Origin of the sequence: Shimia sp. SK013 (assembly GCF_001292625.1) — a bacterium.
Lineage (GTDB): Bacteria > Pseudomonadota > Alphaproteobacteria > Rhodobacterales > Rhodobacteraceae > Shimia.
Window position 1 is genome coordinate 1 of record NZ_LAJH01000010.1, and the last position, 55,894, is coordinate 55,894.

Sequence of the window (55,894 nt, forward strand, 5' to 3'; positions counted from 1 at the left end):
CACCCATCCCGACCGCCAAAAGGTCTGGATTACAAAAGCTTAGAGGATGCGTCTAATGCAGGCGGATTATGTGATTGTCGGTGCAGGCAGCGCCGGATGTGCGATGGCCTATCGGCTGAGTGAAGCTGGGAAATCGGTTCTTGTGATCGAGCACGGCGGCACGGATGCTGGGCCACTTATTCAGATGCCTGCGGCGCTGAGTTATCCGATGAACATGTCGATGTATGACTGGGGCTTTAAGAGCGCGTCGGAGCCGTATCTGGGCGGGCGTCAGCTGGTCTGTCCGCGCGGCAAAGTGATTGGCGGCTCAAGCTCGATCAACGGCATGGTTTATGTGCGCGGGCACGCGGGCGATTACGAACATTGGGCCGAAAGCGGTGCGACCGGATGGGGCTATGCCGATGTGCTGCCGTATTTCAAGCGCATGGAGCATTGGCACGAAAGCGGGCAGGGCGGTGATCCGGAATGGCGCGGCACCGATGGCCCGCTGCACGTGAGCCGCGGCCCGCGCGACAACCCACTGCATTCTGCATTTGTCGATGCGGCGCAGCAAGCTGGTTATCCGGCCACAGACGATTACAACGGGCAGCAGCAAGAGGGCTTTGGCCCGATGGACATGACCGTTCACGGCGGCCAGCGGTGGTCGGCGGCAAATGCGTATCTGAAACCGGCGCTCAAGCGCGACAACTGCGATCTGATCAAGGGATTGGCACGCCGAGTGGTCATCGAGAATGGCCGCGCAGTTGGCGTCGAGATCGAACGTGGCGGGCGGGTGCAGGTGGTGCGCGCCAACGCCGAGGTGATCCTTGCGGCAAGTTCGATAAACTCGCCGAAGCTGTTGATGTTGTCGGGCATCGGGCCCGCCGCGCATCTGGCGCAACACGAGATCAACGTCATCGCAGATCGCGCCGGCGTCGGGCAAAACTTGCAAGATCACCTTGAGGTTTACATGCAGGTGGCGTGTAAGCAGCCGATCACTTTGTATAAGCATTTCAATCTGTTGGGCAAGGCGATGGTGGGGGCGCAATGGCTGTTCACCAAAACGGGTCTGGGCGCGTCAAATCAGTTTGAAAGCGCCGGGTTCATCCGGTCGCGCGCGGGCGTGCAATATCCCGATATCCAGTATCACTTCTTGCCGATTGCTGTGCGTTATGACGGGCAGGCGGCAGCTGAAGGCCACGGGTTTCAGGCGCATGTTGGCCCGATGCGCTCGCCGTCGCGCGGGGCGGTAACGTTGACCTCGGCGAACCCGAAAGCGCCACCGCATATTCTGTTCAACTATATGTCGACAGAGCAGGATTGGGTTGATTTCCGCGCGGCGCTTCGGCTGACGCGGGAAATCTTTGCACAGGATGCGATGAAGCCGTTTGTGAAGCACGAAATCCAACCCGGCGAGGTCCTGCAAAGCGACGATGAGTTGGACGGGTTTATCCGCCAGCATGCGGAAAGCGCTTATCATCCCTGTGGCACGTGCAAGATGGGGGCGGTGGATGACCCGAGCGCCGTTGTCGACCCGGAGTGTCGCGTGATTGGCGTGGATGGGTTGCGGGTTGCGGATAGTTCGATCTTTCCGCGTATTACCAACGGCAACCTTAACGGGCCGTCGATCATGACCGGCGAAAAAGCGTCTGACCATATTCTGGGCCGTAGCCTTGCGGCGTCAAATGCCGAACCTTGGTTCCATCCGGAGTGGCAAACGGCACAGCGTTAACCGTCACGCCGTGACGTGGAGCGGAAAAGATCAGGCAAGCCGTCAATTTTGACGAAGTGATCCACGGTGAAGCTGGGAGTTTGGGCCGATCCGGTCTGGTTCCAGATTGGACGCATGATATAGACGTCAAAGGCAACTTCGGTGTCGGTGCCCTGAATTGCGTTGAGCCCTTTGCCCTGCACCCGCACGTTCACGTCCGCACCTTTGATGATCACGGAAAAGCCGGCGTTGACCTCGGATTCGCCGTCGACCAAAAGCCTGATGCCATCGCCATAAGTCACCTTGCGCACAAGCACATAGAATTGTTCCGGGTCGTTGACGGCAGTGCGGAAGCCCCATTCATCCAGAAGTCCGCCACCGTCGCGGATGTCGTCGCCCAAATAGCGGGTGACCCGGGTGATGGTGTTGTCAAACACAACGGAGTTTGGGTAGGAAATTTCAAACGCGGAGCGTGCGGACATCATCGCATCCGCCTTGGCTTTGATGGCGGCATTCTGGCCACCCACGCCAAATGACGCGCCACTGGTGTAGTCCGCAACTTGAACGGTCTTATCGCGCGGATTTGGCGGCGCCTCAAATCCTGGCACGTCTGACAGATGCACCATGCGGCTCTCGCCTTTGTCCCACAGGAAAAAACTTCCGGCTTTGAAGTCGCCGGAGTTGATGTAGCCATAGTTGGTTTTCGCGTAATCAAGATTGACAGGAACAACGTCACCATCGCGCAGGCATGCGGTGAGAAAGGTGACGGCGAAAAGGGCCGTTGCCGGTTTGAAAATGCGCATATTGCTCCCCGATAGATGTGTGGGTCCAAGGACTTGGTTAAAAATGCTTTGGACGGAAAGGTACACGATGCAGCAGTGACCTGTCACGTAAATGGTTTTGTTTCGGGGATTTGATCGGAGTCAAAGTGTCTGCACCAATTTCCGCCTAGGCTCTGATTGAGTTACACAAAGGAGCGCATTGATATGTCGAACACCCCCCACGAGTTGGCTGCCGAATTCCCAGAGTTCATTGAGAAAATGAGCGCTTTGAAAGTGTCGGACAAGCATTTTGCCAAGCTGGCGAATGACTATCACGACCTCAATCGGAAGGTGCATGCTGCGGAAACGAACGTGCAACCGCGTGAGGAGTTGGCAGAAATGGATCTGCGCAAACGGCGCGGTGCGCTGAAAGACGAGATCTACGCCTATCTGAAGGCGAATTGATCGATGAAGGCATAGAGTTTCGGCAGAGTGTCAGAGCGCCATAGGTCGGTATGACCGGCGCCTTTGACGGCAAGGAACTCTTTGGATTTGGAACGGGCGGCAGCGTGAATCTGTCGCCCCATTTCTATGGGGATCAGTGTGTCGTCAGTGCCGTGCATGATGAACAGGGGCACGGTCACGGATTTGGCAGCGGATAGACTGTCCCATCTATTTAGCAGGTTTTTCGCTAGTTCCCCGGTGCCGGGGTAGTGGTGTTCGGCCATGTTCGGGATGGATGTGAAGGGGGCTTCGAGAATGAGGGCTGTGGGTCGGCGGGGAACCATGAGGTGGGCGTCTGCCAAAACAAGAGCAGGGGCTGTTCCGAGGCTTTCTCCATAGAGAATGAACGAAGTTGGGCCGCTTTCAGGGTCGAGGAGGCCAACATGAGATCGCCAAACGGACCGAGCCGTTTCGATGATCTTGCTCTCTGAGGGGGTGCCCGTGCTACCGCTGCTGCCCGGATAGGCCAGCGCGATGAGGCCGTAGCCACGCTCGGTGAAGCGGCGGAACCGGCCTGCTCGGGCGGCGAGATTGCCCGCGTTTCCATGCAGATAGAAGATCACCGGCTTGCCCTTGCGTGGTGGCGCGGTCCAGACAACGAGGGTTTCGCCATCAAAGTCGAAAGCCTGTTCGGTGACGCCGGAGAGGCCAGCGTCGGCGGGAGTGACTTGGGTCTTGTCAAACGGGTAGATCAGCAGGCGCCCGGCTGGACCTGCCAGCGTCACGGCGGCGAAGGCGAGGCCAATGGTGAGCGCGAGTAGACGGAAAGCGAGACGCATCAGCCGACCTCATAGGGCAACACGCCGCGGGCGTTTTCGTTGATGGTCAGGCGGCGTTCAAGTGGTGGCACGGAGCGCTGGTGGCAATCGGCACGTTCACAGATGCGGCAGGAGATGCCAATGGGTTCAAAGGCTTGCGGGTTCTCCAACTCCATATGATCGGCATAGACCAGCGCGTCGGCGTGGCGAATTTCACAGCCCAAGGCGATGGCGTAGCGCCGCACCGGCGCGCCGAAATGGCCGCCGGATTTTGAGACATCGCGGGCCATTGAAATATAGCGCACACCGTCCGGCGTTTCGGCCAGTTGGCGCAGGAAATGGCCTGGCGTTTCAAAGGCGCGGTGCACGTTCCAGAGCGGGCAGGCGCCGCCAAAACGGGCGAATTGCAGGCGGGTGGCGGAGTGGCGCTTGGTGATGGTGCCGGCCTGATCCACACGCACAAAGAAGAAAGGAATGCCTTTGTTTCCGGGGCGTTGCATGGTCGAGAGGCGATGCGCGACCTGTTCGATGGAAGCGCCAAACCGGTTTGCCAGAAGTTCGAGGTCGTGGCGGGTGTCATGCGCGGTCGCCAGAAATTCGCCGTAGGGCATGAGCGCGGCGCCAGCGAAGTAATTGGCGAGGCCAATCTTGGCAATCGAGCGTGCGGCATCGGTGTGGAAACGGGCGAAATCGAGGGTGGCTTCTAGCAGTTTGTCGCTTTGCAGCAGGGCCACTTGCAGAAGCAGCTGGAAGGTCTGGGTTTCCGGTTGGGCGTAGCGGGAAATCTGCAGGGTCTGCCCCTTGGCGTCAAAGTCGCGCAGCGCGTCGATGTCGGTAAAGGCGACGGTGATACCGCGGGCCTGAAGGGCCGCAATGGCCGCCGCGCGGATGCCGCCAGCCTGGATCGACGATTTGGCAAAGTGTTCAGCCGCGCGATCAACGGCGTCTATGTAGTTGTCACAATAGTGGAAAAAGTCGCGGACTTCGTCCCAAGGATTGGCCTGAGCCTGAACGTCGGAGCGGCCCAAAGCCTCGTCTAATGACGCCAGCCGTTCGTGGGTTTGGCGATAGGCGCGGTGCAATTCCAGAAAGGCGCGCGCCAAAGCTGGCGCATTTGATGCAGTGAGGCGCAAGTCAGCCAATGGGGCGGAGACATCGGCCAAAACTGGATCGGCAAGGGCTTCGCGCATATCGCTGACCAGACGTTCGCTGTCACCGGCGGAAAGCTCGGTCACGTCGAGGCCGAATTCCTGAGCCAGAGAGAGCACAACCGTGGTCGAAACCGGACGGTTGTTGTTTTCCATCTGGTTCAAATAGGGCAGCGAGACACCGAGCTTTTGGGCGAAGTCTTTTTGCGTCAGATCAAGCCGCGTGCGAATTTCTCGCAGCTTTGCACCGGCGTAAAGCTTTTGTGTGGGCATGTGAGTCTCCCGATTGCATATCTGCAAACATAACTTTGCAAAGTGGTGCGCGCCAGTGTTTCAGATGATCTGCGGTGAAACGTCGGTAAGGGTATGAATTCCATAGAGATTCAAAAGCGGCCTGCCACTTTCAAGGCGTCAATTTTGCGGAAATGGCGGTTTGTGTAGCAAAACCCTTTGTAAATAAATGTATTGCGGGAGGTGCTTCGGCGAAGGATTTAGGACTCTCTGAAGCCGAGCTGTTTTTCGCGCCGGATCACCAGCAGGATTGCGGTCAATCCGGCAACGCTGGTGGCACACATCAACCAGAGCAGCGGGAAGGCGCCGGTTTCCGTGCTGAGCAGAGCACCTGCCAATGCAGAGAGTGCGGCGCCGCCGCCGAGCATGATGGCGCCCGCGAGGCCGGACGCCGTGCCCGCCAGATGCGGGCGCACCGACAAGGCGCCGGCGGTTGCGTTCGGGATTGCGAGACCGTTGCCGATACCCACAAAGGTCATGAAGCCGAAGAAAACCAATGCGGATCCATAACCGGCAGCAAAGATCGACAGAGACAGGGCGACGCCGAGGCCGGCAATGGTGCATCCAGCAAGAACCATACGATTTACGCCAAAGCGTGCGGAGTATCGGCCCGAGAAGAAGTTGCCGAAGAAATACCCCAAAGCCGGGGCACCAAAATAGAGGCCCATTTGCCCGGGCGACATGCCAAACAGTTGCGTCGCCACAAAAGGAGCGCCGCCGAGATACGCAAAGAAGGCGCCGGAGGTGAATCCGTTGGCGAGCGAATAGCCCCAAAAGCGCGGGCTGAGCAGGAGTTCGGGGAATTCCTTGAACTGCTGGGCGAGGCTAAGCCCAGAGGATGATTTTGTTTCCCCCAGATCGCGCCACGTCAGCCAGAAGATCGCAAGGCCTGCGAAAAACAGCATCCAGAAACTGGCCTGCCAGCCAAAAAACTGATCCAGCACACCGCCGAGCGCGGGCCCCAGCATCGGCACAACCGTCATGCCCATAGTGACATAGCCAATCATGCCTGCGGCTTGATCGGCGGGCACCATATCGCGCACCACCGCGCGGCTGAGCACCATCGCCACCACCACGGCGGCCTGCATCATACGGAACGCGAGAAAGACCGCCACATTGGGCGCATAGATGCAGCCAATCGTTGCAACAAGAAAGACCAGCAACCCCCAAAGGATGACAGGACGGCGGCCAAATTTGTCCGAAATCGGCCCCACGACAATTTGCAGCACGGCATTGACCGCAAGGTAGACCGCGATCGACAGCTGCATCACGCCATAGTTGGTGTCAAAATAGGCTGTCATCGATGGCAGGCTGGGCAGGAAGATATTCATGCAAAGCGCCGAAACACCTGCCAGCAAGATCAGTGTGGCGATGTTTGGCGGACTTTGGCGGTCTAAAAAGCGGGCGGGTGAATGATCGTTCATAATCTCAGAATTAGGCCTGTCGGGTGGGAATGTCCATGGTGTGGTTAAACTGTGAAATATTTGCTAATTTGCAATTTACTGCACTGACCGTCGGTGTGGTTTGCAAATTTGCCGGAAAATCCTTTTGCAGCGCAGCATCGCAGACTATGGTCGGCCCCAAATTACAGGGGTCCTGCTATGAAAGATATCCTCCAACAATTGGAAGAGCGCCGCGAAACAGCCCGTTTGGGGGGTGGTCAGCGCCGCATCGACAGCCAGCATGCCAAGGGCAAGCTGACCGCGCGTGAGCGGATTGAGCTTTTGCTCGATGAGGGCAGCTTTGAAGAGTTTGACATGTTCAAAACCCATCGCTGTACCGAATTTGGTATGGAAAATCAAAAGCCTGCGGGTGACGGTGTGATCACCGGCTGGGGCACAATCAATGGCCGGATGGTCTATGTGTTCTCACAGGATTTCACTGTATTTGGGGGCTCGCTGAGTGAAACACACGCTCAGAAGATCTGTAAAATTCAGGATATGGCCATGCAGAATGGTGCGCCCATTATCGGTCTGAATGACTCGGGTGGTGCGCGGATTCAGGAAGGCGTGGATTCGCTGGCTGGGTATGCCGAAGTGTTCCAACGCAACATCATGGCCTCGGGCGTGGTGCCGCAGATCAGCGTGATCATGGGGCCATGTGCAGGTGGCGCAGTGTATAGTCCGGCGATGACCGACTTTATCTTTATGGTCAAAGACACGTCATATATGTTTGTAACTGGCCCCGACGTGGTGAAAACCGTGACCAACGAGGTTGTCACGGCAGAAGAACTGGGCGGCGCGTCCACCCACACCAAAAAGTCGTCCGTGGCGGATGGCGCGTTTGAAAACGATGTCGAAGCATTGGCCGAAGTGCGCCGTTTGGTGGACTTCTTGCCGCTCAACAATCGCGAAAAACCACCTGTACGTCCGTTCTTTGATGAACCGGGCCGGATCGAAAAAAGCCTTGATACGCTGGTGCCGGAAAACGCCAACACGCCGTATGACATGAAAGAGCTGATCGCGAAGATTGCGGACGAAGGCGATTTCTACGAAATTCAGGAAGACTACGCCAAGAACATTCTGACAGGATTTATCCGTCTGGAAGGTCAGACCGTGGGCGTGGTGGCGAACCAGCCGATGGTGCTGGCCGGTTGTCTGGACATTGACAGTTCACGCAAGGCGGCGCGGTTTGTGCGCTTCTGTGACTGTTTTGAAATTCCAATCCTGACGCTGGTGGATGTGCCGGGGTTCCTGCCGGGGACGAGCCAGGAATACGGTGGCGTGATCAAACACGGTGCGAAGCTGTTGTTTGCTTATGGCGAGGCGACGGTGCCGAAAGTGACTGTGATCACGCGCAAGGCTTATGGTGGCGCGTATGACGTTATGGCGTCCAAGCACCTGCGCGGTGATTTCAACTATGCCTGGCCAACTGCGGAGATCGCGGTGATGGGTGCGAAGGGTGCGACCGAGATTATTCATCGGGCTGACCTGGGCGATGCGGAGAAGATTGCAGTGCATGCGCAGGACTATGAAGACCGTTTTGCGACGCCGTTTGTGGCGGCAGAACGCGGCTTTATCGACGAGGTGATCCAACCGAAGTCGACACGCATGCGGGTGAGCCGCGCGTTCGCGAGCCTACGAAACAAGAAACTCGAGAACCCGTGGAAGAAGCACGATAATATTCCGTTGTGAGTCAAAGGCCCGCCGCGTCAGCGGCGGGCGATACGTCCTAGCGCGGTTTTGGGTCATCAGAGAGGTCTAAGCATGAGCACCGTTTTCAACACCCAAGCGTTTACGATTGCCCACGCGGACGAGGGCAAGTTCGTGGGCAAAGGCCTGCGTGCGTTCTTTGAGTATCGCGATTTGGGAATCGAAGGCGCTTCGGGTGGCAAGTTCGGAGCGCATGTCATTCGCGCGGTGCCGGGCATGGAAAGCCCTGCGGCGTGGCATAGCCATGAGCTCGAATTCCAGATGGTTTATGTGACCAAAGGCTGGGTGGTGTTTGAATACGAAGGCGAGGGCGAGCATGTTTTGCGCGAGGGGTCTTGTGTGTTGCAGCCGCCGGGCATCAAACACCGTGAAGTGCGCCACTCGGATGATATGGAGCTGATCGAGATCATCAGCCCAGCCGAGTTTGTAACCCAAGACGAGGATACGCCGGAGTGAGCAAAGCCCGCTGGCATATCGCGCGCGATGGGGACACCCTGACGCTGAGCCGAATGGCTTCGGCTCGGTTTGATGTGTCGGCCCGTACCGTGTTGCCGGATGGCGGGCGTTTGGCCGTGGCGCATCAAGTGCGGCAGGATATGTGGCGGGCACTGCAGGGGCTGAGGGGCTTTGCGCCCGCGGTTGAGGTGCGCCGCGAGGGCGGTGCATTGCATGTGAGAGCAGGTGGGCAGGTGGCCGGAGCGGTCGCCAAGACCCAAGTAGAAGACACAATTCAGGGCGTTCTGGACTGCCCCAAGCGCCGCGCGCGCTGGGTGCGTCACGCCAATCGCGGGAGGGTGGACACATGATCCGCCGCGCCGCACTTGCAGCATCTGCCGCGCTAGGAGGGACCTTATGGAGCGCGGCCACGGCCGGGGCCTTGGAGGAGACACCGGCCGTGCCTTCCGGTAATGAAATCCGCTTGCAGGAGATCATTTACGAGACCCGTCAAGACAGCAGTCAGGTCGCGCGGTTCCGCTATGTGATGCCCTTGATCCGGCAGGGTCTGGAGTTTCACCAGATCGAGGAAGATTTCTTTCATCTTTGTATCGGCGTGGCGGTGCCATACCTTGCGATTGAGGCCAAAGAGGTGGATCAGGTGATCATCTCGATGGCGGATCGTGAAACCGAGTTTGGCGCCACGTCCTCCCTTGCTACCCAGTTTTTCGAGGCTTTCAGCATCGAAGACGGGGGCTGTATCTGGGAGGGTTTTTGATGACACCACAATATCTTGCGCCCCGACAGGCGGGTCGGCAAAGTTTTGCGGCTTTGCGGTCACAGCACATTAGCATAGGCTGCTATCTGTATCTTTTTGCTGATGAATCCACTATTGTTCGCTTATGTCGCAGTTCTGCGACTTTGAGGCAGGCAGGGTCAAAAGGCCCTGTTAAAACATTAAACAAAACGTGGAGACAGAGATGTCCAAGAGCATCAAAGCATTGCTGGCCGTTGGCCTTGTTGCCGTTGTTGCAGCATGTGCTGACAACTCGCAAGTCGAAGAATTCGTCGTGGTCGACCCTGAGCCGATCTCGGTTGAGCCGGAATATACCGGCAAATACAAGTAACCCCGGTTACACGCGATTTGGGCAGGCCTGTCGGCCTGTCCAGCCTCTGACACAGGTTCAGAGCCTTTCCCAAGTTACCGCGCACATCAGCGCCCCTTTTCAGAAAGGAGGCGCGTAATGATCAAGCATCGCGGCTTCCCCGGACGCCTTCAAGGCACAGATTTTCAATTTGTCATTCGACGCGCCAACCCCAAAGGCGTGACGGCGCTTACGGTGCGCGAGCGATTTCGTGACCGCAGGCCACCGGATCGCCGTGCAGACGCGGGCTTTATGCAAGCGCTGTGGGAACAGTTCGGCGAGGAGCCGTTTGAGCGCGGCAATCTGGATGCTGGCCGGTTGAGCTGGCTGTTTGGCCGTGAGGTGGTTCCGGCAGAGGATCCGTTTGATCCCGCCAGCTATGATGCCTTGTTGCGCATTGATGTGAACGTCGCGCAGGCGTCGTTTCCGGATGCCTTTAATGGCAAAGGCGAGGAATGGGCATGATTTCGCCTATAGGTATTAGGAATGAGCAGGAAGGTGCTCATCTCGCGTCTGTTAAGACACTGTCAATTGTACGCAGCGTTTCCTGTGCCAAAGTATCAAGCATGGAGCTTCAGCCGGGAGCGGCTGGCTCTTGTAACAGTGTATTCCGTTACCCTTCCCCTTTCGGGTGGTTCTGTGGCGTCCCTGCGGAATCACCCGTTTTTTTACGCGGGTATGGCGGTAAGCGGGGATATGCTATTGGGACAGTACCGGCCAAAAGAACCGGGCGAGCAGGAGAACATTGCAAATGCGAATTCATAAACTCATTCTGGCGGGCGCCGCGGCGCTTGGCCTCGCGGCATGTGGCGACACGTTTGGCGAACAGGCCCTCATCGGTGCGGGCGCAGGCACTGCCGCCGCAGCGGTCGTGGGCGGCAACCTTGCGGCCGGTGCCGTTATCGGCGGCGCGGCCAACGCGATCTACTGTCAGGAATTCTCCAACAAGTGCTGAGCGTTTTGGCGCGTCGCACATTGATCTGATGTTTTCGGCTGCAGCGCAGCCGGACCCGAACCCAAAGCCATCGACGTGCATTCGCGCGGCGGTGGCTTTTTTGTTGCCAGAACGCTCCGTAAATGCGGCGCGCCAAGACCAAGAAGGACACTGATATGTTCGACAAAATCCTGATTGCCAACCGGGGCGAGATTGCCTGTCGTGTGATCAAATCCGCCCGCAAGATGGGCATCAAAACGGTGGCGATTTATTCGGACGCCGACAAGCAGGCGCTGCACGTACAGATGGCGGATGAAGCCATCCACATTGGCCCGCCGCCTGCGAACCAGTCTTATATCGTGATCGACAAGGTCATGGACGCGATCCGCAAAAGCGGCGCACAGGCGGTGCATCCGGGCTATGGCTTTCTGTCGGAGAACGCCAAATTTGCAGAGGCTCTGGCCGCCGAGGGCGTTGCGTTTGTTGGCCCGCCTGTAGGTGCGATCGAAAAGATGGGCGATAAGATCACGTCCAAGAAGATCGCGCAGGAGGCCAATGTGTCGACCGTTCCCGGCTATATGGGGCTGATCGAGGATGCGGATGATGCGGTGAAGATCTCCAATGAGGTTGGATATCCGGTGATGATCAAAGCCTCTGCGGGTGGCGGCGGCAAAGGCATGCGGATTGCATGGAACGACGCAGAAGCCCGCGAGGGATTTCAGTCCTCCAAGAACGAGGCTGCCAACAGTTTTGGTGATGACCGGATTTTCATTGAAAAATTTATCACCCAGCCGCGTCACATTGAAATTCAGGTGCTGTGCGATGCGCACGGCAATGGCGTGTATTTGGGCGAGCGGGAATGCTCGATCCAGCGGCGTCAGCAGAAGGTTGTCGAAGAAGCGCCCAGCCCGTTTTTGGATGAGGCGACCCGCAAGGCGATGGGCGAGCAGTCTGTCGCGCTGGCCAAGGCGGTTGGTTATGCCAGCGCTGGCACCGTGGAATTTATTGTCGACGGCGCCAAGAATTTCTACTTCCTAGAGATGAACACGCGCCTGCAGGTGGAACACCCTGTGACCGAGCTGATCACTGGTGTTGATCTTGTGGAACAGATGATCCGCGTCGCCAATGGCGAGCCGCTGAGCATCACGCAGGACGATGTGAAGCTGCAGGGCTGGGCAATTGAAAACCGTCTGTATGCGGAAGATCCCTATCGCAACTTCTTGCCGTCGATTGGCCGATTGACCCGCTATCGCCCGCCAGCCGAAACAAAAGCGTATGCACCGGGCACGCAGCCTGGTGACGCGGGCAATGTTGTCGTGCGCAATGACACCGGCGTCTATGAGGGCGGCGAGATCAGCATGTATTACGACCCGATGATCGCCAAACTTTGCACGTGGGCGCCGACCCGTGATGCGGCAATTGAGGCGATGCGTGTCGCGTTGGACAGTTTTGAGGTTGAGGGCATTGGCCACAACCTGCCGTTCCTGAGCGCGGTAATGGATCACCCGATCTTTATGGCGGGGGACATGACTACGGCCTTTATCGAGGAACAATATCCCGACGGTTTTGACGGTGTTGCATTGCCTGAAGCGCAGCTTAAGCGCGTGGCGGCGGCTGCGGCGGCGATGTACCGCGTGGCTGAAATCCGGCGGACGCGTGTGTCGGGCCGGATGGACAATCACGAGCGTCGTGTTGGCAAGAAATGGGTTGTGAGCCTGCAAGGTCAGGACTTTGCCGTGAAGGTGAAGGCAGACAAAGATGGCTCGACTATCAAGTTTGACGATGGCAGCAAGCTGCGTGTGGCGTCGGATTGGACGCCGGGCGATCAACTGGCTGAGGTGGACGTTGACGGGCCACTGGTGCTGAAGGTGGGCAAAATTCCGGGCGGGTTCCGGTTGCGCACCCGTGGCGCGGATATGACCGTACATGTGCGCACGCCGCGTCAGGCGGAGTTGGCCAAGTTGATGCCTGAGAAAGTCGCGCCGGATACCTCCAAGATGCTGCTTTGCCCCATGCCGGGTCTGATCGTGAAGGTCGACGTGGAAGTGGGCGACGAAGTGCAGGAAGGTCAGGCGCTGTGCACAGTGGAAGCCATGAAGATGGAAAACATCCTTCGGGCGGAAAAAACCACCGTGGTCACCAAGATCAACGCGGCGGCTGGTGACAGTCTGGCGGTGGATGACGTGATCATGGAGTTTGAATAATGCATAAGACCGCCCAGAAATGGCTTGCGCACCTAGGCGCGTCTCTGGGCGGCCTAGCCGTTGCTATGCTTTTGGGGTTTGTGATCTCGCTGATCCCCAAAGGAGGCAGCGGTGACCTCGGTGGTCAATTCTGGATCTTATCTGCGATTGGCCTTTTGGTGCAGGCGGCAGTGCTTGTGGTCGCGCATGGTTTGCTCTTTGACAAACTGAGTGGGCTTGCGCGTCGTGCTGGCTGGTTTTGGGCGCGGTTTGTGTTTGTTGTTATATTTGCTTTTGTGATTGGCCTTGTAGTCTACAGAGGGGCTGCGACCCCACTGGAAGCGTTGGTGCTTGGCTATTTGACGGTGTTTTTTTGCGGAGGAGTTCTGTTGGTCCACCGCAAAAAGAAGGCAGCGCTATGAGTGTACAGTACCAGCCTGATCGTTCTTTGAGTGTGCTGCGCACCGGCACAATCGGCGGCTTTGAGGCCGGGCGGCTGGCCTATGGCTGTTGGCGGTTTGCGGGCTCCAGCGTGGCGGAGGCGACGGCCAAGGTTGAAGCGGCGCTTCAGATCGGCGCCACCATGCTGGATACGGCCGCGATCTACGGTTTCGGGCAGCAAGGATTTGGCGGTGCAGAGGCCGTGTTGGGCGAGGTGTATGCCGCGCACAAAGGGTTGCGGGAACGCACGATTTTGGTAACCAAGGCGGGAATTCATCCCCCTGTGCCTTACGACAGCCGCGCGTCCAATCTGATCGAGAGCTGCGAGGGATCACTCGCGCGGCTTCGCTCTGACACAATCGACGTATTTCTGATCCATCGACCGGATCTTTTGGCCTCGTTTGATGAAGTGGCAGCAGCGTTGGCGCAGTTGCGGCGCGATGGCAAGATCCGTGAAGCGGGCGTCAGCAATTTCAGCCACACCCAACTGCGCGCTCTGCAGGCCAAGCTGGATTTTCCGTTGGTGGCGACACAGCCGGAATTCTCGCCGCTGGCGATTGATCCGCTGGAAGATGGCACGTTGGATGTGGCGCAAGAGTTTGGTTTGGCCACGATGGCCTGGTCGCCATTGGGCGGCGGGCGGTTGACGGCGGCGCATCAGCCGGAAGCGGGCACGCAAGAAGCGCGGGTTCTGTCGGTGCTGGATGCGATTGCGACACGTGAAGGTGTGGACGTGGATCACGTCGCTTTGGCGTGGGTGCTGGCCCATCCGGCCAATGTGTTTGCCTTGATTGGCACGCAAAACGTGGACCGCATTCGGGCGTCGGCGCGCGCGTTCGACGTGAAGCTGAGCCGTCAGGATTGGTATGACGTTTTGGTGGCCGCGCGCGGGGTGTCGATGCCATGAGCCGTGCGCGCCGCCATATCAGATCTGCGGATCAATTGAGGTTGCGGTCGCGCATTTCCTGTTGGCGCATCGGCATTTTGTCGATGGACGCAGAGATTTCGCGCACGTCCCAAGGGAATGGTTTGCGCAGATACGGATTGCCGTCTTTGCCGATCAGAACCAACATAAAGCCACGCGGGCGCAGCTTTGTGCGCCATGCAGAAGGGTTGGCAGGGTCGGTGTCAATCAACACCACAACGTCGCGTTCTGCCAATTCATGCGCCAATGTGTCGATCAGCGCCATCTGTTGCACAAAGCGCGGGTCACGGTCCGTGTCTGCAAAGACCACCAACGGGCGGTTGACCCAGAGAAAAGCTCCGAGATCGGCCTCTGCCGCGGGTTGGATCAGCGCATCTTGGGGCGTTTCCTCGGCGGCCAACACTGGCGCCGAAAAAGCTGCTAGAAAGCTTGTCAGAACAAAGGCTAAGCGGTGTTTCATGGTCACTCCTGTTGGGACCAATATAGGCGTTTTGAACGCCATTGCGACCACCTTTACCATGCGCGGCGGCAAATTGCCCCCGATTAACCTCAAATGCACTGGTGCGACAGCATGATGGACGGGATGAATATCCGGCCGTTTGCCTTGCCAGAAGGGGGCAACTCGGCCTTTGCAGGGGTGCATAAAGGCATGGACGTGATTTTGCATGTGGGCGCGCATCTGACAGGTGTGTCCTCGTTGACTTATTATCTGGAACGCAACCGGCGCAAGCTGCGCGACCATGGTTTGGCGCTGTGGACGGTGTCAGACACCCGCAAGGGGTTGTTTGACGGGCTGACGTTACGCTCTGGCCTGCATGGGGTGGAGCGCCGGCGTACGCGCGGGGCCGGGCGGGTGCGGCTGCGCTGTGCGGCGCTGGAGAAGGCCCGGGTTAAGGATCTCTTGGTTTGTGATCCCAGCATTTTGGGTGGCATATCCGACAATGTAGCCTCCGAACGGCTTTATCCGGCAGCCGGCGAGCGCGGCGCGCGGATGGCGCACGCGTTTGAGGGGCGGGTCAAGCGGGTGTTTGTCAACATTCGTGCCCTTGAGGATTACTGGGCAGCGGCACTGGCACATGCGGTGACAAACGGATTTCCCTTGCCGTTGCAATCTGAGCTGGATCGTCTGGTGACGCAGCCACGCAGTTGGCGACGGGTGGTCACCGACTTGGCGGCGGCATTGCCAAATGCGGAAATTTTGGTCGCGCCGTTTGAGCGGGTCGGCGACCGGCCGGATGATGTCGTGGAATTCGCGGTGGCGGGGCGGTTTGGCGCGCCTGCCAACCTGCGCGTTGGTATGGGGCCGCAGATCCCGCATCTGAACGCGCTGCGCGAAGTGCTGGTGGATCGGTATGAGGACGAAGAGGATCTGCCGGATGGCAACGGCCGCTGGCAGCCGTTCAATGCGGTGCAGATTGAGACATTGAGAGAGATTTATGCAGCTGACCTGATGTGGCTGCGGTCAGGCGCAGACGGTCTGGCGTATTTGATTGAGGAGAAGGACCCAGTTTTGGCGGGCAAACGCCCGTTGGTAGGGACCTGACCAAAGGACAAGAAAGAGGGACAAAGCGATGAGCGACACCAAGAAGTGGGAAGAGCTGGCGGAAAAAGAGCTGCGCGGGCGAGCGTTGGACGATCTGACGTGGAAAACGCTAGAAGGCATTGACGTCAAACCGCTTTACACCGAGGCGGACACGCAGGGGTTGGATCATATGGGGTCGCTTCCGGGGTTTGGTCCGTTCACGCGGGGGCCGAAAGCCACAATGTATGCAGGACGTCCGTGGACGATCCGGCAGTACGCCGGGTTTTCGACCGCTGAAGAATCCAACGCGTTTTACCGCCGTAACCTTGCAGCTGGTCAGCAGGGGGTGTCGGTGGCTTTCGATCTGGCGACGCACCGTGGCTATGACAGCGACCACGAGCGGGTTGTGGGCGATGTTGGCAAAGCTGGCGTGGCAATTGATTCCGTTGAGGACATGAAGATCCTGTTTGATGGCATTCCGCTTGATAAAGTGTCGGTGTCGATGACCATGAACGGCGCTGTGGTGCCGATTTTGGCCAGTTTCATCGTCGCTGGTGAAGAGCAGGGGCATGACAAGGCGCTGCTTGCGGGCACCATTCAGAATGACATTCTGAAAGAGTTCATGGTGCGCAACACCTATATCTATCCACCCGAGCCATCGATGCGGATTATCTCGGATATCATCGAATACACGTCAAACGAGATGCCGAAGTTCAACTCTATTTCGATTTCCGGCTATCACATGCAGGAAGCGGGCGCGAACCTTGTGCAGGAGCTGGCTTATACGCTTGCGGATGGACGCGAATATGTGCGTGCGGCGATGAACGCCGGCATGGACGTGGATAAATTTGCAGGTCGTCTGTCGTTCTTCTTTGCGATTGGCATGAACTTCTTCATGGAAGCCGCCAAGCTACGCGCGGCGCGGTTCTTGTGGCACAAAGTGATGACCGAGTTTGATGCCAAGAACGAACGTTCCAAAATGCTGCGCACCCACTGTCAAACTTCGGGCGTCAGCTTGCAGGAGCAGGACCCCTATAACAATGTGATCCGCACCGCCTATGAGGCGATGTCGGCTGTGTTGGGCGGTACGCAAAGCTTGCACACCAACGCCTTGGACGAAGCAATTGCCCTGCCGACCGATTTCTCGGCGCGGATTGCACGCAACACGCAATTGGTGTTGCAGGAAGAGACCGGCGTGACCAATGTCATCGACCCGCTTGCGGGGTCTTACTATGTCGAGGCGCTGACCGATGACTTGATCCAGAAGGCCTGGGCGCTGATGGAAGAGGTCGAGGAAATGGGCGGCATGACAAAGGCTGTGGCCAGTGGCATGCCAAAGCTGCGCATTGAAGAGAGTGCCGCCACGCGACAGGCGATGATCGACAAAGGTGATGAGGTCATTGTGGGTGTGAACAAATACCGCAAAGACGGCGAAGACCCGATCGACATTCTTGACGTCGACAACGTGGCAGTGCGCGAAAACCAAGTGGCGCGCTTGGATAAAATCCGCGCGGAACGTGACAGCGCGGCATGTGAGGCGGCGTTGGCCAGTTTGACCCGCGTGTCAAAAGAGGGTGGCAATCTTTTGGCCGCCGCAGTGGAAGCGGCGCGGGCGCGGGCCTCGGTAGGAGAAATCAGCATGGCGATGGAGAAAGAGTTCGGGCGTCACCGCGCGGAAGTGAAAACTTTGGCCGGTGTTTATGGTGCGGCCTATGAGGGTGATGAAGGCTTTGCTGCGATCCAGAAATCCATCGAAGTTTTTGCTGAGGAAGAAGGCCGCCGGCCGCGCTTGCTTGTTGTGAAGATGGGTCAGGACGGTCATGACCGCGGCGCCAAAGTGATTGCGACAGCCTTTGCCGACATCGGCTTTGACGTTGATGTTGGTCCGCTGTTTCAGACGCCGGATGAGGCGGCGCAGGATGCGGTCGACAACGATGTGCATGTGGTCGGGATTTCGTCACAGGCAGCAGGTCACAAGACCTTGGCGCCACAATTGATTGAAGCGTTGAAAGCAAAAGATGCGGGAGAAATTCTGGTGATCTGCGGCGGGGTTATTCCGCAGCAGGACTATGAGTTCCTGAAGAAGGCAGGCGTGAAGGCGATCTTTGGTCCTGGCACCAACATTCCGGAAGCGGCGCAGGATATCTTGAAGTTGATCCGCGAGGCGCGAGGCTGATCCAGCCATCGTGCATCAGATGACACACATTGGGCGCCGCATGATTTTTGCGGCGCCCTTTTTGGTGTTTCACGCTGAGTATTAGTTGCGTGGTGGGTACAGGCCTTCGGTGGCGACGCAGTACCGCATAGACAGGAATGGTCCGCGATGTGCCTTGGGCTGCCCGTTACCGGTGGATGCGATCATGCTTGGGTTCATAGTCTTGTTGGCCACGCCATCAGAATAGATGTTGAGATTGGTGCCATCCTGATAGGTGGATGTGGCCAAAAGATCCGTGCCAGGGCCGTGGCGATCAGCGGCGGCGTTGGTGGCATTTACAAGGTGGCTGTGTGGCGGCAGTTCATTTTGGGTAAGTGTGAAGCTTTCTGCTCCACCAACTTGGGAAAAACTGTAACCGGATAGTCCGGGCCCTGTGCCATAGTGAATTGGAGCGCGGCCACGCAGGTCAGGCAAAGCAAATGTTGTACGGCCATCACCCCCAAAGCTGGTGCCAATCACGGAAAACAACGCCGTGTTCTGGCTGATGGGCAGAAGTTGACCGTTGGCCTCGGTCCAGCCGCGTGGGCAATACGTGCCGGCAGTGAGATGCAAGGTGCCCAAATAGACCTCCTGCGCGCTGGCTTGAGTGGTAGGGGCGGTCCAGAACGTGGCGGCTGTTGTCAATGTCAGAGCCAAAGATGCGATGCGGGATTTAAGTGATCTAGGTTTCAAAAGTCTCTCCATAATAATTCGCCAATTCTATGCTGGCGTGTAATTAACCTATCATTAAGATCTCCTTTTGGGAGAGTCTTTTTCAGCATGTAAGTGTTCAGCGTGTTTCGATTGGCGGCGTCGAAGGGCGGTTGTTGCGCGGCAAAGATTGGCTAAGTTGAGCGGCAGAACAAATTCCAAAATCCGGGAGAGCGGAATGTTAACATTGGACCATTTGGCGGTGGCGGGCGACAGCCTGGACGCAGCGGTTGCGCATGTGGAAGAGGCGCTGGGCGTGGCGATGGGGCCTGGTGGGCAGCATGCGCATTTTGGCACCCATAATCGGCTGTTGGGCTTGGGTGACGGGCTTTACTTGGAGGCGATTGCCGTTGATCCGAGTGTGGGTGATTTGCCCTATGCGCGGTGGTTCGATCTGGATCGGTTCTCAGGGGGGCCGAAGCTCGGGAATTGGATTTGCCGGAGCGACGATTTGGACGCCGATGTCGCGGCAATCGCGTTGGATGTCGGTCAGCCCGTGAAGTTGACACGCGGAGATTTGCGGTGGCGGATGGCGGTGCCCAAGAGCGGCGCCTTGCCGTTTGAGGATTGCTTTCCTGCGTTAATGCAGTGGGATGTTTCGCCCACACCGGCGACTTTGTTGGCGCGGTCAGGGTGCACTTTGGTGCGGTTGGAAGTGGCGCATCCGGAAGCTGCAAAATTGCAGGACGTTGTGCCGGTGCGTGATGCGCGAGTGGTCTATGTCGATGGCGCAGCGGGCATGCGGGCGACCTTTGATACACCGCATGGTCAGAGGGTCCTGCAGTGATTTTGCGCACCGCACAAAGCGGTGACGTGGCAGCAGTCGCGGCCATTTGGAACCGCGAGATTCGGGACGGGGTGTCGACGTTTACGACCGCGGAAAAGAGCGAAGCCGCATTGGTTGCGGAAATTGCTGCACGAGGCGACGCGTTTATGGTGGCGGAAGAGGCAGACGAGGTGCTTGGGTTTGCGACCTTTTTCCAGTTTCGCGGCGGGCCGGGGTATGCGCAAACGATGGAATACACCATACACTTGGATCCATCGGCGCGGGGGCGTGGAGTTGGGCGACAGCTGTTGGCAGCGTTGGAGGATCGGGCACGAGGGGCAGGCGTGCATGTTTTGGTTGCTGGCATCAGCGGCGAAAACACTGCGGGCCTTGGATTTCACGAAAAGATGGGATTTTCGCAGGTGGCACGGATGCCTGAGGTGGGGCGCAAGTTCGGACGCTGGATGGACTTGGTTTTGATGCAGAAAATGCTGTAATGCGGCGTTTTATTTCGCGTGTGCAAAAGTTAAGGTAGCGTCATGTCGATTTGGACCCGCATATCTCAGGCGCTTGCTTCCCTTAGTCAGGGTGAGCCGCTTTCCACGGTATTTGACCATCTGCGTTCGCCGCCAGAGCGGTCAGTGGCGTTTACCATTGCTGTGATCGCTTTGGGTGCCAAGATGGCCAAAGCGGACGGGCTGGTCACGCGCGATGAGGTCACGGCCTTTCGTGAGGTGTTCCAAATTGAGGCCAAAGACGAAGCCAACGCAGCGCGTGTGTTCAACATGGCGCGGCAGGATGTGGCGGGTTTTGAGGAATACGCGCAACGCATTAAGGGACTGTTTGGAGCCATCAAGGGAACGCCGGACGACCTTTTGGAAGGGTTGTTTCATATCGCGGTTGCGGACGGGGAATATCATCCCAATGAAGATGTCTTTTTGACGCGCGTGGCGGAAATTTTGGGCATGGAGGAGCGCGCCTTTGTTGCGATGCGCGCTCGGTTTGTGCCGGATGCGGAGGCCGATCCTTACACCGTGTTGGGCGTCACGCCGGACATGGATATGGCGGCGATCCGCAAGGTCTGGCGGCAGTTGGTGCGAGACACACATCCCGACGCGATGTTTGCGCGTGGCGTGCCCGAGGAAGCGATCAAGCTGGCGGAAAAACGTCTGATTGACGTGAACCGCGCTTGGGAGCAGATCAACGAGGCCGCTTGATGCGGATTGTGTCATATAACGTTGAATGGTTTTCGTCGTTGTTTGACGATCAAGACCAACTGGTAATGGATGGCGGCTGGTCTAGCCGGTGGAACGTGACGCGGGAACAGCAGGCGGAAGCGCTGGGCGTCGTGTTTGCTGCGTTGGACGCGGATGCGATCATGGTGATTGAGGCGCCCGATCATGGACGCACGCGACGCACAGTGGCCGCGCTGGAGCATTTTGCGCAGGTATTTGGGTTGCGGGCGCGGCAAGCGGTCATGGGGTTTTCCAATGACACCCAACAGGAAATTGCGCTGTTGTTTGACCCTGATACGCTGAATGCCCACCACGATCCGATTGGCCATAATACGTCATCGGATGCGCCGAGGTTTGACGGGGTGTTCAGGATTGATCTGGATGTCGACGCGACCGAGGATCAGGTGGTGTTCTCCAAGCCTCCGCTAGAATTGGCAGTGCGCACCAAAGCGGGGCGCAAGCTGCGCATGATCGGGGCGCATTTGAAATCCAAGGCACCTCACGGGGCGAAAACGCACGATGAAGTCATGCGTTTGTCGATTGCCAACCGGCGCAAACAATTGGCGCAGGCGATCTGGTTGAGACGGCGGATTGAGGCACATTTGCAGGCAGGTGAAGACCTGATTGTGCTTGGGGATTTGAATGACGGACCGGGACTGGACGAATATGAGGATTTGTTCGGACGTTCGTCGGTGGAAATTGTTATGGGCATTGGCGCTGCGCCGAAATTGTATGATCCACATGCACGGATGGCGTTGGGGCAGCGCATTGGCGCGCAGCCGAGTTCGGCGCGGTTTTTCATTTCAAGCGAGGACCGGTATTTGCAGGCGCTTTTGGATTACGCCTTTGTGTCGGATGGGCTGCGCGCTGCCAATCCGAAGTGGCGGATCTGGCATCCGTTTGAAGATCACAGCTGTTATGCGCGGCCCGAGTTGCGCGACGCGCTTCTGACGGCAAGCGATCACTTTCCGGTGGTATTAGATATCGACATTTGAAGACAGACGGGCGGGGGCCCATATGAGTGTTATGAGATATGTAGTTGTCCTTTGTGCTGCGCTGGCGGCAGGGCCTGTATGGGCCGACGAAAATGCGCCTGATGTGGCGCCGAGTGCCGGAACCAGCTTGATGGAAGAGGGCGCGCGGCTATTTTTCAGAGGCTTGCAGGATGAAATGGCGCCGGCGCTTGACGGTATGCGCGAGTTGGCCGGACAGATCGGCCCGAAGATGCAGGATTTCCTGATGCAGATGGGACCAGCGATGGCGGGTATTGTCGAACAGGTCGAGGACTGGAGCAGCTATCACGCGCCTCAAATGCTGGAGAATGGCGACATCATTCTGCGCAAAAAGACACCCGAGGAGATGGCGCTGCCAGAGGATGGCGCTGCGGACGGTGTGGAGCTTTGAGCACGGGCTGGAAAGGCAATAGTGTGCAGGCTTCGCTTACTTGCCGATCTTAACAATGGGTTCCGCGTCAAGCGCGCGACAGAGTGAATGGAAGCGGGCCTCCGCCACTTCGCCGTAAAGCGCTCCGGTGGCGGGTGGCAATTTCAGATGCAGTTCACGTTTCTTGGGCCGCCAGTAAAGCTCGCCCATGTCCTCGCGGTTTTGCATCCAGAGCATCGCGCCAAAACGCATGGCTTTGCCCAGAACCTCAGCATCCTTCTTGGCTTTGTCGTCGATCAGGTCGTAGAGGTCTTCAAAGCGGGTGCCTTCGCGGCGGTTGCGGTAGCGGTGCAACAGCGCAAGGCCGATGAACACCCGCTCGGAGTGGCGCAGGCCGCCGAGATTGGCTTGTGTTGTGGTGTCAAAGCAGGTCTCGGCGCGGTAGTCGGGATGCGCGCGCCAACTGACGTCGTGCAGCAGGCAGGCGGCCTTGAGCAGGCGCTGTTTTTCGTATTTTGCAGATTTGAACAGTGGCAAAATGAATTTGTAGAGTGAGCGGCCAAAGCCCGGCATGCGGGCGTCTTTGGCTTCGGAAAAGCGACAAGCTTCGATCAGCGGGTCACGACGGCGCACGTGGTCGGGCATCTGCTCATAGAGCATGCCCTCGCGGATGCCATAAGAGCTGACCGCGATGTCGCGCGGCTGAAAGCGGCGCAAAACACCCTTGAGAACTTCGATGGCTAAAGGCACCAGATCCATGCGTGAGCTGGAAATACCACATTTCTGGCGAAGGTCTTCAAGGTCGTGGTCTCTGATAAAGTTGGCGGTTTTTTGAATGGCGGAGGCCGACATGCGGTATTCGTGCAAGACGTGCAACGGATAACCGCGTCGGTGCATGTCGATACGCGCAATGGCGCGCCAGGAACCGCCGACGAGGAACAGCCGGTTTTTCTGTTGGCCCATCTCGTCCTTCAAATGGTCCAACGTTTGATTGATATAGGCTTTGCGGCCTTTTTTGCCGCCCTTTATGTCACGCAGCTTGAATGGGCCAAGTGAGGAGGTGACACGTCGGCCCACTTCGCCGTCGATGATTTCAGCCAACTCCATCGACGAGCCGCCGATGTCGCAGACCAGACCATAAGCACCGGGCCAGCCAAGCAACACGCCTTGCGCGGACAGGCGGGCCTCTTCGCGACCGTCGATGACGTGGATATGTACGCCGGTTTCACGGCGCACTTCTTCGCAAAACGCGGGCCCGTCGATGGCTTCGCGCACGGCCGCCGTGGCCACGGCCGTCACGCCATAAAGGCGCATGCCCTCAGCCAGACGTTGGAAACGGGCGATGGCGGCCAGCGCACGTTTGCGTCCTTCGGGGTTGAGGCGTCCGGTTTGGGCCAGCCCCGCGCCCAAAGCACACATGATTTTTTCGTTGTAAAAATAGGCTGGGCTGCGAGCCGCACCGTCAAACACCACAAGGCGCACGGAGTTTGACCCCACATCCACGACGCCAACACGCGACAGGGCGCGGGCCTCGGGGTCTTCAAATATCGGGCGGCTAAAGAGGCCGCTGTCCTGAGCCACAGGATCGGTGAGGTCAGTCGTCATTGTCATTCCCAAAAGGCGGTCCCGAAGGGTGGTTCCCAAATGTGCGTCAGTGCGGCGTCCGGGTCAATCTTCGGTGTGCGTCAATTTGGGAACATCTGAAGCCCCCGCGGACCCGCGCCCGGACAGCGACGGGTTTTCCATAAAGAAGCGGTGGCAGTTAAACGCAAATTCGCCCTCGGGAACCGGCTCGCGGTGGAATGTGCCGTCAGACGCCATCACCCAGCTTTGCGCCACATCCGCAAGGTTGGCGGCCATGACTTGCGACACAATCTGCGCTTTGACGGTGTTGTTCTTGATTTCCACCAGCGTTTCCACGCGACGGTTGAGATTGCGGCCCATCCAATCGGCAGAAGAGATGTAGACCCGCGCCTTTTTGGAGGGCAGGCCGCCACCATTGCCAAAACAGACGATGCGGGAGTGTTCCAGAAACCGCCCCACGATGGATTTCACACGGATGTTGTCTGAGAGGCCTTTGACGCCGGGGCGCAGGCCGCAGATGCCGCGGATGACTAGGCTGATTTTTACGCCGGATTGCGAGGCGCGGTAGAGCGCGTCGATGACTTCGGGCTCGATCAGCGAGTTCATTTTGGCCCAGATTTCGGCGGGTTTGCCGGCCTCGGCATGGGCGATTTCGCTTTCGATGCTCTCGATCAGTGAAGATTTGAGATTCAGCGGCGAAATCGCGAGGTTTTCAAGCTTGCCCGGTTTCACATAGCCAGACAGGTAGTTGAATACCTTGGTGGCGTCGCGGCCCAGATCGGCGTCGCAGGTGAACAAGCTGACGTCGGTGTAAATCTTGGCGGTAATCGGGTGGTAGTTGCCGGTGCCGTAATGGGTGTAGGTCACCAACCGGTCGCCTTCGCGCCGCACCACGGTGGAGATCTTGGCGTGGGTTTTCCAATCGGTGAAACCATACACCACATGCGCGCCCGCCCGCTCGAGTCGGCGAGACTGGCGAATGTTGGCGGCCTCATCAAAGCGGGCCTTGAGTTCCACAAGCGCAGTGACGGATTTGCCGTCCTCAGCCGCTTCGCAGAGGGCTTCGACAATGGGGGATTTCTTGGACGTGCGGTATAGCGTCTGTTTGATCGCAACCACATCGGGGTCCCGCGCGGCTTGCTGCAAGAAGCGCACCACCATCGAGAAGGTTTCGTAGGGGTGGTGCAGCAACATGTCTTTTTGCTGAATCGCGGCGAACATGTCGCCGTCAAAGTCCTGTACGCGTTCCGGCACGCGCGGGGTAAAGCCGGGCCATAGCAGGTCGTGACGTTCGTCCACCACCAGTTCGGACAAGTCAGCGAGGCCGATCATGCCGTCGATGTCGACGACTTCGTCGTCGGTGACTTCGAGTTCTCGCATGATCAGGCCACGCAGAGCGGAAGGGGCGTCTTTGGTGATTTTCATGCGCACAACTTCGCCGCGGCGGCGGCGTTTGAGCGCCACTTCGAATTCTCGCACAAGGTCTTCGGCTTCGTCTTCGACTTCGAGGTCGCTGTCGCGCAGGACGCGGAAGGCGCAGTGGCCCTTTTCGCGATAGCCCGGGAACAGGCTGTCCAGATGCAGCAGCAACAGTTCTTCGAGCGGCAGGGCGCGGGTGGTGCCGGGCTCGCTGGGCAGGAAGACAAATCGGTCGATCTGATGCGGGATAGGAAGCAGCGTCAGAAGCGGGCGTTTGGATTTGGTACGCTCCAGTTGCAGGGCAAGGGTGTATCCGGTGTTGGGGATAAACGGGAATGGGTGCGCCGGATCGATGGCGAGCGGCGACAGCACCGGAAACACACGGTTCAGGAAGACGTCAGCAAGAAAGGCGCGGTCTTCTTCGGAGAGTGCGTGGCGATCAAGAATATGGATGTCGACCGCTTCCATTTCTCCGCGCAGGACATTGAACATGCGCTGCTGTTCTTGCAGCAGGGTACGGGCGTCTTCGTTGATCAAAACAAGCTGTTCAGCCGGTGTCAGGCCATCTTGGGCCGGTGTGGTGTTGCCCTCGCGTGCCAGTTCGCGCAGTCCGGCGACGCGGACGGTGTAGAACTCGTCAAGATTTGTCGCCGAGATCGACAAAAAGCGAAGACGTTCGAGCAGCGGAACTCGGGTGTTTTCCGCCTCTTCCAGCACGCGCCAGTTAAAGCCCAGCCAGCTGAGTTCACGGTTGTAAAACCGGCCCGGTCCGGAGAAGTCCAGATCGGGCATTTCAGTTGGTGCAGGAAAATCGGATTTCAGAAAGTCAGCTTGTGTCATATCGGTCTCTTGCCATTGGCAGGTAACGAGAAGATGACTTTATGGTGGATTGCGTCGAGGGTCCAGACAGGCGGGCTGTCGCGGGCGGAATTACGCGTCTTTCTCACCGTTTAGGACGCGTTTGGCCAAGGCGCGGGTGATTGGGCGTTTTTCGCTGAGGCTGAGTGTGTCCAGCGCGTGCACAATGCGGGCGGCGTCGGCGAAAGAGCGGTCCATATGTTTGGCGAGATAGGCGAGCGTTTCCGGGTTTGGCGTGAGTTGGCGGTCGCCGAATTGTTTGGCCAGAATCGCCATCAAGAGCATGTCGTCAGGATCCTGCATCGTGGCAACGATGGTGCCTTGCATACGGCTGAGCAGATCCGGAAGCGTCAGCCCCCATTGAGGCGGGACGCCGATGCCTGTCAGAAGAAGCGAGTGACCTTCGGCCAGCGTGAGGTTGTGCAGGTGGAACAGCGCGATTTGCGCGGCTGGATTGTCGGCGATCAGGTGCACGTCTTCTACGGCGACGGGGCCATTGGCTAGATCGGGCACGTCGGCGTCCGTCAGATCAGCCGCACCAACCACAGAGGCGTTCGCCACTTTGGCCCAAACCCGCGCAAGATGGGTCTTGCCTGATCCTGCTGGTCCGGAAATTACGAGCTTGCTGCCGGGCCAATTGGGCCAATCGTCAACGAGCCCCAGCGCCATGGCGTTGGCAGGGCTGACAAAGAAATCCTCACGTCCCAAAGCTGCCCGTACGGGCAGGTCAAAGTTCAGTTGCTCGGCCATGGGTTACTCGTCTTTGTCGTCGGTTGCGCGTTGCCCGGTGTCTGACCCGGGCTGGTTAGACGTCCCGAGATAGAGCAGAGATGTCATGTATTGTCCCGAGACGAAACGCGCAAGTACACCGATGGCGGCGGCGACCGGGACAGCGACCAACATGCCGATAAAGCCAAACAGAGCGCCAAAGATTGTCAGCGCCAGAAGCAACCAGACCGGATGCAAGCCCACGGACTTGCCCACGAGCTTTGGTGTCAGCACGTTGCCTTCGACCATTTGCCCAATGGCGAAAATTGCAGCAACCAATCCGATAGAGAGCCAATCGCCCCAGAATTGGAACAGCGCTAGTCCAATGGCCAGCGTGCCGCCGATCAGCGCGCCGAGATAAGGGATGAAGGTGACAAGCCCGGCGATAAACCCGACCACGAGGCCAAATTGCAGACCGACCAGCATGAGCGACACGGCATAGTAGGTGCCAAGAATCAGACAGACCGTGCCCATGCCTCGTACAAAAGACGCCAGTGTGTTGTCGATCTGCTTGGCCAGTTTGCGCACGATTGGCGCATGATCACGCGGCAGCAGGTGGTCCACTTCGGCCACCATCCGGTCCCAGTCCAGCAGCAAATAGAAGGCCACGACCGGCACAATCACAAGCAACATCACCACATTGAGCAGCGACATGGCTGAGTTCAGTGCGCCTTGGAACAACTGTGGCCCCTTTGTTTGCAGGAACTCGCCGGCAGCGACAAGCGCGCTGTGCACTACACCATTTTCTTGCATGAGACTTGGGAAGCGGGTGTTCACAAAGCTTTGCAGGTCGCGCAGCAATTGCGGCATTGTATCAATCAGCGATACGGCCTGTGTGATCAGTTGCGGCAACACCGCAAGCGCGATGACCACGAAGATCAGTACGCTTGCCACAGTGATGAGCGCGGTCGCGACGGCGCGCGACAGGCCGGAATCTTCGAGGCGATCTGCGACGGGATCAAGGAAATACGCCACTGCCCCGCCCAAGACAAACGGCAGCAGCACGTCGCCGAGCGCGTAGAGGACGACAGAAGAGAGGACCGTGAAAATGCCCCAGAATTGCAATTGTTTCTTCGGAGAAAGCGCCATGAAAGCTCACTATTTTTCAAATGTCGCGTCAAGTGATCGCTGATAGAGGCGAGGGATGCAAGGCCGCGCATGTTACACGATTGACGAACTACATGCCGGACCGAAGGGCTCCGGCGTTCGATCGGCGCGCGATTTACGGCTTTTCCGAAGTTGCAGGCATGTTCAGAGACTGAGTGATCTCGGGCGTCAGGATGTCCAATGCGGGCAACGTCAGGTGGTTCACGTCACTGAACAAAATGGCGCCGTCGCGGATCAGGTCACAGTGTTGACCGGTGCAGAAACTGTCGTCGGCGTTGAGCAGTATCACGTTGTTGGGCAGCGGGCCGGCAGCCTCAATTGCGGCGACAAACATGGCCCGCATCCGATCGCCGCGCTGCGCTTCGATACTGCGGGGATAATTGGCAGTCCGGGGCAGGGGCGTGCCCCACCACTGGCGGTTGGCATAATAGCGGGGAATGTCGACCTGAAGGTGTCCGGTTGAGGACACGAGAGCCACGTCACGGTGTTGACCAAGCCAACGCAACTGCGCGGCCATTGCGGCAACGAAAGCGTCTTCCCGCTGAGCCGTCGTGGTTGGCGTGGGCCCATCAACCGGCAGGCTGGGAATGGTTATCGCGCCAGCGTCATGTCCAAAGATGTTTGGTCCGGATGTGTCAAACATGTAGTTGAGCCAGTTGGCGTAAACAACGACCTGCGTGATCTCGGGGTGGGCGTCCAGATAGGCGCGTACAGAGTTGTTGAATGCGGGGCATTGGGCGGCGCGGGTTTGGCCGTCGTTGATCAAGCCTGCAACGGGCAAGCAGCTGGAGAGTGTCAGCTCCACCAACCCCTTACCCTGCGCCTTTAGCAAGTTCCCCAGTTGCAGCGCGGCGCGACCAGCGTGACTGTCGCCAAGCAGGGCCACGGAGGGCGGGACGGTTGTGTCGCCAAAGGTACAAGCGTCGGCGAAGTCATAGTCTGGGACTTTTCCACGCACGAGCAAACAGCGCCGGTAGGTCGGGCTGTAGCTGCTTCGCATTGCCAGCGTCTCGGTCACCTCAGTAGGCATACGTTTCGGGTAGCCCTCGGTCACACCGCCGCCAATGGCAATGACCCAGATGGCGGCAATACCCACCCAGAAGGGCGTGCGTTTGCGCCAGTTCCATTTGTGATGTGTGCGAAACGGCTGTTCGACAAAGCGCCAACTGAGTGTCGAGATCACGAGAAGTGCAACGCAAATCAGGACGACACCGAATAAGCTCTGTGGCCAGAGATAGGTCTTTTTGAGAATGCCAAAAACCGGCTGGTGCCAGAGATAGAGCGAGTAAGAAATCAGTCCCATAAAGCGCATCAGCGGGTTCGCCAGAAGGACAGACAAACCGTGCGCCGCTTGCGGTGCCGCCAAAACAAGCGCGGTGCCCGCAACCGCCGGGAGCGTCCAAACACCCGGCCAAGGAGCGTTGGGAGGCACGGCACACAAACCAAACACCACCAGCAGGAGGCCAATCAGATACGCAGGTGTGTGAAACTGCGTTGGAAGAGTGCGATTGCGTTGGCTCCAAGCAATCAACACACCGGCCAAAAGTTCCCACGCGCGTGTGTGCAACAGATAAAAGGCCCAGAGACGATACTCGCCGGACGTTGCCACGGCGACCAAAAAACTCGCGGCAGCGATGACGAGCAAAGTGGGTAGAACCGCCTTTCGGTTGATCCGCCAGATGAGAAACAACAGCAGTGGGATTAGGGCATAAAACTGTTCTTCGATGCCCAGAGACCATGTGTGGATCAGCGGATCAAGCGTGGCTTCTGGATTGAAATAATCAATACGGTTCAGAAACCACACGTTTGAGAGCGACAACAGCGCCGTGACGGCCGCGCCGCCCATATAGCGATAATCATGTGGTATGAGGGTCCACCAGCCAACTATCATTGTGACCAGCACCATGGCGACCAAGGCGGGCAGGATACGGCGGGCGCGGCGCAGGTAGAAATCCTTGAACGAAAAGGCGCCTCGATCGAGGTCGTCCAGAATGCGTCCGCCAATCAGAAAGCCGGAGATGACGAAGAACACATCAACGCCCGCATAACCGCCTGACATCTCTTTCAGACCTGCGTGGTAAAGAACCACGCCGAGAATTGCGATGGCGCGCAGCCCGTCTATGTCTTGTCTATAGTGCACGTTAGATCCCGCTCGGTTTTTCGTGTTGTAACGCAGTTTAGAATTATCGCAACAAACGGTGCGCGCATGAGGAACGCGGATGTGGCATGACACAGCGGCCTTTGGCAGGCGTTGCTTGCCACGCGGCGGGCTTTGGTCTAGCGAAGGGGCAACATGACTGTGTGCCCTGAGGGCACCACCATCTGAGAGAGTTTTGTCGATGCGCCTGACCCGTTATTTCCTGCCTGTTCTGAAAGAAACGCCTTCTGAGGCGCAGATTGTGAGCCACCGTTTGATGCTGCGTGCCGGCATGATCAAGCAGTCCTCTGCCGGGATTTATTCGTGGTTGCCGCTGGGTTTCAAAGTGTTGCGCAAGATCGAAAACATTGTGCACGAAGAGCAAATCCGTGCGGGCCACATCCCAATGCAGATGCCTACTGTGCAATCCGCGGACCTGTGGCGCGAGAGCGGTCGGTATGATGCCTATGGCGACGAGATGCTGCGCATCACCGACCGTCATGACCGCGAAATGCTGTACACGCCAACGGCTGAGGAATTGATCACCGATATCTTCCGCAGCAATGTCAGTTCCTACAAGGACATGCCGCTGACGATGTATCAGATCCAGTGGAAGTTCCGCGACGAGATCCGTCCGCGCTTTGGCGTGATGCGGGGCCGCGAGTTCTATATGAAGGACGGCTATAACTTTGACCTGTCCAAAGAGGACGCGCTACACGCCTATAACCGCCATCTGGTGAGCTATTTGCGGACCTATGAACGCATGGGGTTGCAGGCAATTCCGATGCGGGCGGACAGCGGACCGATTGGCGGCGATGACACGCATGAATTCCTTGTGTTGGCGGATACGGGCGAGAGCGAAGTGTTTTATGACAGCGCTGTGACCGATCTGACGTTTGGCGATCGCGAGATTGATTATGACAGCGTAGAGCAATGTCAGGGCGTGCTGGAGGAATTCACCTCGAAATACGCGCGCACGGATGAGACCCACGACGAGGCTCTGTTTAATGACGTGCCTGAAGAGCGCCGCCGCACGGCGCGCGGCATCGAAGTGGGGCAGATCTTTTATTTCGGCACTAAGTATTCTGATGCGCTGGGCGCGACGGTGCAGGGACCGGATGGCAAGCCGGTCGCGGTGCACATGGGCAGTCACGGCATTGGCGTGAGCCGTCTGTTGGGCGCGATCATCGAAGCGAGCCATGATGAAAATGGTATCATCTGGCCCGAAGGCGTGACGCCGTTTCATGCAGGTATCGTGAACCTCAAGCAGGGAGATGCAGAGGCGGATGCGGCTTGTGAGGCGTTGGAGGCTGCTTTGGTCGCTGCCGGTCTTGAGCCGCTTTATGATGACCGCAAAGAACGCGCGGGTGGCAAATTCGCGACGATGGACTTGATTGGTCTGCCATGGCGCATCACGGTTGGTCCGCGTGGGCTTAAGAACGGCGTTGTTGAGCTGACGTCGCGCCGGACTGGCGAGAGCGAGGAAATGGCACCGGAAGCAGCTGTAGCCAAGTTGATCGAGATTTATGCCGACCACCGCGTTGTAGGGTTCTAGGCCAGTTGAAATCCAATAGAGCGCCCGAGCGGATGCGTTGGTTGATTGAAAACCCCGGCTTGCGCCGGGGTTTTTTGTTGGTGGGTGTCAGGTTGTTTGAGGCTGACGGACGGGCAGGGATTGCACGACGGCGAAGGTGAGCTCGATGGCTAGGAACCCCCAAAGGAGGGGGCTGGCACCATTGAGGAGCGCATTCAGCATCCATGCCGAGAATAGCCACCGGCCCACAGCGTCGTAACGGGCAAGGCGCGCATCATTGAGCCGCAGCCGGACAACGGACCAAATCAGAACAACCGAGCCAAAGAAGTTCGCAAATAGCGTGGCGTAGGCATTGAGATCGGGCAATGGCGACAGTCCGAACGAGGCATGGGTGCCATTCAGGATGTTCCAGAAAAGAGCCAGAGTGATCGGCGTAGCGTAGGGCCATGTGATCAGCAAGTCGTAATAGGCTGACGCGCGAAAGAGGCGGTGAAAGGTAGTTGGGGACATGGTTTGCATCCTGAGTGTTGTTGTGGATGCGCAGATGTGTAAACCTTGGAGTTAAGTTTAAGGTCAAGAGGATTTTGCATGCGGATTGGAGTTTTGGCAGAACGGTCCGGGGTGAGCCGCGACGCGCTGCGGTTTTATGAGCGGCAAGGGCTCATCCGAGCGGACCGGCATCAGAACGGATACCGTGACTATTCTGAGGGGATCGTGTCGTTGGTGGCTTTGATCCGGCAGGCACAGGCGCTGGGCTTTACGCTGGCGGAAATCGGCGCTCTTTTGCAGGGACTTGGCAGTGGCTTATCGCAAGGCGAGATCGAAGCGGTGTTGCGCGAGAAATTGGCGGAAATAGATGCGCGGATGGCCGCCCTGGTCGAGTTGAGAGCGGTTGTGGAGACACGGCTTGAAAAGGCTTGCCCGCTTGGCATGAGTTGAGCCGGAGGGGACCAAAGTGTCGTCACGCTTTGTCATCAGGTCAGGCTGTGCGAATGTAAACACACGTGATTGGGGGATGATTTAACGCGCTTTCTGAAATTGACGATTTTGGCCTCGGTGATCGCAGCGTTGCCATTTTCGACCCCGGTGTACGCGAATGATGCTGCTACAATAGCAAAATTTGATGCGGCTTGGACGAAATGGGCGGACAAAGTCGGGGTGCGCAACGGCGCGTTTGTGGTGACCAAGAACGGCAAAATCGTACATCGCGCCGGACGCAATGCGAATACAACCCAACCCTTTGAGATGCACAGTCTAAGTAAGGCAGTGACCGGCGTTTGTGTGGCCGGATTGGTTGGCGCGGGGCAGGTGAAATATTCGGATACTGTGGGGCAAATTCTGGGTGAAAGCGTAACATTCAAAGACAAACGCGTGTCGCAAGTTACGGTGGCGCAGCTCTTGACCCACACAAGTGGATTAAAGCCGGACAGTACCCAGCGTGACATGGGCAAGTGGCTGGGCTCAACAAAGCCGCGCCATGATGCCGTGATTGCGACCGTGGCGCGGCGCAAAAAGCAGCAAGGAGTGCCGGGTCGGTTTTTCTATAGCAACGAAAATTATGCAGTTCTGGGAAAAATCATCGAGGTCGCAAGTGGCCGTAGCTATTTACAGACCTGCGGAAAATATGTGCCCGGCGGCAAAGCGTCGTCGTTGACCGGCGGGTTTGCGCCTTGGGGCGGATGGAAGATGTCGGTGGAATCCTATGCCGCGTTCCACAGCAAAAACTTTGGCGCAACGAGCAAGATAGGGCGCGCGCCGTCGCGCCATGCCAACGCGGGGTTGGGCGGCGGTGCGCACTATGGTCTGGGAACGTTCTGGCGACCCAGTGGCGGGCGGTTCAATTTCTGGCACTTTGGCAAACACTGTTTCCGTGGACGTTTGATGGCAGGTAGCTACGCGGTGAGTTGGATGGGCAAGTGGGGTGTGGTGGCGGCCTATGACGTCTGCACGTCAGATCGGCAAAACGGCGCGCTGGACGAAGCCATGGTGGCTGTCGTTTACAAATGACGTTAGCGCAGACGGTGGCATTGGCGGACTGTGGGCTGTGTCACGCTGTGATGATTGGCGTTTTGTGTCGCTGCGTGTATAGCTGAGAAAACAAAAAGCCGGAGCAGACATGGCAGGCACAACAGCGCCGTTTTCACGATTTGAATGGATGATCGCATGGCGGTATTTGCGCGCGCGCAGAGCCGAGGGCGGCGTCAGTACGATGACCTGGATCAGTTTGATCGGCATCACATTGGCGGTCTTTGCCTTGATTGCCACATTGGCAGTACGGGCTGGATTTCGGGCGGAATTTGTCGACACAATTCTGGGTGCCAATGCGCACGTGACCGTTTATCAAACCGGGGAAGTCAGCGAGGCCACCGGCCAGATTGACCGCAGCATTCATGACTTTGAAGCCATGGCCGCGCGATTGCGTGACGTGCCGGAGGTGACCCGTGCTGCGCCTTTGGTCAAAGGGCAGGTGATGGCGAACCTGCGCAGCCGCAATGCGGGCGTTGAGGTTTTTGGTATTCGGGCTGAAAATCTTGCCGAGTTGCCCAGGATTGCCGATCCGGAAACCGGAGACGGCGATATTGCGCGGTTTGATGAGGGCATTGCGATTGGATCGGGTGTGGCGCGAGAATTGGGCGCGATGGTCGGCGACAAAATTAAGATCATCTCGCCGAATGGGGTGAAGACCGCCTTTGGCACGTCACCCCGCATCAACGCCTATGAGGTGGTCTATATCTTCTCGGCCGGGAGGTATGACATTGATCGCACCCGTGTGTATTTGCCATTTGCAGAGGCGCAGGCGTTCTTCAATCGTGAAGGCGTGGCGGATGAGATCGAGGTGATGATCACGCGCCCCGAAGACGTGGAGAAAATGCTGGTACCGTTAATGAAGGCCGGTGGGGATCGCGCGTTGGTGTGGACGTGGAAAGATGCCTCGGGCGGCTTTCTGAGAGCCTTGGAAGTGGAGGACAACGTGATGTTCATCATCCTGTCGATCCTCGTATTGATAGCGGCGATGAACATTGTGTCGGGCTTGATCATGTTGGTGAAAAACAAAGGGCGTGACATTGGGATTTTGCGCACGGTGGGGCTAACCGAAGGATCGGTGCTGCGGGTGTTTTTCATCTGCGGGGCATTTACCGGCACACTGGGGACGTTGCTGGGTGTTGTCTTTGGATGTTTGTTCGCGATGTATATCGATCCGATTTTTTCTTTTGTGAACATGGTCATGGGAGGCGGAGTTTGGGACCCCTCGATCCGTGGCATCTATCATTTGCCAGCCAAGTTGGAGTTCGGTGACGTGATGAGCGCGATGGGCCTGTCGTTGGGGTTGTCGTTTGTGGTGACAATATTCCCGGCACGACGGGCGGCGCGCATGAACCCAGTGGAGGCGCTGCGCTATGAATGATGTGGTGTTGCGCCTAAACGGCGTAGAGAAAGTTTACAAAAAAGGGTTGGCGGGCGAAGTGCATGTGCTGCGCGGCGTAGACCTGAGCCTGTCAAAAGGCGAGACAGTGGCACTTGTGGCGCCGTCCGGGGCGGGCAAGTCGACGCTTTTGCATATTGCCGGACTACTTGATGCGCCTGATGTCGGCGAGGTGTCCGTGGGCGGCGAAGTGCTCAGTGGGCGGTCTGACCGGCGGCGGACAAACGCGCGGCGACGGGACGTGGGATTTGTTTATCAATTCCATCATTTGTTGCCTGAGTTTTCTGCGCTCGAAAACATAGTCTTGCCGCAGATGGCCAACGGCGTTTCGAAATCAGTCGCAGAGGCGCGGGGGATGGAGTTATTGGGCGGCGTCGGCGTGGCACATCGTGCGGGACACCGCCCTGCGGCCTTGTCCGGCGGGGAGCAGCAGCGGGTGGCGTTTTGCCGAGCCCTGGCAAATACACCGCGTGTGATGTTGGCGGATGAGCCGACGGGGAATCTGGATCCAGCCACGTCAGATCAGGTGTTTGATGCACTGATGGCCTTGGTGCGCAACACTGGCCTTTCAGCGTTGGTGGCGACGCATAATATGGAGCTGGCGGCGCGGATGGACCGCGTTGTGCGTCTGGAAGACGGGATTTTGGTGAACGCCTGATCGCGCCTGTCGTCCGTGAATTCAGGGTACGAAGAACGTCGCGGTTGCAGTGGCGACCGCTTTGTCTGAGGGCAAGGCAACCATTGTGGCACGCGCAAAAATCAGGGCTTTGCCCGCCCGGACGATCTCGGCATCGCAGCGGATCAAATCACCAGTACCCGGGCGCAGGAATTGCGTGTCCAGATTGGTGGTGGCCACAGGCTTGAACCCATCCATTTGACCAAAACAGGCAAAGACCATCGCCGTATCTGCCATCGCAGCAAGTGCCTGACCTGAAATGATGCCCCCCATACGGGCGAGATCGTCGGTGATTGGCATGGTAAGTGTGGCACCGGTTGGTGAAATTCCGGTAATGGTCAGGTTGAGGGCACGTACCCACGGCGCGAAGCCCGTAGGTAGGAAGGTTTGGGCGTCGGCTGCTGTAAGGGGCATGTGCGGTCTCCTGTGGGATGTGTTCAGACGATGCTTGTCACCGGGAAGTCTGTCATCTGTTTTGCGCGGTTGCGTGAAGTCCTACACACTCATCGCAAGCACGCGGCTGATTTCGGTGAGGGAGCGGCCGGATTGATCCATCCAGATGTTGAATGCCTCCTGCACCTTTTTCATCGCGCCTTTGGAGGTGGGTTGTTTGTCCACCACGCCTTCGGCGATCAGGCGGGCAACAACATCACGTGACAAGATAAAGCTGTCTTTGCCCAAGAACCGCAGGGAATACTGGCCGGTGGCGCCGCCAATGCGGGAGCCGCCTTTTTTCATGAATTCCAGTTGGTTGACGTAGTCGGTGGATGCCCAGCCGCCGAGCACGTGGCCCGCGCCGCCTTCATCCCGCAGGGATTGGATAAAGTGGGCGTTTTCCAGCACCGTGCGGATTTTGGGACCGTTGCGCACGATGGCGGTGTTGGACATCAGGCTGTCCATATCCTCGTCATGCATAAAGGCGCAGCGATCGATGTCAAAACCATGAAAGGCTTCCTCGAACCCGTCCCATTTGGCCTCGATGACCTTCCAGTTGAAGCCTGCCTGAAAGACACCTTTGGTGAATTGCGCGAGCCAGCGGTCCTCGGGGATTTGCGCAAGCGCGGCGGCGGAACTGGGTTTGGTGAGCTGGGCTTTGAGCGCATCGGCACCGCCTTTGCGCTCGGCTGAGATGGCGAAGAGGTCGTCGAAGCAGCGCATGGGGCGGGTCCTTTGGGCTGTGGTCCTAATTGTGGACCAATACTGACGTTGTCAGCAAAGGAAGGCCAGACGTTTGGTTGTGTAGTTTCGATCACCGCCTGCGCGCTAATGGTGCAAGCATGCCTTGTTTCATTGAGATGCAAGAGGAGGTGGGAAGTCGCCCCAATCGAGGAGGCGCGCTTCCGTGCCGTTTGGCGCATAGCCAAGGAGGCGAACGCCGTGTTCCGTACCAAATCCGGCAAGCCCAATTGCGAGGATGTCATTCACTAAGGCTTCGGTGGGAGAGAGTTCGAACTTAAGATCAAACCACTCCACATTTGTGAATCCCCCCTCCAAGAAATGGTAATGCCATTCGCTGTCCCAACGAGACACGTATCCATTGAGCAAAAACTTGGAGCGAAAACTCGGACGAAGCGCTGGTGGCACAGCAAGCATGCACGCCCGCAATTCTAGCCATTTTGTGTCGTTGCAGACGGAGTAGTGGTTGGGATGAGGCATGCGAATCCGACAATAGGGTTTAACGTTGGCACAATGACGGTCTGGCTGGGGCAAATCAATTGAAACGGTAAGAGCTTCTGTTCGGATGGCGGAAAGTCCCCGCGCACGAGCCGAGGGGCAGGAAGCGAAGCGATTGGGGTGGGCTCTGAGAACTTGTGGTTGTGACTTCAATAACTTACATCGATACAATGTCACAACCTTTGCGAGAAAAAGATATTGAACGGCTGCTGAGAGGGATCTCAACCAACCACGTAGAAACCGTACGCGGCGCCTGGCGCCGCTTGCTTGCAGAACCAGAAATCGCGGTGCCACTTGTTCTTGCGAAGCTGGACACCAATGTGTGGCGGCACAAGCCTGTGGGGCCGAGTTATAGATACCTTGGAGTGCTACTCACTCTGTTGCATGAGTTGGATGTTGAGACCTTCTGGTCAGAGGTAACACGGCTACAGTCCGCGCGACTTCATGCGTTGCACAAGCACACAGTAAATCTGGTGTCCAAGCGCTACGGAGACCGTGTTTTTGGTGAGGTTGCCGGCGGCGTACCGGTCTATATTGCTGATGACATTGCGCAGCGCGATTTGGTGTTCAGTCATCTTCAACGTTGGAGCAAGACGCCGGATCTAGCGATCTCAACGGTCACGCGGGAAGACGTGATCGCGTTGCGGGATGAGATGGACTATCTTGGGCGCTATCGTCTGCTTTATGACAGTATTGTTCTTGCTTGGCCGGAAGCCGCGTCTAATCCGCTGGAGCGGTGGTTGCAAATTCTTTGGGCAGAATTAACCTTCTACCATGAAGTCGGGCACCATTACTATCAGCACATCGAGGGAGGTCAGGTTGATGCACAAGAGCGTGAGGCCAAAAACTATGCGCGCGTGATGTATTGGAAGGCACATCCCATCTTTGTGCCGCTAGTCAGGTTTGTTTTTTCGCCTATAATTTTGGTCCGCAAGGCGTGGCGTCTTGCTGCTAAGTGGCGGCGGAATTCCGAGTTTTAGTTGGTTTTGATAGCTTGGCATTGCAAGTTAGCCTGACATGGCAACTGACTGATGCCGAGATGTGACACTCAAGCGCGCAATGGGGTGTGTGCCCTAACTTGCTATCGCAGGGTTTACCTGACCTTAACGTAAAAACTCTTAGCTGGTCTTGCAGCCCCTAGAACCCACCTCTAAGACTCTGTGGGAGAGGTTTCGCGCGCGGAACCGGATAGCTGCAACCAAAGCGACAACAGGCAGGCGATTATGAACGATCCGTATGAGACCTATATGAACACCCTCGTGCCCATGGTGGTGGAACAAACCAGCCGTGGTGAACGTGCCTATGACATTTTCTCGCGCCTGCTCAAAGAGCGCATCATTTTCCTGAATGGTCCGGTGCATGACGGCATGTCGTCGCTGATCGTTGCGCAGCTTTTGCACCTCGAGGCGGAAAACCCCTCCAAAGAGATCAGCATGTACATCAACAGCCCCGGTGGCGTTGTGACATCTGGTTTGTCGATTTACGACACCATGCAATATATCAAACCGAAGGTATCGACACTGGTGATCGGTCAAGCGGCCTCGATGGGCTCTCTGCTGTTGACCGCCGGTGAGGCAGGCATGCGTTTTTCGCTGCCCAACAGCCGCGTGATGGTGCACCAGCCTTCCGGTGGCTATCAGGGTCAAGCGACCGACATCATGATCCACGCCGAAGAGACGCTGAAGTTGAAGAAGCGTTTGAATGAAATTTACGTCAAGCACACCGGGCGCACCTATGAAGAGGTTGAAGCAGGCCTTGAGCGCGACAATTTCATGAGCCCTGAAGACGCCAAAGACTGGGGCCTGATTGACGAGATTGTGGAAAATCGTGCCAAAGGCGACGACGAAAAAAGCTAAGTATTGAGGTGTCCGTCGGGTTGTAAACTTTGACGGGCACTTTCGCATTGTACCCGTTTGATGGCTGACTTAAGCTGGTTTGAACGCGGGGTGTCCCTGAGATGGGACAGGTAGCAGGCCTGAAAGGGAAGACATGTCGAATACGTCCGGCACCGACAGCAAAAACACGCTTTACTGCAGCTTTTGCGGGAAAAGTCAGCACGAGGTGCGCAAGCTGATTGCGGGTCCGACGGTGTTCATCTGTGATGAATGCGTTGAACTGTGTATGGACATCATCCGCGAAGAGACCAAAGCCAGCGGGCTGAAGTCTTCTGAAGGGGTGCCTGCGCCACGTGAGATCTGTGATGTGCTGGATGACTATGTGATCGGTCAGGCGATGGCAAAACGTGTGCTGTCAGTGGCGGTACACAACCACTACAAGCGCCTGAACCATGCGCAAAAAACCGGCGATATCGAGCTGGCGAAATCCAATATCCTGCTGATTGGCCCCACGGGCTGCGGCAAGACGCTGTTGGCCCAGACGCTGGCGCGTATTCTGGACGTACCGTTTACGATGGCTGATGCGACCACGCTGACCGAAGCCGGTTATGTGGGCGAAGATGTGGAAAACATCATTCTCAAACTGTTGCAGTCGTCGGAATATAACGTTGAACGCGCGCAGCGCGGCATCGTTTATATCGATGAAGTTGACAAGATTACCCGCAAGTCTGAAAACCCGTCGATCACGCGTGATGTGTCGGGTGAGGGCGTGCAGCAGGCGCTCCTCAAGCTGATGGAAGGCACTGTTGCGTCTGTGCCGCCACAAGGCGGTCGCAAACATCCGCAGCAGGAGTTCCTGCAAGTGGACACCACCAACATCCTGTTCATCTGCGGTGGGGCGTTTGCGGGTCTGGACCGTATTATTGCGCAACGTGGCAAGGGCTCGGCAATGGGCTTTGGCGCGGATGTGCGTGACGAAGATGCACGCGGTGTAGGCGAGATTTTCCAGGATCTGGAACCTGAAGATCTGCTCAAATTTGGTCTGATTCCGGAATTTGTAGGACGTTTGCCAGTTTTGGCGACGTTGGAAGATCTGGATGAGGATGCGTTGGTCACCATTCTGACCGCGCCGAAGAACGCTCTGGTGAAACAGTATCAGCGCCTGTTCGAGCTGGAAGATGCACAGCTGTCGTTCACGGAAGATGCGTTGAGCGCGATCGCCAAACGCGCGATTGAACGCAAAACCGGTGCACGGGGTCTGCGCTCCATTCTGGAGGATATTCTTCTGGACACGATGTTCGAGCTTCCGGGTATGGACAGCGTGACCGAGGTTGTGGTCAACGAAGAAGCTGTGAGCCGCGCGGCCGCGCCGTTGATGATACATGGCGACGCAGAGAAAGAGCCTGCGTCTGCGGGGTGATTTCCAGCCAGCGCTGAGAGAGGCTATAAAGGCGTCCCGGTGGGGCGCCTTCTTTTGTTGGTGGGGAACAGAATGTCCAATGTGCCGCCCGAAAAGCCACTGCTCGAAAAGCCACTGCTCAAAATTACAGAAGCAAACCCTACTGTCTGTTGGTGAGTAGCCTTGGGCATGGTGTATTTGGCCAAACACAGTGCCGCAACAATGTGACTGTTTGCAGAGCGTTTTCAGTCGGACATTCGCGACAAACAGGATCGAGAGCTTTGTCCGCAACTAGCCGCCGCTTCGAATGGCAGCGCACTATTTCTACATCGGGCCTACTGTGCTGGCAGTACTTCTTTTTGCACCGCTTCGTCCCATCCAAGATAATACGAGCCTTCATGGTGGATAATGGGGCGTGCCATCAGCTTTGGTTTGGCCGCGAGTTGGTCTTCGGCTTCGGAATGTTTCAACCAATCGCTTAGTCCGCGCCAGTCATTTGTCGTTCGATCGATCAGCCGATCCCCAAACTCGGCGATCAACACGGCAAGTTCAGCTTCGCTGAGTGGGGCTGCGCGGACGTCTCTGAACTCGAACTCTGCGCCGGACGCCTCCAGCGCCTTGAGGGCCTTTTTGCAGATTGAACAAGTGTTTAGTCCATAGACCAGCATAGCGGAGTCTCCTTTGGTTCAAGCACGGCAATCTCCTACATAAAGCCCAACCAAACAAGAGATCCATTTCTGGAAAACACCCAAAACTGGTCTCCTTCGCAACATTTGGCCGGTCACTCCCCCCACCAAGAACGGTTACTGCGCATTGCCGCATTGACACTCTGCCCCCACCAGATGATGTCTTAGTCACCCTACTTTGAGGAGCCTCCCCATGTCTGTACGCCATATTTCCACCGGATCGCCGTTTGAGGAAAAGATCGGCTATAGCCGCGCGGTTGTTGCGGACGGATGGGTCTTTGTGGCGGGCACTACGGGGTATGATTACGAGACCATGACTATGCCCGAAGGTGTCGCCGATCAGTGTCGCAATACACTCGCGACCATTGGCAAGGCACTTGAGGAGGCGGGGAGCAGTCTCGACGATGTGGTGCGGGTAAACTATATCTTGCCCGATGGTGGTGATTTCGAAAAGTGCTGGACTGTCACAAGCGAAGTATTTGCCAAGGCGAAACCGGCGGCGACGATGATAATTGCGAACCTGATGGAAGCGGCGATGAAGATCGAGATCGAAGTCACTGCGCGGGTTTCCAACTAAGGTGGTTAACCACATCGCAACAGACAGGCAGGCGAACCTGCTGGGCAGCCTGTGGATGGTGGCATCTATGGCGCTGTTTGCCGTGGAGGACGCGTTGATCAAAGGAGCGGCGCAAGGCATTCCGATGAGCCAGATCCTTGTGATTTTTGGCGCGGGAGGTGCCGCGATTTTCGCATCATTGGCCAAGGCACAGGGCCTGGCCCTGTTTCCTGCAGCAGCGCGCGCACCAGCAGTGCGGGTGCGCGTGTTTTTCGAAGTCTTCGGGCGGCTTTTCTATTTCCTCGCATTGGCGTTGACGCCACTGTCGTCAGCCACGGTCATTTTACAGGCCACACCTTTGGTGGTTGTCGGCGCGGCAGCGGTGATTTTTGGCGAGCGGGTTGGCTGGCGCCGGTGGGTGGCGATTGGTATCGGGTTGGCTGGCGTGGTGGTGATCATCCGGCCGGGCGGAGACAGCTTCTCGGCGCTGTCGTTGTTGGCGGTTGCCGGCATGTTGGGCTTTGCAGGGCGGGATTTGGCGAGCCGTGCCGCGCCCAAAGAGTTGAGCACGATCTTGTTGGGGCTTTACGGGTTTTTGACCGTGATTGCCGCAGGAGCGATGTATTCTGTCTATGAGCAGCAGCCTTTTGTTCGACTGGAAGGCACAAGTGGCATTGCCCTTGGCGCGGCGATTGTGACAGGCGTGTTTGCCTATACCGCCCTGATGAAGGCGATGCGAACGGGTGAAGTTTCGGCGGTGACACCGTTCCGGTACTCGCGGCTGCTATTTGGCGTGGCGCTAGGGGTGTTTATTTTCGGGGAGCGACTTGATGCGGCGACCTGGTTGGGTTGCGGGCTTATTGTGCTGTCAGGCTTGTTTATCTTGATGCGTGGGCGGGCCGTGGCGCGCTGAAGAGCATTCAGGGCGGTCGATGAACGCGAATCTATGTCTAGGGCCTCAGGAATCCCCTAGCTTCGCACAGATTGGTGACTTGGATGCCTAGTTCGCAAAAATGGGTGTTTTGTTACGGCGCCTGAGCTTTGCCTGCACTGGACCTTTGGCGGCAAATGGTTCATATGGAGAGAGAATTTGCGGAGGCACCCATGGGCATTCTGAGCACGATCAACAGCGTTCTGACCTGGTGGAACGGCGGAACACTGAACACCAAGCTTTATACCCGTCGCAAGGGTGTAAAAGTCGGTGAGGATTCCGCCGGCAACGTGTACTACCGGAATGCTGAAGACAGCAAGCGATGGGTGATGTTCAACGGCGAAGTTGAAGCCAGCCGGATCAGTGCCGAGTGGCACGGTTGGTTGCACCATACGTTTAAGGACGTGCCGTCTGAAAAGACCTTGCCGCACAAAGACTGGGAAAAACCGCATCAGGAAAACCTGACAGGTTTGGCAGAGGCCTATGCACCTTCTGGGTCGATCCGTGGGAGTGGCGCGCCAAAAGAGCGCCGCGACTACGAGGCGTGGAGCCCCGAGTAAGCCCATGTCGGCAGTTCGCACAGAAGCGCTTGTTGGTGCCGCCGTTCTGGTCGCCGCTGCAAGTTTCCTAGTTTACGCGACCCAGTTCACCGAGCGCGACGGCGGCGGTGACAGCTATGATTTGACGGCGTCGTTCCGGTCTGTGGAAGGCGTCAGCGTCGGCACCGATGTGCGCCTTGCGGGCGTGAAAATTGGCACGGTTACGGACATCACGTTGGATCCGGCCAGATTTAGGGCTTTGACGGAGTTTTCTGTCGCTGGAGATATTGAGCTGCCTGATGACAGCGCGGTGGTGATCAGCTCCGAGGGGTTGCTTGGTGGCAATTTCGTAGAAATCCTGCCTGGCGGGTCGCCGTTCAACTTTGAAGCGGGCGATGAGATCGAAGATACCCAGAGTTCCGTGAGCCTTGTGTCGCTGTTGTTGAAATTTGTCAGCGGTGGTGACGAGTGATGCGGCGGTTCCTGACAGCAACGTGCGCAGCGATAATGCCGGTGGCTTTGAGCGCACAGACCATTGTGATCGAAACGCTGGAGATCGCTCCGCTGGAATTTGAATCGCTGTCAACGCCACAGACGCTGGGCGACGTGTCCAGCGAATCCGTTGTGGCTGCCACGGTGGCTGAAGGAGCGTTGTTGCGTGGGTTGGACAAGCTGACCGGCGAGCGCGTGGATTTCGAACTGGAGAATGGTTATTCCACCTTTATGGGTCCGCTGCGGGTGGATATGGCACAGTGTCGCCACCCTGCGGACAATGCCACGGGTGAAGCCTATGCCTATCTCACGATCATGGGTGACCGCGGCGAAGGGGATACGTTGTTTCAAGGCTGGATGATTGCGTCGAGCCCCGCGCTGATGGCGCTGGATCATGCGCGCTATGACGTGTGGGTGATGCGCTGCAAGACGTCGGAGGCGGCTCAGGACGCGGCGAGTACTTCCGAGGCTGACGGCAGCGACTGAGCGGTGATGTCGGCGTGTTGCCGGATCGCCCAAGTCAGCAATTTGTGATAATCCGCACGTGGAATTTCGATCGCGCCCAATGAGGCGAGATGGTCAGTGATGAACTGGGTGTCAAATAATGTAAAGCCCGAGCGACGCAGGTGCGTGATCAAATAGGCCAGCGCAATTTTGGAACCGTTTGTTCGGCGAGACACCATGCTTTCGCCAAAAAAGGCCCCGCCGAGAACAACCCCATAGACACCGCCAGCCAGTTCGCCATCTTGCCATACTTCAAGGGAATGCGCTTTATCTCCGGCGTGCAAGGCCATGTAAAGGCGGTGAATTTCAGCGTTGATCCATGTCTCAGAACGGTCGGCACAGGCGTCCAACACACCCTCAAAATCTTGGCTGAGTGTGACGACATAGTCTGCACGGCGAATGGCGCGGGCGAGGCTGCGAGAGATGTGAAAGCTGTCGAGCGGAAATATTCCACGCCGGATCGGGTCTACCCAAAAGATGTCGGGATCATCGCGATGCTCAGACATCGGAAAGACGCCCATGGAATAGGCGCGCATCAAAAGGTCGGGTGTTAACTCACCCATGATGCGCGCCCACTATGGGTCAGCCCTCGACCATATTGGCGTCGAGCCACTTCTCCAGCCAGTGGATATTGTAATCCCCTGTTTGGACGTCGGCCTCGGCCAGAAGTAAGTGAAACAACGGCGTGGTCGTATCAATGCCGTCGACAATTAGTTCGCCCAAAGCGCGGTTGAGGCGCGCGAGTGCTTCGGGGCGATCACGTCCGTGTACGATCAGTTTGCCGATCAAGCTGTCGTAATAGGGCGGGATCGAGTAGCCGTCGTAGAGCGCGCTGTCCATCCGCACGCCAAGCCCACCAGGCGCGTGATACGCGGTGATCTTGCCCGGGCAGGGCGTAAAGTTTGGCAGCTTTTCGGCGTTAATCCGAACCTCAATGGCGTGGCCATTGATGGTCAGGTCGTCCTGTCCAAAGGACATTGGAAGCCCCTCGGCGACGCGAATTTGTTCGCGCACCAGATCGACGCCAAAGATGGCTTCGGTCACCGGATGCTCCACCTGCAGGCGGGTGTTCATTTCGATGAAATAGAACTCGCCGTTCTCGTAGAGGAATTCGATTGTGCCGGCACCGATGTAGTTGATCTTGGCAACCGCATCCGCACAGACCTTGCCAATTTTGGCGCGTTCCTCGGGGGTGATCGAAGGGCCAGGGGCTTCTTCGAACACTTTCTGGTGGCGGCGCTGCAAAGAGCAGTCGCGTTCGCCCAGATGCACCGCGTTGCCTTTGCCGTCGCCAAAGACCTGAATTTCTATGTGGCGCGGTGTGGTCAGATATTTTTCAATATAGACCTCGTCATTGCCGAAGTTGGATTTGCCCTCGGCGCGTGCGGTCATAAAGGCGCTTTCCATGTCGGCGGCGGTTTGCGCCACTTTCATGCCACGCCCACCACCACCGGCGGTGGCCTTGATGATGACCGGATAGCCCATTTCCTGGCCAATTTTTTTGGCAGCGTCCAGATCAGGCACGCCACCCTCGGAGCCGGGCACACAAGGCACGCCCAGTTTGAGCATCGTGTCTTTGGCGGTGATTTTGTCACCCATCGTTCGGATGTGCTGTGCAGTTGGGCCGATAAAGGTCAGACCGTGGTCTTCGACCATCTGCACAAATTCTGCGTTTTCAGACAGAAACCCATAGCCGGGGTGGATTGCTTGCGCGCCTGTGACTTCGCAAGCCGCAATCACGGCGGCCTTGTTGAGATAGCTGTCAGTGCCCGGTGCCGGACCGATACAGATTGCCTCATCGGCCATCCGTACATGCATCGCATCGGAATCGGCCGTGGAATGTACAGCAACCGATCCAATGCCCATTTCGCGGGCCGCACGGATCACACGTAATGCGATCTCTCCGCGGTTTGCGATCAGGATTTTATTAAACATATCAGCGCCTTATTCGATGATAACCAGAGGTGCGCCATATTCGACAGTGTCGCCGTCTCCGACCAGTACTCGGGTCACGGTGCCGGATTTTGGCGCCGGAATATGGTTCATGGTCTTCATAGCTTCAACGATCAGCAGCGTGTCGCCCTCAGATACAGTCTGGCCAGCAGACACAAAGGACGGCGCGCCAGGTTCGGCCTGAAGGTAGACCGTGCCAACCATCGGCGAGGTCACAGCGCCAGGATGGCTGGCTGGATCGGCTTCAGCGCTGGTGGCCGGTGCGGCAACGTCTTCAGGAGCAGCAGCCACGGCTGCCGGAGCTGCAGCGACGGGCGCCTGTAGAGGCGCGGCTGCGATCTGCTTTTGGCGGCTGACGCGCACGTTAAGGCTGTCATCTTCGCCATATTCACGCATGACCTCAAGTTCGGTCAGATCGTTTTCACGAAGCAGTTCTGCCAGAGCCTGAATGAAGGCGACGTCGGAATCGTGGTTCTTTTTGCTCATTTTTCGTTTTCTATCCTCTGCACGCGCTGCGCGGTTGAGTCTTTTTGGTTTTCCCTAAAGGGGGCTTATAGGTCAAAAACTGCCCTTAGGAAAGCCGAACTGCATGTCGGCTGCGGGCGCTACCCGCAGATGCCCAGTGTGGCGGACTTAAAGAGGCATACCGGAGAGTTTGGCGACCAGTTCAGCCAGCTTTCGTGCCCCGAATTTGCGCAGCAGTCGGGCGCGATATTCTTCTACGGTGCGATAACTGAGGTTCAAGTCCAGACCAATTTCTTTGGAAGTCAGGCCACGGCATGTGAGAATTGCCACTTCGCGTTCCCTTTGTGTCAGCGCGACGATGGGGCGGTCTTCGGAAAGATCGGCAAAGGACCAGACCGAGGTGCTAAAGGGAGTTTCGGGCGTGTCGGTGGTGGCGGCCTGACCGCGGACGCGGCACCAGAAAAGCGATCCGTTTGAACGTTTCATAATCCGCTCGTCAGAGTAGCGCCCGGTGTCACGGATGGCGGCATACACCTTGGCGCCGATAGTCTGGAAGTCTTCCTCCGATGCGTAGATTTCGGCGATCGGCAAGCCCGCGCAGGCTTCAGGTATCAGGTTGAACATTTCGCCAAACCGCGGGTTTGCGCGACGGATAACGCGGTTTTCCAGAAGGATGAGACCCACAGGGGCGTGATCAAAGGCGAGGGCGTATTGGTCCATGGGCCAAGTGTTTGGCACAGCGCGGGCCAAAGAGGAAGGTGCAAAGAAAAAGGACGCCCGCATGGGGCGCCCTTCTGATGCGGTTGTGATCGGAGTTAAAGGCCAGCGTTGAAAGTGTCGCGCGCTGCGTGGCCTTGGTCGGAATTTTCGAAGCAGACCAGCAGGTTGTGGTTGGCCAGATCGGTGGCGTGGAAGGTCAGCTCGCCTGCGACGTCGGTCAGGCGCGGTTCTGTGGCGACAAGGTTTTCAAACACGTTGCGGTCGATAACGGCGGCATCCATGCGACCGGCGGCAACTTTTTCCACGTTTGAGGCATCGGTCGGACCCTCGTCAACTTTGAGAGTGCCATCTGCGATCATACCGTCGAATTTGGCTTCGTTGATGTAGCCCTGCACGACGCCGATACGGTAGTTGGCGAGATCTTCGTGGGAAGACCAATCAAAAGCATTGTCCTTTCGGTGCACAAATCCGACTGGGCTGGTGCCAAAGGGGGCGGAATACACACACCGGTCTCCGTCTTTTTCCGCGTCGGCGCCCGCATCGTAATACTCTGGATATAGGCCAATCCACGCGGGGTCTTTGGCCGCAAGGTTCACGGCGCGGTTCCATGGGAAAACCTGAACTTCTGCCGTTACACCGGATGCCGCAAAGGCGGATTTGACCGCGTCCGTGCTGGATCCTGTGGTGTCAGCGTTGACGTAGGGTGGCCATTCCAGAGTTGTCAGTTTTACGGTTTCGGCCTGTGCCGTCGTTGTGGCGATGGCTGCTATAGCGGCGGCAAAGACGGGCATGGATTTGAACATGAGGTATTCCTTGTTGGTCGTATTATTTGGTAGTTTTCACCATCACTGTCCTAAGGAAACGTTATCCACGCGCTGCCGGCGCTTCGGAAAGTCGATAAATTTGATTGAAAAATTTTGCGGAATTTCGAGGTTCAGACCAAAAAAATGGCCCCCCAGAAAACTGAAGGGCCTGTTTTGATCGATGAGTTTTGTTTTAGTTGACCAAGGTCGCTTCAGTCGCTGCGCGGAACTCCTCGTCGGAGACGCCATCTGCCAGTTCCACCAGCGTCAGGCCGCCCTCGACCACGTCCATCACGCCAAGGTTGGTAATGATGCGATCAACAACACCTTTGCCGGTCAGGGGCAGCGTGCATTCCTTGAGAACCTTGGAAACGCCATGTTTGTTGGCGTGGTCCATCACCACAACCACACGGCCCACACCGGCCACCAGATCCATCGCGCCGCCCATGCCTTTGACCAGCTTGCCGGGGATCATCCAGTTGGCGAGATCGCCGTTTTCGGCCACTTCCATCGCGCCAAGGATGGCCATCGCGATCTTGCCGCCACGGATCATCGCGAACGATTGCGCGCTGTCAAAATAGGCTGTTTGCGGCAGTTCAGTGATTGTCTGCTTGCCTGCGTTGATCAAGTCGGCGTCCTCGTCCCCTTCAATCGGGAAAGGGCCCATGCCCAGCATGCCGTTTTCAGATTGCAGTGTAACTTCAACACCTTCGGGGATGTAGTTGCTGACCAGCGTCGGGATGCCGATGCCGAGGTTTACATACCAGCCGTCTTGCAGTTCTTGAGCGGCGCGTGCCGCCATTTGATTGCGATCCCAAGCCATGATTACGCCTCCTTCGCACGCACGGTGCGCTGCTCAATACGTTTCTCGTGATCGCCCTGGATGATGCGGTTCACATAGATGCCGGGCAGGTGGATTGCGTCCGGATCAAGCGAGCCTGTGGGCACGATTTCCTCGACCTCGGCGATGCAGATCTTGCCGCAAGTCGCGGCAGGGGCATTGAAGTTGCGGGCGGTTTTGCGGAACACAAGGTTGCCGGTTTCATCCGCTTTCCACGCCTTAACGATGGCGAGATCAGCAAACATGCCTTCTTCCATGATGTAATCTTCCATCGCACCGTCAGGTCCGGTGGGGAATTGCTTTTCAAACTTGCCCTCGGCGATCACAGTGCCGACGCCGGTTTTTGTGAAAAAGCCCGGAATGCCCGCGCCGCCAGCGCGCATACGCTCGGCCAATGTGCCTTGGGGGTTGAACTCGAGTTCAAGCTCGCCCGAAAGGTACTGACGCATGAATTCTGCGTTTTCGCCCACGTAAGAGCTGATCATCTTTTTGACCTGTTTGGTCTGCAGCAAGATGCCGATGCCGAAGTCGTCGACGCCCGCATTGTTGGAAGCAAACGTCAGGTCTTTGACGCCGCTGTCGCGGATGGCGTCCAGCAGAAGCTCTGGAATGCCGCAGAGGCCGAAGCCGCCGGAGGCAATGAACATGCCGTCGCTGAGCACGCCTTCAAGCGCGTCTGCGGCATTTGCATATACCTTTTTCATGGATCTCTCCCCTTAATATCGGAATTGCCGCGAGTTGTGACCTTAGGGCAGTCGCAAGTCAATGTTGACGGGGGCAGCAAGGTATTACTACGGGCGCGTCAGATGATCCGGACCTGCGTGCCGACGGGGCAGACCGCGAAGAGGTCCTCGATGGAGGGATTATAAAGCCCGATGCAGCCGTCCGAGCTGCGGCGTCCGATTTTGCGTGTGTCGTGGGTGCCGTGGATCAAGTAGGCGGGCCAACCAAGATACATGGCGTGTGTACCAAGCGGATTGTCCGGGCCGGGAGGCATGTATTTCAGGTCTGGATTGCGTTCGACCATGCTTGGCGTGGGCGTCCAGTCTGGGCCGACGCGTTTGCGAATGATTTCGGTGTAGCCACGTTTTGTGAGATCTTCGGACATAGGCACAGAGGTGGGGAACACACGATAATCTGCACCGTCACCGCTCCAGAAATGCAGCGCGCGGGATGTGGTGTCGGCCACGATGGTCGCAACGCCAAGATCGTCAAAATGTGTGCGCCAATCCTGTTTCGAAAAACTGGAAATGTTGCGCAGAGCAGGGGCCGGTTGCGGCGTGGTCTCTTGGGCGGAACCGATGCGCGCGGTCAGGCACAGAGCAGGGAGCGCAGCCAGAAAGGCGCGACGCGGCAGTTTGTTGAAAGGCATGGTTTGGTCCGTTTTTGCTCGATTTTGCAAGTATCTGGGGACCAAAACGTTAAAGCGCAATTCACAAGCCGTTGATCGACTGGTTTGAGAGGTCTGGCAGGACCAAACCCCTCAGATGTGCGCGGATTGCCGCTTACTCGTCAGCGGTTTTCTAGGGAGCGGCCTTTTTGGCAGGGGCTTTTTTCTTGGCTGCCGGTTTTTTGGCCGCGGTTTTTTTCTTGGGGGCCGCTTTTTTCTTGGCGGGTTTCTTGCCGGCCTTTTCCGCAATCCATTCCACAGCCTGTTCCATGGTCACGTCCTTGACCTCGACCTCTTTGGGGATCGTGGCGTTGACTTTGTCCCATTTCACATAGGCACCATAACGGCCGTCCATGATATTGACCGGACCACCTGCATCGGGGTGTTCGCCCAATTCACGCAAGGCTTTGGCAGCGGCGCGGCGGCCTCGGCCGGGGTTGTTGCGCTTCTCGGTGATCATTTCCATCGCACGGTTCATACCGATTTCAAAGACGTCCAGCGTTTCCTTGAGGTTGGCGTAGACCGGTTTTTCCTCATCGGGCAACTGATGCATGACATAGGGACCAAAGCGACCCAAGTTGGATGCGATCGCGCCGCCATCTGGATGGACGCCGATTTCGCGAGGAAGGGTCAGCAAGGTAACGGCCTGTTCCAACGTGACCTCATTGGGCCCCCAGCCAGGCAGGAAATCTTTGCCCTGTTTTGGCAGCGACGACCGTGGCGGTTTCTTGTTTTCCGGTGTGGCTTCGCCGCGCTGAACATACGGACCAAAACGGCCGGATTTCAGGTGGATTTCGTCGCCGGCATCCTCGCCAAGAACCTTTTCGTATCCTTCTGCGCCTTCTCCCGAGATCGGGCGCGTATAGTTGCATTCCGGATAGTTGCCGCAGCCGACAAAGCCGCCAGTGCGCGAGGTTTTCAGATGCAATTGGCCCGCGCCACACTTCGGGCAGACCCGCGGGTCAGTGCCATCTTCGCGTGTCGGATACAGTTGCGGTGCAAGTGCTTCGTCCAGAATGTCGAGCACTTCGGAAATCCGAAGATCGCTGGTTTCGGCAATCGCGGCAGAGAAGTCTTTCCAGAAGCGCGACAGAACGGTTTTGTAGTCGCGCTCGCCTGCGGACACGTCATCAAGTTCTTCTTCGAGGTTGGCGGTGAACTCGTAGCCAACATATTGGCGGAAGAAGTTGACCAAGAAGATCGTGACGATCCGGCCTTTGTCCTCTGGGAAGAGGCGGTTTTGTTCTTTGCGGACGTATTCGCGGTCCTGAATGGTCGTGATAACCGAGGCATAGGTCGATGGGCGGCCAATGCCGAGTTCTTCCATGCGTTTGACGAGTGTCGCCTCGGTGTAGCGGGGCGGCGGCTGGGTGAAATGTTGCTCGGGCGAGACAGACCGTTTGTCCATCGCTTCGCCCTGCATGATCTGGGGCAAACGCTTGCCGTCGTCGTCATCCACAACCTGATCGTCGCGGCCTTCTTCATATACGCGCATAAATCCGTCAAACATCACCACCTGACCGGTGGCGCGCAGTTCAATCTGGGCGTCGTCAGAGGCGATGTCGACGGTTGTACGCTCCATGCGGGCGCCTTCCATCTGGCAGGCCAGCGTGCGTTTCCAGATCAGATCATAAAGCTTGCGCTGATCTTCCTCAGAGACCTTGAGGTCGGCCGTTTTGCGCATCATTTCTGTGGGGCGGATACATTCGTGTGCTTCTTGAGCATTCTTGGCTTTGTTTTTGTAAATACGCGGTTTTTCGGGAACGTATTCGGGACCATAAAGTGCCGCAATGGTGTCGCGCGCCTCGGCGACGGCCTCGGGGGCCATGTCGATACCATCGGTCCGCATGTAGGTGATGTAGCCTGCCTCATAGAGGCGCTGCGCTGTGCTCATGCAATGTTTGGCGCCCATGCCGAATTTGCGGCTGGCCTCTTGTTGCAGAGTTGAGGTCATGAAGGGGGCGGACGGGTTGCGCGAGGCGGGTTTTGCCTCGACCCGAGCCACGGACAGTGTGCGGCTTTGGATGGCCTGCTGCGCCAATTCGGCGGCGGTAGAGTTCTCAAGCGAGAACTTGTCGAGCTTTTGGCCGCCCATAACCGTCAGGCGGGCTTCGAACTCTTTGCCGCGCGGAGTCGCCAGCAGAGCTTTGACGGACCAGTATTCACGGGCGTTGAAGGCTTCGATCTCGGTCTCGCGTTCAACGATCAAACGTAAGCAGACCGATTGCACACGGCCCGCGGAGCGCGCGCCAGGCAGTTTGCGCCACAAGACGGGCGACAGGTTAAAGCCTACGAGATAGTCCAGCGCGCGGCGGGCAAGGTAGGCGTCGACAAGCGGCTGGTCCACTTGGCGCGGGTTTTGCATCGCTTCGGTAACTGCGGCTTTGGTGATGGCGTTGAAAACCACGCGGCTGACAGGGGTGTCTTTCTTGATAGCACGGCGTTTGCGCAGCGCTTCTTCAAGGTGCCAGCTGATGGCTTCGCCTTCGCGATCGGGGTCGGTTGCGAGGATCAGTTCGTTGTCGTCTTTGAGCGCATCGGCGATGGCTTTGACATGCTTGCGTGAGTCGTTGCCGATCTCCCACAACATATCGAAGTCCGCGTCAGGATCGACTGAACCGTTTTTTGCGGGCAGGTCTCGCACGTGGCCGTAAGAGGCAAGTACGGTGTAGTCGGAGCCCAGATACTTGTTGATTGTTTTGGCTTTGGCCGGGGATTCGACGACGACAACTGGCATAAAAATTCCTCTCGACTCAGAGCGAGCTATATGGCCGCGAAAAATGTGGGGCGAAAGGGGGGATTGTCAATGCATCGCGGAAAATCGCTTGGCGGAAGACGCAAAAAACCTTGAGTTGGGCGGTGAGTGGTGCGGAAATTGGCGCACATTTAGGAGATGCCGCCATACATGGCTGCGCTCCTACACCTTGGACAACAGCCCGCCGGATTGGCGAGTGATGCGGCCATCCATCTCAAGATCCAACAGGGCAGGGGTCACATCGGCGGCTTCTGCTTTGATGTCGCGGATCAGCTGGTCCTCGGCCACAGGGGTTGGTCCAAGACGGTCAAGGATCATCATGTGCACGGCATGTGTTTCGCGCAGTGTACGTTTTGAGCGCAGCGTTGGCGCAGGCTCTTCCAGCGGAAGGGGCTGCTGCGCCTGAGTGTCGTCTGCGCTGGGGCTGAGCGCGTCAATAACGTCCTGCGCATTGCGCACTAAAGGTGCACCATCGCGGATCAGGATGTTGCAGCCCGAAGCGCGGGCATCAAACGGATGGCCGGGCACGGCCAGTACGTCACGCCCTTGATCAAGCGCGGTGCGTGCAGTGATCAGACTGCCGGATTTTGCCGCAGCTTCGATCACCACAACTGCACGGGCGAGGCCCGAGACTATCCGGTTGCGGGCCGGGAAGTGTCGGGCACGGGGGGCGAGACCAGGGGGGTGCTCAGAAAGGCACAGGCCTTGCTTGATGATGTCCTGGCCAAGTTGGGCATTTTCGGGCGGATACATTATGTCCACCCCGCCAGCAAAAACGGCAATGGTGCCGGATTGAAGGGCGGCGCTGTGGGCGGCAGCATCGATTCCACGTGCGAAACCTGAAACAATTACAAAGCCAGCCTCAGCCAATTCCCGACCAAGTGCTCGGGTCATGCGGGCACCCAAAGTAGATGCGTTGCGGGCGCCCACCAGAGCGACCATCGGCTTTTGCAACAGCTGTGCGTCGCCGCGCAGCCAAAGCATTGGCGGCGCGTCAGCGATGGAGGCGAGACTGGTGGGGTAGGCAGGTTCATCGAAAAACACGGCGCGCGCTTTGACAGCTCGGGCGGCCACAATTTCCTGTGTGGCGACCTCATCGCTGCAGGGGCTGTAGTCCTTTACACCCGCCGCCCGCGCCACTTCAGGCAAAGACTCAAGCGCAGCTTTGGCGCTGCCATGTTCGGCGAGCAAACGGTGAAAGGTAACGGGACCGACACGTCGGGAGCGCAAGAGGCGGAGCCGGAAAAATCTCTCATCTTCCATGGTGGGTGGGAGTTGGGGGTGAGTGGAAGAAGTGCGATCCTCTGTCATCCTCGGCTCCGTCTCATTGCAATACAACGTTAGGGCGAATCTGGTTAATGACAGGTAAATTTAAGGGGGCTTTCAAGAATACGTATTTGATTTGTTAACCAAGCTTGTGCGCGGCGCAGGGGCGCCGCGCCGCGAAAATCGGGATCAGGTGGCCGAGCCGCCAACTGTCAGCCCATCCATCAGCACCGTGGGTTGTCCGACCCCAACCGGCACCCATTGGCCAGCCTTGCCGCAGTTTCCCATTCCCGGATCCAACGCCATGTCATTGCCCAGCCCTTTGATCTGCATCATCGCCGTGGCCCCGTCGCCAATCAGTGTCGCGCCCTTTACGGGCGCCCCCACCTTGCCGTTTTCAACGCGATAGGCCTCGGTGCAAGAAAATACAAATTTGCCATTGGTGATATCGACCTGTCCGCCACCAAAGCCAACCGCGTAGATGCCGTCTTTGAGCGAGCTTACAAGGTCGGCAGGATCGGCGGTGCCGCCTTGCATGTACGTGTTGGTCATGCGCGGCATCGGCGCGTGCGCATAGCTTTCGCGACGTCCGTTTCCGGTGGGGGCGACGCCCATAAGGCGGGCGTTTTGACGGTCTTGCATGTAGCCCACAAGAATGCCGTCTTCGATCAGGGTGTTTTTGGCCGAAGGCGTCCCTTCGTCGTCAATGGAGATGCTGCCGCGTCGGTCCGGAATGGTGCCGTCGTCAACAACAGTCACACCCCGCGCGGCGACTTGCTGGCCGATCTGGTTGGCGAACTTTGAGGTACCCTTGCGATTGAAATCGCCTTCGAGACCATGCCCTACAGCCTCATGCAACAAGATACCGGGCCAGCCAGGGCCAAGCACAACTTCCATAGGGCCAGCCGGGGCAGGGACCGCCTCAAGGTTAACCAGCGCAATGCGCAGTGCTTCGCGGGCTTTGGCTTGCCAATCGACAGGATCCAACAGGCCGTCAAGGCCAATGCGGCCACCGCCGCCGGCAGACCCGGATTCGCGGCGGCCGTTCTTTTCGACGATCACCGAAACGTTCACCCGAGTCATTGGGCGCACGTCAGTAATAAGTGTGCCGTCGGGCCGAAGAATCACAATTTCCTGATGTGACGCGGCCAGCATCGCGGAAACCTGCACGACGCGGGCATCAAGATCGCGGGTGAAGGCATCGATGTCGCGCAATGTCTCGATTTTTACAGGAAAAGGTACGCCATTGATCGGGTCAGCATCGGTGTAGAGCTTGCGGCTGGTGGGCTGGGGGCTCTCTGCCAGAGTGCCGCCGCCGTCGGCAATTGCAAGTCGGGTTGTCTGAACCGCACGGGCGATAGCTGCTTCGGAAATCTCGGAAGAATGCGCGAAGCCCGAGA

59 protein-coding genes (1 of these 59 cut by a window edge) are annotated in these 55,894 nt (G+C 57.6%); 32 read left to right on the plus strand and 27 right to left on the minus strand.

What is annotated here, in order from left to right; genetic code table 11:
• Positions 1-55: 55 nt before the first annotated feature.
• Complete coding sequence (betA, locus tag SHIM_RS07575; protein WP_054002045.1) at positions 56-1,711, plus strand: choline dehydrogenase; 1,656 nt, start codon at positions 56-58, stop codon at positions 1,709-1,711.
• On the opposite strand, the gene SHIM_RS07580 is transcribed toward betA, so the two are convergent.
• The gene (locus tag SHIM_RS07580; protein ID WP_054002046.1) at positions 1,708-2,493 is read right to left on the minus strand and encodes a hypothetical protein; all 786 of its coding nucleotides are present in this window, start codon (positions 2,491-2,493) and stop codon (positions 1,708-1,710) included. The genes betA and SHIM_RS07580 overlap by 4 nt on opposite strands.
• 183 nt (positions 2,494-2,676) lie before the next feature.
• On the opposite strand from SHIM_RS07580, the gene SHIM_RS07585 reads away from it, so the two are divergent.
• On the plus strand, positions 2,677-2,916 hold the full coding sequence (locus tag SHIM_RS07585; RefSeq protein ID WP_054002047.1) for a YdcH family protein: 240 nt from the start codon (positions 2,677-2,679) through the stop codon (positions 2,914-2,916).
• Here the strand turns inward: SHIM_RS07585 and SHIM_RS07590 are convergent.
• From SHIM_RS07590 to SHIM_RS07600, 3 genes are all read right to left on the minus strand, one after another.
• Entirely contained in the window at positions 2,898-3,734 is an 837-nt protein-coding gene (locus tag SHIM_RS07590) for an alpha/beta hydrolase (RefSeq protein ID WP_054002048.1), read from the minus strand. The genes SHIM_RS07585 and SHIM_RS07590 overlap by 19 nt on opposite strands.
• Positions 3,734-5,134 carry a helix-turn-helix domain-containing protein gene (locus tag SHIM_RS07595; protein ID WP_054002049.1) on the minus strand — a complete coding sequence of 467 codons (1,401 nt, stop codon included), beginning with the start codon at positions 5,132-5,134 and terminating at the stop codon, positions 3,734-3,736. The genes SHIM_RS07590 and SHIM_RS07595 overlap by 1 nt, the downstream gene beginning before the upstream one ends.
• Before the next feature lie 218 nt (positions 5,135-5,352).
• The gene (locus tag SHIM_RS07600; protein WP_054002050.1) at positions 5,353-6,576 is read right to left on the minus strand and encodes a multidrug effflux MFS transporter; all 1,224 of its coding nucleotides are present in this window, start codon (positions 6,574-6,576) and stop codon (positions 5,353-5,355) included.
• A gap of 177 nt (positions 6,577-6,753) precedes the next feature.
• Here SHIM_RS07600 and SHIM_RS07605 point away from each other — a divergent pair, with 177 nt between their 5' ends.
• The 10 genes from SHIM_RS07605 to SHIM_RS07645 all read left to right on the plus strand — a co-directional run bounded on the left by SHIM_RS07605 (position 6,754) and on the right by SHIM_RS07645 (position 14,349).
• The gene (locus SHIM_RS07605; RefSeq protein ID WP_054002051.1) at positions 6,754-8,286 is read left to right on the plus strand and encodes an acyl-CoA carboxylase subunit beta; all 1,533 of its coding nucleotides are present in this window, start codon (positions 6,754-6,756) and stop codon (positions 8,284-8,286) included.
• Positions 8,287-8,358: 72 nt separating this feature from the next.
• The gene (locus tag SHIM_RS07610; RefSeq protein ID WP_054002052.1) at positions 8,359-8,760 is read left to right on the plus strand and encodes a cupin domain-containing protein; all 402 of its coding nucleotides are present in this window, start codon (positions 8,359-8,361) and stop codon (positions 8,758-8,760) included.
• The gene (locus SHIM_RS07615; protein WP_241488813.1) at positions 8,757-9,110 is read left to right on the plus strand and encodes a hypothetical protein; all 354 of its coding nucleotides are present in this window, start codon (positions 8,757-8,759) and stop codon (positions 9,108-9,110) included. The genes SHIM_RS07610 and SHIM_RS07615 overlap by 4 nt, the downstream gene beginning before the upstream one ends.
• Positions 9,107-9,517: a DUF6497 family protein gene (locus tag SHIM_RS07620; RefSeq protein ID WP_054002053.1), complete on the plus strand. Its 411-nt coding sequence runs from the start codon at positions 9,107-9,109 to the stop codon at positions 9,515-9,517. Before SHIM_RS07615 ends, SHIM_RS07620 begins: the two co-directional genes overlap by 4 nt.
• Before the next feature lie 202 nt (positions 9,518-9,719).
• Entirely contained in the window at positions 9,720-9,866 is a 147-nt protein-coding gene (locus SHIM_RS20375; protein WP_193749884.1) for a hypothetical protein, read from the plus strand.
• A gap of 117 nt (positions 9,867-9,983) precedes the next feature.
• The gene (locus SHIM_RS07625) at positions 9,984-10,349 is read left to right on the plus strand and encodes a hypothetical protein (RefSeq protein ID WP_054002054.1); all 366 of its coding nucleotides are present in this window, start codon (positions 9,984-9,986) and stop codon (positions 10,347-10,349) included.
• Positions 10,350-10,635: 286 nt separating this feature from the next.
• On the plus strand, positions 10,636-10,839 hold the full coding sequence (locus tag SHIM_RS07630; protein ID WP_054002055.1) for a hypothetical protein: 204 nt from the start codon (positions 10,636-10,638) through the stop codon (positions 10,837-10,839).
• 155 nt (positions 10,840-10,994) lie between these two features.
• Positions 10,995-13,022: an acetyl-CoA carboxylase biotin carboxylase subunit gene (locus SHIM_RS07635; protein ID WP_054002169.1), complete on the plus strand. Its 2,028-nt coding sequence runs from the start codon at positions 10,995-10,997 to the stop codon at positions 13,020-13,022.
• A complete protein-coding gene (locus SHIM_RS07640; protein WP_054002056.1) occupies positions 13,022-13,423 on the plus strand; it encodes a hypothetical protein in 402 nt (133 codons plus the stop codon). Before SHIM_RS07635 ends, SHIM_RS07640 begins: the two co-directional genes overlap by 1 nt.
• Positions 13,420-14,349: an aldo/keto reductase gene (locus SHIM_RS07645; protein ID WP_082358322.1), complete on the plus strand. Its 930-nt coding sequence runs from the start codon at positions 13,420-13,422 to the stop codon at positions 14,347-14,349. Before SHIM_RS07640 ends, SHIM_RS07645 begins: the two co-directional genes overlap by 4 nt.
• 31 nt (positions 14,350-14,380) lie before the next feature.
• Here the strand turns inward: SHIM_RS07645 and SHIM_RS07650 are convergent, their stop codons facing one another.
• On the minus strand, positions 14,381-14,827 hold the full coding sequence (locus SHIM_RS07650) for a DUF4174 domain-containing protein (RefSeq protein WP_054002171.1): 447 nt from the start codon (positions 14,825-14,827) through the stop codon (positions 14,381-14,383).
• A 93-nt stretch (positions 14,828-14,920) separates the two neighbouring features.
• Between SHIM_RS07650 and SHIM_RS07655 the strand changes: the two genes are divergently transcribed.
• On the plus strand, positions 14,921-15,910 hold the full coding sequence (locus SHIM_RS07655) for a hypothetical protein (RefSeq protein ID WP_054002057.1): 990 nt from the start codon (positions 14,921-14,923) through the stop codon (positions 15,908-15,910).
• 28 nt (positions 15,911-15,938) lie between these two features.
• Complete coding sequence (scpA, locus tag SHIM_RS07660) at positions 15,939-18,065, plus strand: methylmalonyl-CoA mutase (RefSeq protein WP_054002058.1); 2,127 nt, start codon at positions 15,939-15,941, stop codon at positions 18,063-18,065.
• 81 nt (positions 18,066-18,146) lie between these two features.
• On the opposite strand, the gene SHIM_RS07665 is transcribed toward scpA, so the two are convergent.
• Positions 18,147-18,740 (minus strand): phage tail protein, encoded by a 594-nt coding sequence (locus SHIM_RS07665; RefSeq protein ID WP_054002059.1) that lies wholly within the window; start codon positions 18,738-18,740, stop codon positions 18,147-18,149.
• A 232-nt stretch (positions 18,741-18,972) separates the two neighbouring features.
• Here SHIM_RS07665 and SHIM_RS07670 point away from each other — a divergent pair, with 232 nt between their 5' ends.
• Genes SHIM_RS07670 through SHIM_RS07690 form a run of 5 tightly spaced genes read left to right on the plus strand, consistent with a single transcriptional unit; the run spans position 18,973 to position 22,199 of the window.
• On the plus strand, positions 18,973-19,581 hold the full coding sequence (locus tag SHIM_RS07670; RefSeq protein WP_054002060.1) for a VOC family protein: 609 nt from the start codon (positions 18,973-18,975) through the stop codon (positions 19,579-19,581).
• Entirely contained in the window at positions 19,578-20,057 is a 480-nt protein-coding gene (locus SHIM_RS07675; RefSeq protein WP_054002061.1) for a GNAT family N-acetyltransferase, read from the plus strand. Before SHIM_RS07670 ends, SHIM_RS07675 begins: the two co-directional genes overlap by 4 nt.
• 42 nt (positions 20,058-20,099) lie before the next feature.
• A complete protein-coding gene (locus tag SHIM_RS07680; protein ID WP_054002062.1) occupies positions 20,100-20,777 on the plus strand; it encodes a molecular chaperone DjiA in 678 nt (225 codons plus the stop codon).
• Entirely contained in the window at positions 20,777-21,790 is a 1,014-nt protein-coding gene (locus SHIM_RS07685; protein WP_054002063.1) for an endonuclease/exonuclease/phosphatase family protein, read from the plus strand. Before SHIM_RS07680 ends, SHIM_RS07685 begins: the two co-directional genes overlap by 1 nt.
• 31 nt (positions 21,791-21,821) lie before the next feature.
• Positions 21,822-22,199, plus strand: coding sequence for a hypothetical protein (locus SHIM_RS07690; RefSeq protein WP_152926488.1), 378 nt, complete (start codon positions 21,822-21,824; stop codon positions 22,197-22,199).
• Positions 22,200-22,235: 36 nt separating this feature from the next.
• On the opposite strand, the gene SHIM_RS07695 is transcribed toward SHIM_RS07690, so the two are convergent.
• The 5 genes from SHIM_RS07695 to SHIM_RS07715 all read right to left on the minus strand — a co-directional run bounded on the left by SHIM_RS07695 (position 22,236) and on the right by SHIM_RS07715 (position 30,054).
• Positions 22,236-23,789 carry a Ppx/GppA family phosphatase gene (locus SHIM_RS07695; protein ID WP_054002065.1) on the minus strand — a complete coding sequence of 518 codons (1,554 nt, stop codon included), beginning with the start codon at positions 23,787-23,789 and terminating at the stop codon, positions 22,236-22,238.
• Positions 23,790-23,846: 57 nt separating this feature from the next.
• Entirely contained in the window at positions 23,847-26,021 is a 2,175-nt protein-coding gene (locus tag SHIM_RS07700) for an RNA degradosome polyphosphate kinase (protein WP_054002066.1), read from the minus strand.
• Between the two features lie 90 nt (positions 26,022-26,111).
• On the minus strand, positions 26,112-26,789 hold the full coding sequence (locus SHIM_RS07705) for an HdaA/DnaA family protein (protein WP_054002067.1): 678 nt from the start codon (positions 26,787-26,789) through the stop codon (positions 26,112-26,114).
• A 3-nt stretch (positions 26,790-26,792) separates the two neighbouring features.
• Entirely contained in the window at positions 26,793-27,896 is a 1,104-nt protein-coding gene (locus tag SHIM_RS07710) for an AI-2E family transporter (protein ID WP_054002068.1), read from the minus strand.
• Positions 27,897-28,029: 133 nt separating this feature from the next.
• Positions 28,030-30,054, minus strand: coding sequence for an acyltransferase family protein (locus SHIM_RS07715; protein ID WP_054002069.1), 2,025 nt, complete (start codon positions 30,052-30,054; stop codon positions 28,030-28,032).
• Between the two features lie 199 nt (positions 30,055-30,253).
• Between SHIM_RS07715 and proS the strand changes: the two genes are divergently transcribed.
• A complete protein-coding gene (gene proS, locus SHIM_RS07720; protein ID WP_054002070.1) occupies positions 30,254-31,606 on the plus strand; it encodes a proline--tRNA ligase in 1,353 nt (450 codons plus the stop codon).
• Between the two features lie 87 nt (positions 31,607-31,693).
• Here proS and SHIM_RS07725 read toward each other — a convergent pair whose 3' ends face one another.
• Complete coding sequence (locus SHIM_RS07725) at positions 31,694-32,095, minus strand: hypothetical protein (protein ID WP_152926490.1); 402 nt, start codon at positions 32,093-32,095, stop codon at positions 31,694-31,696.
• A gap of 78 nt (positions 32,096-32,173) precedes the next feature.
• Between SHIM_RS07725 and SHIM_RS07730 the strand changes: the two genes are divergently transcribed.
• The 4 genes from SHIM_RS07730 (at position 32,174) to SHIM_RS07745 (ending at position 35,667) form a co-directional block, all read left to right on the plus strand.
• Positions 32,174-32,524: a MerR family transcriptional regulator gene (locus tag SHIM_RS07730; RefSeq protein ID WP_054002072.1), complete on the plus strand. Its 351-nt coding sequence runs from the start codon at positions 32,174-32,176 to the stop codon at positions 32,522-32,524.
• A gap of 99 nt (positions 32,525-32,623) precedes the next feature.
• A complete protein-coding gene (locus tag SHIM_RS07735; RefSeq protein ID WP_193749885.1) occupies positions 32,624-33,592 on the plus strand; it encodes a serine hydrolase domain-containing protein in 969 nt (322 codons plus the stop codon).
• A 109-nt stretch (positions 33,593-33,701) separates the two neighbouring features.
• Complete coding sequence (locus SHIM_RS07740; RefSeq protein ID WP_054002074.1) at positions 33,702-34,991, plus strand: lipoprotein-releasing ABC transporter permease subunit; 1,290 nt, start codon at positions 33,702-33,704, stop codon at positions 34,989-34,991.
• Entirely contained in the window at positions 34,984-35,667 is a 684-nt protein-coding gene (locus SHIM_RS07745) for an ABC transporter ATP-binding protein (RefSeq protein WP_054002075.1), read from the plus strand. The genes SHIM_RS07740 and SHIM_RS07745 overlap by 8 nt, the downstream gene beginning before the upstream one ends.
• 21 nt (positions 35,668-35,688) lie before the next feature.
• On the opposite strand, the gene SHIM_RS07750 is transcribed toward SHIM_RS07745, so the two are convergent.
• The 3 genes from SHIM_RS07750 to SHIM_RS07760 all read right to left on the minus strand — a co-directional run bounded on the left by SHIM_RS07750 (position 35,689) and on the right by SHIM_RS07760 (position 37,341).
• Positions 35,689-36,099 carry a PaaI family thioesterase gene (locus SHIM_RS07750; protein ID WP_054002076.1) on the minus strand — a complete coding sequence of 137 codons (411 nt, stop codon included), beginning with the start codon at positions 36,097-36,099 and terminating at the stop codon, positions 35,689-35,691.
• A gap of 81 nt (positions 36,100-36,180) precedes the next feature.
• On the minus strand, positions 36,181-36,843 hold the full coding sequence (locus SHIM_RS07755) for a DNA-3-methyladenine glycosylase I (RefSeq protein WP_054002077.1): 663 nt from the start codon (positions 36,841-36,843) through the stop codon (positions 36,181-36,183).
• 129 nt (positions 36,844-36,972) lie between these two features.
• Positions 36,973-37,341, minus strand: a complete 369-nt coding sequence (locus SHIM_RS07760; RefSeq protein ID WP_152926491.1) for a DUF6678 family protein — start codon at positions 37,339-37,341, stop codon at positions 36,973-36,975.
• Between the two features lie 188 nt (positions 37,342-37,529).
• On the opposite strand from SHIM_RS07760, the gene SHIM_RS07765 reads away from it, so the two are divergent.
• The 3 genes from SHIM_RS07765 to clpX all read left to right on the plus strand — a co-directional run bounded on the left by SHIM_RS07765 (position 37,530) and on the right by clpX (position 40,614).
• A complete protein-coding gene (locus SHIM_RS07765) occupies positions 37,530-38,339 on the plus strand; it encodes a hypothetical protein (protein ID WP_054002079.1) in 810 nt (269 codons plus the stop codon).
• A gap of 243 nt (positions 38,340-38,582) precedes the next feature.
• A complete protein-coding gene (locus SHIM_RS07770) occupies positions 38,583-39,215 on the plus strand; it encodes an ATP-dependent Clp protease proteolytic subunit (protein ID WP_054002172.1) in 633 nt (210 codons plus the stop codon).
• A 133-nt stretch (positions 39,216-39,348) separates the two neighbouring features.
• On the plus strand, positions 39,349-40,614 hold the full coding sequence (clpX, locus tag SHIM_RS07775) for an ATP-dependent Clp protease ATP-binding subunit ClpX (protein ID WP_054002080.1): 1,266 nt from the start codon (positions 39,349-39,351) through the stop codon (positions 40,612-40,614).
• Between the two features lie 314 nt (positions 40,615-40,928).
• Here the strand turns inward: clpX and SHIM_RS07780 are convergent, their stop codons facing one another.
• Positions 40,929-41,261 carry an arsenate reductase family protein gene (locus tag SHIM_RS07780; protein ID WP_054002081.1) on the minus strand — a complete coding sequence of 111 codons (333 nt, stop codon included), beginning with the start codon at positions 41,259-41,261 and terminating at the stop codon, positions 40,929-40,931.
• Between the two features lie 211 nt (positions 41,262-41,472).
• Between SHIM_RS07780 and SHIM_RS07785 the strand changes: the two genes are divergently transcribed.
• The 5 genes from SHIM_RS07785 (at position 41,473) to SHIM_RS07805 (ending at position 44,283) form a co-directional block, all read left to right on the plus strand.
• Entirely contained in the window at positions 41,473-41,856 is a 384-nt protein-coding gene (locus SHIM_RS07785) for a RidA family protein (protein WP_054002082.1), read from the plus strand.
• A gap of 1 nt (position 41,857) precedes the next feature.
• Positions 41,858-42,748 (plus strand): DMT family transporter, encoded by an 891-nt coding sequence (locus SHIM_RS07790; RefSeq protein ID WP_241488814.1) that lies wholly within the window; start codon positions 41,858-41,860, stop codon positions 42,746-42,748.
• Between the two features lie 191 nt (positions 42,749-42,939).
• Complete coding sequence (locus SHIM_RS07795) at positions 42,940-43,326, plus strand: NADH:ubiquinone oxidoreductase subunit NDUFA12 (protein ID WP_054002083.1); 387 nt, start codon at positions 42,940-42,942, stop codon at positions 43,324-43,326.
• 4 nt (positions 43,327-43,330) lie between these two features.
• On the plus strand, positions 43,331-43,777 hold the full coding sequence (gene mlaD / locus SHIM_RS07800) for an outer membrane lipid asymmetry maintenance protein MlaD (RefSeq protein WP_054002084.1): 447 nt from the start codon (positions 43,331-43,333) through the stop codon (positions 43,775-43,777).
• A 47-nt stretch (positions 43,778-43,824) separates the two neighbouring features.
• Positions 43,825-44,283 (plus strand): DUF2155 domain-containing protein, encoded by a 459-nt coding sequence (locus SHIM_RS07805; protein ID WP_241488815.1) that lies wholly within the window; start codon positions 43,825-43,827, stop codon positions 44,281-44,283.
• Here the strand turns inward: SHIM_RS07805 and aat are convergent.
• From aat to tldD, 11 genes are all read right to left on the minus strand, one after another.
• On the minus strand, positions 44,241-44,864 hold the full coding sequence (gene aat / locus SHIM_RS07810; RefSeq protein ID WP_054002085.1) for a leucyl/phenylalanyl-tRNA--protein transferase: 624 nt from the start codon (positions 44,862-44,864) through the stop codon (positions 44,241-44,243). The two genes, SHIM_RS07805 and aat, sit on opposite strands and share 43 nt — an antisense overlap.
• A gap of 19 nt (positions 44,865-44,883) precedes the next feature.
• Complete coding sequence (gene accC, locus SHIM_RS07815; protein ID WP_054002086.1) at positions 44,884-46,236, minus strand: acetyl-CoA carboxylase biotin carboxylase subunit; 1,353 nt, start codon at positions 46,234-46,236, stop codon at positions 44,884-44,886.
• Positions 46,237-46,245: 9 nt separating this feature from the next.
• Positions 46,246-46,740 carry an acetyl-CoA carboxylase biotin carboxyl carrier protein gene (gene accB / locus SHIM_RS07820; protein ID WP_054002087.1) on the minus strand — a complete coding sequence of 165 codons (495 nt, stop codon included), beginning with the start codon at positions 46,738-46,740 and terminating at the stop codon, positions 46,246-46,248.
• Between the two features lie 147 nt (positions 46,741-46,887).
• Positions 46,888-47,439 (minus strand): LuxR C-terminal-related transcriptional regulator, encoded by a 552-nt coding sequence (locus SHIM_RS07825; protein WP_054002088.1) that lies wholly within the window; start codon positions 47,437-47,439, stop codon positions 46,888-46,890.
• 95 nt (positions 47,440-47,534) lie between these two features.
• Positions 47,535-48,242, minus strand: a complete 708-nt coding sequence (locus tag SHIM_RS07830; protein ID WP_241488816.1) for a substrate-binding periplasmic protein — start codon at positions 48,240-48,242, stop codon at positions 47,535-47,537.
• 193 nt (positions 48,243-48,435) lie between these two features.
• Positions 48,436-49,065, minus strand: coding sequence for a 3-oxoacid CoA-transferase subunit B (locus SHIM_RS07835; RefSeq protein WP_054002090.1), 630 nt, complete (start codon positions 49,063-49,065; stop codon positions 48,436-48,438).
• A 2-nt stretch (positions 49,066-49,067) separates the two neighbouring features.
• A complete protein-coding gene (locus SHIM_RS07840) occupies positions 49,068-49,787 on the minus strand; it encodes a CoA transferase subunit A (RefSeq protein WP_054002091.1) in 720 nt (239 codons plus the stop codon).
• Between the two features lie 98 nt (positions 49,788-49,885).
• Positions 49,886-50,455 (minus strand): L,D-transpeptidase, encoded by a 570-nt coding sequence (locus SHIM_RS07845; RefSeq protein WP_082358326.1) that lies wholly within the window; start codon positions 50,453-50,455, stop codon positions 49,886-49,888.
• 151 nt (positions 50,456-50,606) lie between these two features.
• Positions 50,607-53,210: a type I DNA topoisomerase gene (gene topA / locus SHIM_RS07850; RefSeq protein WP_054002092.1), complete on the minus strand. Its 2,604-nt coding sequence runs from the start codon at positions 53,208-53,210 to the stop codon at positions 50,607-50,609.
• A 180-nt stretch (positions 53,211-53,390) separates the two neighbouring features.
• Positions 53,391-54,539 carry a DNA-processing protein DprA gene (gene dprA, locus SHIM_RS07855; RefSeq protein WP_054002093.1) on the minus strand — a complete coding sequence of 383 codons (1,149 nt, stop codon included), beginning with the start codon at positions 54,537-54,539 and terminating at the stop codon, positions 53,391-53,393.
• 144 nt (positions 54,540-54,683) lie between these two features.
• Positions 54,684-55,894 carry the 3' portion of a metalloprotease TldD gene (tldD, locus tag SHIM_RS07860; RefSeq protein ID WP_054002094.1) on the minus strand. 211 nt of this gene lie beyond the right edge of the window, so only the last 1,211 of its 1,422 coding nucleotides appear in the window; the start codon falls outside the window, past its right edge; the stop codon is at positions 54,684-54,686.

Coding starts and splice junctions, on each gene's coding strand:
- SHIM_RS07595 (WP_054002049.1), bottom strand. CDS start 5,134: ATGCCCACACAAAAGCTTTACGCCGGTGCAAAGCTGCGAGAAATTCGC.
- SHIM_RS07630 (WP_054002055.1), top strand. CDS start 10,636: ATGCGAATTCATAAACTCATTCTGGCGGGCGCCGCGGCGCTTGGCCTC.
- proS (WP_054002070.1), top strand. CDS start 30,254: ATGCGCCTGACCCGTTATTTCCTGCCTGTTCTGAAAGAAACGCCTTCT.
- betA (WP_054002045.1), top strand. CDS start 56: ATGCAGGCGGATTATGTGATTGTCGGTGCAGGCAGCGCCGGATGTGCG.
- SHIM_RS07590 (WP_054002048.1), bottom strand. CDS start 3,734: ATGCGTCTCGCTTTCCGTCTACTCGCGCTCACCATTGGCCTCGCCTTC.
- SHIM_RS07765 (WP_054002079.1), top strand. CDS start 37,530: ATGTCACAACCTTTGCGAGAAAAAGATATTGAACGGCTGCTGAGAGGG.
- accC (WP_054002086.1), bottom strand. CDS start 46,236: ATGTTTAATAAAATCCTGATCGCAAACCGCGGAGAGATCGCATTACGT.
- SHIM_RS07680 (WP_054002062.1), top strand. CDS start 20,100: ATGTCGATTTGGACCCGCATATCTCAGGCGCTTGCTTCCCTTAGTCAG.
- SHIM_RS07600 (WP_054002050.1), bottom strand. CDS start 6,576: ATGAACGATCATTCACCCGCCCGCTTTTTAGACCGCCAAAGTCCGCCA.
- SHIM_RS07825 (WP_054002088.1), bottom strand. CDS start 47,439: ATGGACCAATACGCCCTCGCCTTTGATCACGCCCCTGTGGGTCTCATC.
- topA (WP_054002092.1), bottom strand. CDS start 53,210: ATGCCAGTTGTCGTCGTCGAATCCCCGGCCAAAGCCAAAACAATCAAC.
- accB (WP_054002087.1), bottom strand. CDS start 46,740: ATGAGCAAAAAGAACCACGATTCCGACGTCGCCTTCATTCAGGCTCTG.
- SHIM_RS07645 (WP_082358322.1), top strand. CDS start 13,420: ATGAGTGTACAGTACCAGCCTGATCGTTCTTTGAGTGTGCTGCGCACC.
- SHIM_RS07760 (WP_152926491.1), bottom strand. CDS start 37,341: ATGCCTCATCCCAACCACTACTCCGTCTGCAACGACACAAAATGGCTA.
- SHIM_RS07655 (WP_054002057.1), top strand. CDS start 14,921: ATGCACTGGTGCGACAGCATGATGGACGGGATGAATATCCGGCCGTTT.
- SHIM_RS07785 (WP_054002082.1), top strand. CDS start 41,473: ATGTCTGTACGCCATATTTCCACCGGATCGCCGTTTGAGGAAAAGATC.
- SHIM_RS07585 (WP_054002047.1), top strand. CDS start 2,677: ATGTCGAACACCCCCCACGAGTTGGCTGCCGAATTCCCAGAGTTCATT.
- SHIM_RS07725 (WP_152926490.1), bottom strand. CDS start 32,095: ATGTCCCCAACTACCTTTCACCGCCTCTTTCGCGCGTCAGCCTATTAC.
- SHIM_RS07835 (WP_054002090.1), bottom strand. CDS start 49,065: ATGGCTTGGGATCGCAATCAAATGGCGGCACGCGCCGCTCAAGAACTG.
- SHIM_RS07770 (WP_054002172.1), top strand. CDS start 38,583: ATGAACGATCCGTATGAGACCTATATGAACACCCTCGTGCCCATGGTG.
- SHIM_RS07830 (WP_241488816.1), bottom strand. CDS start 48,242: ATGTTCAAATCCATGCCCGTCTTTGCCGCCGCTATAGCAGCCATCGCC.
- clpX (WP_054002080.1), top strand. CDS start 39,349: ATGTCGAATACGTCCGGCACCGACAGCAAAAACACGCTTTACTGCAGC.
- mlaD (WP_054002084.1), top strand. CDS start 43,331: ATGTCGGCAGTTCGCACAGAAGCGCTTGTTGGTGCCGCCGTTCTGGTC.
- SHIM_RS07605 (WP_054002051.1), top strand. CDS start 6,754: ATGAAAGATATCCTCCAACAATTGGAAGAGCGCCGCGAAACAGCCCGT.
- SHIM_RS07780 (WP_054002081.1), bottom strand. CDS start 41,261: ATGCTGGTCTATGGACTAAACACTTGTTCAATCTGCAAAAAGGCCCTC.
- SHIM_RS07610 (WP_054002052.1), top strand. CDS start 8,359: ATGAGCACCGTTTTCAACACCCAAGCGTTTACGATTGCCCACGCGGAC.
- SHIM_RS07580 (WP_054002046.1), bottom strand. CDS start 2,493: ATGCGCATTTTCAAACCGGCAACGGCCCTTTTCGCCGTCACCTTTCTC.
- dprA (WP_054002093.1), bottom strand. CDS start 54,539: ATGACAGAGGATCGCACTTCTTCCACTCACCCCCAACTCCCACCCACC.
- SHIM_RS07650 (WP_054002171.1), bottom strand. CDS start 14,827: ATGAAACACCGCTTAGCCTTTGTTCTGACAAGCTTTCTAGCAGCTTTT.
- SHIM_RS07730 (WP_054002072.1), top strand. CDS start 32,174: ATGCGGATTGGAGTTTTGGCAGAACGGTCCGGGGTGAGCCGCGACGCG.
- aat (WP_054002085.1), bottom strand. CDS start 44,864: ATGGGTGAGTTAACACCCGACCTTTTGATGCGCGCCTATTCCATGGGC.
- SHIM_RS07695 (WP_054002065.1), bottom strand. CDS start 23,789: ATGACAATGACGACTGACCTCACCGATCCTGTGGCTCAGGACAGCGGC.
- SHIM_RS07740 (WP_054002074.1), top strand. CDS start 33,702: ATGGCAGGCACAACAGCGCCGTTTTCACGATTTGAATGGATGATCGCA.
- SHIM_RS07685 (WP_054002063.1), top strand. CDS start 20,777: ATGCGGATTGTGTCATATAACGTTGAATGGTTTTCGTCGTTGTTTGAC.
- SHIM_RS07755 (WP_054002077.1), bottom strand. CDS start 36,843: ATGCGCTGCTTCGACGACCTCTTCGCCATCTCAGCCGAGCGCAAAGGC.
- SHIM_RS07635 (WP_054002169.1), top strand. CDS start 10,995: ATGTTCGACAAAATCCTGATTGCCAACCGGGGCGAGATTGCCTGTCGT.
- SHIM_RS07845 (WP_082358326.1), bottom strand. CDS start 50,455: ATGCCTTTCAACAAACTGCCGCGTCGCGCCTTTCTGGCTGCGCTCCCT.
- SHIM_RS07795 (WP_054002083.1), top strand. CDS start 42,940: ATGGGCATTCTGAGCACGATCAACAGCGTTCTGACCTGGTGGAACGGC.
- SHIM_RS07745 (WP_054002075.1), top strand. CDS start 34,984: ATGAATGATGTGGTGTTGCGCCTAAACGGCGTAGAGAAAGTTTACAAA.
- SHIM_RS07690 (WP_152926488.1), top strand. CDS start 21,822: ATGAGATATGTAGTTGTCCTTTGTGCTGCGCTGGCGGCAGGGCCTGTA.
- SHIM_RS07640 (WP_054002056.1), top strand. CDS start 13,022: ATGCATAAGACCGCCCAGAAATGGCTTGCGCACCTAGGCGCGTCTCTG.
- SHIM_RS20375 (WP_193749884.1), top strand. CDS start 9,720: ATGTCCAAGAGCATCAAAGCATTGCTGGCCGTTGGCCTTGTTGCCGTT.
- SHIM_RS07750 (WP_054002076.1), bottom strand. CDS start 36,099: ATGCCCCTTACAGCAGCCGACGCCCAAACCTTCCTACCTACGGGCTTC.
- SHIM_RS07705 (WP_054002067.1), bottom strand. CDS start 26,789: ATGGCCGAGCAACTGAACTTTGACCTGCCCGTACGGGCAGCTTTGGGA.
- SHIM_RS07710 (WP_054002068.1), bottom strand. CDS start 27,896: ATGGCGCTTTCTCCGAAGAAACAATTGCAATTCTGGGGCATTTTCACG.
- SHIM_RS07670 (WP_054002060.1), top strand. CDS start 18,973: ATGTTAACATTGGACCATTTGGCGGTGGCGGGCGACAGCCTGGACGCA.
- scpA (WP_054002058.1), top strand. CDS start 15,939: ATGAGCGACACCAAGAAGTGGGAAGAGCTGGCGGAAAAAGAGCTGCGC.
- SHIM_RS07620 (WP_054002053.1), top strand. CDS start 9,107: ATGATCCGCCGCGCCGCACTTGCAGCATCTGCCGCGCTAGGAGGGACC.
- SHIM_RS07625 (WP_054002054.1), top strand. CDS start 9,984: ATGATCAAGCATCGCGGCTTCCCCGGACGCCTTCAAGGCACAGATTTT.
- SHIM_RS07840 (WP_054002091.1), bottom strand. CDS start 49,787: ATGAAAAAGGTATATGCAAATGCCGCAGACGCGCTTGAAGGCGTGCTC.
- SHIM_RS07700 (WP_054002066.1), bottom strand. CDS start 26,021: ATGACACAAGCTGACTTTCTGAAATCCGATTTTCCTGCACCAACTGAA.